Raw genomic sequence first — 57,671 nt, 5'->3', positions numbered from 1 at the left:
CAGAATGCCCCCCAGCAGCAAAATGGGCGCGCGTACGCCCATGCGCTGCATCATGCCCAGCATCTGGTGGATATGGTAGGTATCCGTTGTCAGGCGGGCCTCCAACGAGGGGATGGAAAAGCGGTCGATCTGCCCACAGGAGAGTTCGGAAATCTTTACAAACAGGTCGTGGCGGATGGCCTCTGTGGTGTGCTGGGCCACCCAGGCCGCCATCCGGTTTGCCAGTATGTTGGTCGCCCAGGCCAGCACGGCGGCCAGCACCATGGCCCCGCCCCACAGGGCTACCCGGCCCATGTCTTTGGTGGGGGCCACCTCGTCGATCATATAGGACAGGATCCAGGGCAACAGCAGCTCCACCGCCGAGCCGGTAAACTTAATAAACAGCCCCAGGCTCATACGGGGGATAAAGGGTTTTAGGTAACGGAATATGGTTTTCATGGGAACCTCCTCAAGGGTAGATCGGTACGGCCTTATTATACCGCAATTTAGTTGACAAGGCAACTGTTTTTTCAAAAAAGGGGGGCGATGGAATGGCCCACCGGTTCAAACGGCTCAAACGGCTAAAACGAAGGCACAGGGCTGCGTTGGGCTTGGGGTATGCAGGCAGGGGACGGAACTTGCCGCGTGGAGGCCTTTGCAGGCAAAAATAAAAAGGCAGCACCCAAAACTTGACCGGGTGCTGCCTTTTTATTTCTATGCCTGATAGGCCCCCATAGGGGCAGGCGGGCCCTTAAAAGTGCCGGAACACAAAGCGGCCGGATTCGCTCAGGTCGCTGCCGGCCCACTGGGCGGTGGGGGAGGTGCCGGGGCGCAGGGCAGCGGAGGTTTCGGATTTGTCGCACAGGGACCAGTTGGCCCAGCTTATGCCCTTCTGTTCCATCCAATCCAGCCACTCCTGGGACTCTTGCAGGAACACGCCGCCGTTGCCGTCGGCGCTGCTGGTGCCCCACTCGGTAACAAAGACCGGCAGGCCCGCGGCCATCGCCGCGTCGGCCCGGTCCCGCAGCCACTGGCCGTGGGTGCCCGCGTAAAAGTGCAGGGTGTACATCAGGTTATCCCCCTTAACGGGGTTGGCGGCGGCTAGGTGCACATCCTGGCTCCAGGTGCTGCTGCCGATAAGGATGACCCCCTTCTCCGACTGCCCCCGGATGGTTTCCACCAGCTTTTCGGCATAGGGCTTGATATCCCTGCCCCAGTCCGCGCCGCCGTTGGGCTCGTTGCAAATCTCGTACAGTACGGCGGGCTGGTCCTTGTACCGGGCGGCTATTTCCTGGAAGAAAGCCTGGGACTCGGCCAGGTGGTCCATGGGATTGCCGTCGGAGAGGATGTGCCAGTCGATGATCACGTACATATCCTGGCGGATGGCGGCGTCAATGGCGGCAATGGCCTGTTTCTTAATGGCCTCCGGCTGGCTGAGGTAGCCGTTCTCGCCGGTGTACATGGCCACCCGGAACAGGTTGGCCCCGTAGCTTGCGGTGTTTTTAATGGACTGTTCCCCCGCAAACTGCCCGAACCACTGGAGCCCGTGGCTGCTCATGCCGTGCAGGGCGATGGGCTGGCCCGCCTCGTTGCACAGTTGGGTGCCTTTTACCTGTAGCCAGCCGTTTTCGCCAACGCCCCCGGAGATCGTTTCCACCGGGCCGGGCGGGTCGGGCAGGTCCGGCGGGCCGGGCACATCGCCCGTCAGTTTCAGGGCCTTTGAGATAAGCACGCAGGCTTCGGCCCTGGTCAGGCTGCTTTTGGGGTTAAAGCAGCCTTTCTCATCTCCGGAAACCACCCCGCAGGCGTAGGCGGCCAGCACGCTTTCGTAGTACCGGCCGTCCAGTTGGGCAAAGTCCTTCATCTTGGCAGACTCGGTGCTGTAGTCCCCGCGTTTGTCGGGCAGCAGGGCCCGCATCAGGGCCTTCACGGCCAACTGGCGGGGGATGGCCTTGTCAAATTTCTCCCCGGTGGGCGGGATCTCGTCCCAGTCATACCAGCCCCGGTCCAGCCCGGCCTGCAAGTAGTCCTTGGCCCAATGGCCGGAGGAAGAGGGTTTGCCCACCCCCGCGCACCGGGCGGTTATGGAGAGGAACTCGGCGGCGGTGATGGTGCCGTTTGGCTTAAAGCTGCCGTCCGGGTAGCCGCTTACCAGCCCCTTGCCGGCCATTTCCTCCACACAGGCGGCGTACCAACTGCCGGGTTTTACATCGGTAAAGCCAGCCCCGGTGGCAACAGCACCGGCGGCAGTGGCCCCGGCGCCCAGGGGGCAGCCTACCACAAGGGCCAGGCTGAAAGACAGGGCGGCCCGCAGGGCTTTGGTGATCAGGTTTACCATAAGGTCCCTCCGTTCCCTTGCCGGAAGGCAAGTTTTTTTATCATTCGGGAATAATTAGTGTATAGCTATACCTTATTATACTACGGAAAGGGCCGCTTGGCAAGGCCGGGGGCTTGCAAAAATCCGCGGGACTGTGTATAATGTGTAAAATACTGGAACAACCGGGCCACCAAAAGGGAGGCGGCTATATGCCAAAAGCCAGCGTGATCGTGCCTGTATATAATGTAAAGGGTTATGTGGAAAAATGCGCCGTTTCTGTGCTGGCGCAAACCGAACAGGACCTGGAACTGCTGCTGGTGGACGACGGCTCTACCGACGGCAGCGGCGCCCTGTGCGAGGGGATTGCCCAAACCGACCCCAGGGTCCGGGTGATCCACCAGGAGAACCGGGGCCTGGGCGGCGCCCGGAACACCGGCATAGAGGCAGCCGGGGGGGCTTGGCTGCTGTTCCCGGACAGCGACGACTGGCTGGAGCCGGAAACCCTGGCGCGGGCCCTGGCCGCCGCAAAGGGGGCCGGCGCGGACATGGCCTGCTTTGCCTTCCGCTCGGTAGACGAAAAGGGCCGGGTGCTGGGGGTGTTCCGGGAGGATATGCCGAAAGACGCCGGCCTGGACCCCCATACCCAAAAGGACGTGCTGCTCTCGTCCCCCAGCGCCTGCTGCCGGCTGTATAAGGCGGAACTGTTCCAAAAAACCGGCGTGCGCTACCCGCCACGGGTGTGGTACGAGGACATCCGCACCACCACCAAGCTGCTGCCCAACTGCAAAAAGGTGGTGTATACGGACTACATCGGCTACAACTACCTGCAAAGGCCCGGCTCCATTATGAACAGCGCCACACTGGCCCGCAACCGGGAGATCATAGACGCCTTTGAGGACATTTTGGGCTGGTATAAGGAGCAGGGGCTCTATGAGGCGTACCGGGCGGAGCTGGAATACCTCACCCTGTACCATGTGTACCTCACCGCCTCGGTGCGGGTGCTGCGCCAGGACCCCCGCCACCCCCTGCTGGAGGCGTTCAGGGACTATACAGAGGGGTACTTCCCCCACTGGAAGGGGAACCCCTACCTTGCCCGCATGGGTAAAAAGCACCGGCTGCTGTTGTGGCTTTTGGGGCGGCGGCAGTACGGGGCCATCCGGGCGATGTTTAAACTAAAGGGCTGATAGGGAGGCACGCATGAATTTAAAGGAAAAATGGCAGGGCCGTACCCGCCATAGCCTGCTGGAAAATACCGTCATGCTCTACATCCTCCAGTTCTCCAACATGGCGCTGGGTATGCTGACCCAGGGCTACAAAATGCGGGTGCTGGGGGTAGAGCTGGTGGGCCTGCTGGGGGCCGGGCAGTACGCGGCCAACTTCTTTTTGATCTTCCTGGATTTCGGGTTCCTGCTCTCGGCCACGGCCAAAATCTCCGCCCGCCGGGAGGACAAGGGGGAACTTTCCCGTATCCTCACCAGCGTGGTGGCGGCCAAGGTGCTGTTTACGCTGATCTCGGCGGTGGTGCTGGGGCTGCTGGTCGTGCCCCGGCTTTCCGGTCCGGGGGAGGTGCTGGCCTATGTGTTCTTCTTTCTCTCCACCGTAGGGGCCACCTTCCTGCCGGATTATATGTACCGGGGCTTAGAGCAGATGTCCGCCATTACCATCCGGGCGGTAGCCATTAAGCTGGTGGCAACCGCGCTGGTGTTCCTGCTGGTGCAAAAGCCGGAGGACTTCTACCTGGTGCCCCTGTGTACGGCCATCGGCAACTTTGGGGCCCTGGCCTTTGTGTACTGGCACCTGTATGTGCGGGTAGGGGTGCCCCTTTGCCGGGTGGGCTGGCGGGACGTATGGGGGGAGATCAAGGATTCCTCCCAGTTCCTGTTCTCCCGGGTGGCGGCCTCCATCAACTCCAACCTGAACGGCCTGCTCTTAAAGCACGCCATGCCCGCCGGGGGCACGGGTATCTTCGACCCGGCGGTGGCCACGGGCCTTTATACCAATGCCGATACGGTGATCATCGCCGCCCGCAACGGTATGTCCCCCATTGCGGACAGCCTGTACCCCCACATGATGAAACACCGGAACTTCCAGATCATCAAAAAAGCCATGCTGTTCATCTACCCGGTGATTTTGCTGGGCTGTGCCTTTGTGTTCACCTTTGCAAAGCCCCTTTTAACCCTTTGGTTGGGCCCGGAGGGCGCCCAGGTGGTGCTGCCCCTGCGGCTGATGATCCCGGTGGCGGTGTTCGCCTTCCCCAACTACGTGCTGGGGTACCCCACCCTGGGGGCCATGGGGCTGGCCAAGTACGCCAATATCTCCACGGCCTTTGGCACGGTGGTTTATGTGCTGGGGGCGGTGCTGTGCTACCATACCACAGGCATCGGCCTTACGGCCCTGTGCCTGCTGTCCTCGTTAACAGAGTTCGCCATCCTGCTGTTCCGGCTGGCGGTGATCGTCAAAAACAGGAAACTCCTGCGGCAGCCGCCCGCGGGGAAGGAGGGGAAAACATGAGCGTTTGGCAGATACCCCGCAAGGCCCTGCGCAACCTGGTGTGGGGGGCCCTGTCTCTTTTGCCCAAAGACCCCCGCAAGGCCGTGTGCCAAAGCTACTACGGCCGGGGCTATTCCGACAGCCCCCGGGCCATTGCCGAGGAGTTGCGCCGCCGGGGCTGGAAGGTGTACTGGACCGTGAAAACCCCGGAGGAAGCGGCCACCCTGCCGGAGGGGGTGGTCCCCCTGGCGGTAGACGGCCCCCGGACCATCTACCATTTCTGTACCGCCGGGGCGTGGGTGGATAACTCCCGCAAATGGGCCTATACCCAAAAGCGGGGCGCCACCCGTTACGTGCAGACCTGGCACGGGTTCCCCCTCAAGCGCATAGAGGCCGACGCGGAAGGGGCGCTGGACGGCAGCTATGTGGTCGCGGCCAAAAAAGATTCTGCCATCTGTGACCTTTTCCTCTCCAACAGCGTCTTTCTTACAGGGATCTACCGCCGGGCCTTCTGGTACCAGGGGGAGGTGCTGGAATGCGGGTTCCCCCGCAACGACGTGCTTTTCGGCCCCGGTGAGGCCGCTGCCCAAAAGGTGCGGCAGGGGCTCTCCCTGCCGGAGGAAAAACGCCTGTGCCTGTACGCCCCTACCTTCCGCAAAGACCAGGGCCTGGCCGCCTATGACCTGGACTACCGCCGGCTGGCAGAGGCCCTGGGCAAACGCTTTGGCGGGCAGTGGCTGGTGCTGGCAAAGCTTCACCCCAACATCGCCCAAAAGGCACATCAACTGGACCTGGACCCCCGCTATGTGCGCAATGCCTCCCAGTGGGCGGATATCCAGGAACTGTACCTGGCTTGCGACGCTTTGGTGACAGACTACTCCTCGGTGATGTTCGATTATATGAACACCGGCAAGCCCTGTTTCCTCTATGTAAACGACCTGGAAAGCTACCGGGATGACCGGAACTTCTACTTTGACCTGGATAAGCTCCCCTTCCCCCGCAGCGAAACCAACGGGGAACTGGAGCAGGCTGTCCTAGCCTTTGACGGGACGGCCCAGTTGGCAAAAGCAGAGGCTTTTTGCCGGGAATTTGGAATAAAAGAATCGGGCCATGCCGCCCAAAAAGTAGCCGATTGGCTGGAAAACCCCTGATTTTTTGCTTTTTCCCGCTGGCTGTGGTATAATGCACACAGCGGGGGACGCGGTGGCCAACGGGGGCTGCGGCTTTCATAAGGGCCGCGGGAGAGGCTTTGTCCGGGGCCCAGTGGGCAAAACCGGCGCCCCACCGGGCCCGTGGCGCTGCGTTTTCTGGTTTTTATTTGTGGGAATTGGGTAAGCCTAATGGCAAAGGGCCTGCCTAGGGTGTGTTCCCGTAAGCTGCGTACCAAAAGGCGCGTGCGAACGCTTATGGGCGCCCGCTCAAAATATTTGGCGTCATGCTTGCTTAGCGGCCGCGGGGCCCTTGCCCGCAAGCAAGCCTAAAATAGAGAAGGTGACAAGATGCATGGGATGATAAAGAAACTGAAACGCACGGTGGTGTTTATTTTAAAGCTGGCGCTATTTGCCTCGCTTTTTGGTATCTTTTTTGGGATATTCGGGATCAGGAACCCGTGGCTGTTCAATCTGTCGCGTACCACCGGCGTTACCATGGTGACCTTTGTGGTGCTGGGCATAGCGCTGATGTCGGTATACGGCGGGTATGCGGTAGGCACGCAAAAAAGCAGGCCCATTATCCACTCAATGGCGCTGGCCACCATCATGACAGACTTAGTGACCCACCTACAGCTTTCCATCATGAACACCAGCGAGAAGAATAACGACCATTTTGTGTACGAAACGCCGCATCTGCTGCTGCTGGTGATGCTTTTGCAGGTGCTTGTCATCATCTTTTTCGCCTATTTTGGCAACTATGTGTACTTCTCCCTGGAAAAACCGGAGAAGTGCTGCGTCATCTCCTCCTCCCGGCAAAGCCTGGGCAGCATCATCCCCAAAATCCAGCGGTTCCAAAAGCAGTACGAGGTGGACGAGATCATCCGCTATGACGACAAGGGCGTGCTGGATGTGATTTTGCGCAACGACACCGTGTTCCTTTATGATGTGCCCCTGAAAGAGCGCAACGACCTGATCGCCTTCTGCTACCAGACCCAAAAGAATATCTACTACAACTTTGAAACCATTGACGTGGTGAGCCAGGGGGCCAAGTATGTCACCCTGGACGACAAGTCCATGGTCATGTACACCGCCAAGGACCTGACCATGGAGCAGCGCATCGTCAAGCGGCTGACAGATCTGGCCGTGGCCGTTGTGGGCCTGGTGGTGGCCAGCCCCATTATGCTGGGCTGCGCCATTGCCATCAAGCTGGAGGACGGCGGCAAGGTGATGTACAAGCAAAAGCGCCTGACCAAGTACGGCCGGGTGTTCGAGGTGTACAAGTTCCGCACCATGAAAGAGCAGAACGCCATCCACAAGTCCGTCACCGCGGATGACGACCGCATCACCAAAGTGGGCCGGGTGCTGCGCAAGTTCCGCATAGACGAACTGCCCCAGCTTATCAATATTTTGAACGGCGATATGACCGTGGTAGGCCCCCGCCCGGAAATGCTGGAGAACGTGGAGAAATATACCGAAGAACTGCCTGAGTTCTCCTACCGGTTGCGCATGAAAGCGGGCCTTACCGGCCTGGCACAGATCTCCGGCAAGTACAATACCTCCCCCAAAGACAAGCTGGTCATGGACCTGATGTATATTGAAAACTACAGCATTTGGCAGGATTTTAAGCTGATTTTCCAGACAGTCACCGTGTTTTTAAAGGCCGCGGAAAGCACCGAAGCCTTTGGCAAAGAAGAACTGTACGACTTTGACGAGGACCGGGAACGGGACAGGAAGAAGGCCGGCCATGAAAGCGGGGAAAAATAAGGCGCCCTGGGTTGCCAGCCTGGCGCTGGTGGCCGTAACGGCCGCCGTACGGCTTGGCCTGGGGCTGGCCGGCGTGCCGCTGCCAGACTGGCTGGTGCGGCTGCTGGGGGCAGCCACCCTGGCGGCGCTGGCCGTGCTGGCCTTTACCACCGTACACAGGCTGCGGGGAAAAGCAGGCGTAGAAGAAAGGAGCCATCGAAATGGCGGTTAACGTGTATTTAGAAAGGATTTTCGGCGGCACGGCGGAGGAATATGCCCGCCGGGCCGAAAAAGCCATGCTGTCGGGGGAGCGGCTGTTTATTGTGACAGCCAACCCGGAGATCATCATGCACGCCCAAAAGGACCCGGAAGTGGAGCGCCTGTTGCTGTGCCCCCAGGCGGAGGTGGTGCCGGACGGCATCAGCGTGGTAAAGGCCATGGGTATACTGGGCCTGCCTGCCAAAGAGCGTATAACCGGGGTGGACCTGGCCCAAAAGCTGCTGGACGCCGCCGGCCGGGCGGGGAAAAGGGTGTTTTTGCTGGGGGCAAAGGAGGAAGTGGTGTCCGCCTTGGCCCAAAAACTGCGCAAGGAGTACCCGCAGATAGACGTGGCGTACCGCAACGGGTATGCGGGGGATAAGGACGCCATCTTTGCCGAAATAGCCCGCGCCGCCCCGGACCTTACCCTGGTGGCCCTGGGCGCGCCCGCGCAGGACCTGCTTATCTACCGGCACCTGGAGGATTTCCGAAAGGGTGTGTTCATGGGGGTGGGCGGGTCCTTCGATGTGCTCAGCGGCAGCAAGCGGCGGGCCCCGGCTTTTTTTGTCAAGACCAACACCGAGTGGCTGTACCGCATTGTCCGGGAGCCCAAGCGCCTGAAACGTTTTTGGGACAACAACGTCAAATTCCTGGGCGAGGTGCGCAAAGCCGCCAAAAAAAGCTGACGCCACATCAGCCGGGCCAAAGCCCGGCAATACCCCAAAAGGCAAAAATAAACGCAATAAAAATAAAAATAAGAAATAAAAAAGATAAGAAAAAAAGAAATAAAAAACAGAAAAATATAGAAAAAACAAAGCCCGCCCAAAAGCCATAGAAAGCAACCGCCGCGGGCCGCCACGCACAGGGAAAGCCATCCCCCGTGCACGGGATAGGAAGTTTTTGAAGAGGTGCAGACGGCTTACCTTTGGCAAGCCGGACCTTTTTCAAAAAGTTTCCCTGCCCGCCGGAGGCGGCCTTCATGCGGCAAGTTTCAGCCAGGACATACATATAATCAACAACAGGATGTGAGAAACCATGGAGAAGATTAAAGTGATGCTGGTGTTCGGCACCCGGCCGGAAACCATCAAGATGGCCCCGCTGGTAAAAGAACTGCAAAGCCGCCCGGAGTTTACCTGCCTGGTGTGCGTAACCGCCCAGCACCGGCAGATGCTGGACCAGGTGCTTTCCGCCTTCCACATCACCCCGGACTACGACCTGAACATCATGCAGCCGGGGCAGACCCTCTCAGACATCACCGCCCGGGTGCTTAAGGGGCTGGAGGCGGTTATCCAAAAGGAAAAGCCCCACATGGTGTTGGTGCACGGCGATACCACCACCACCTTTGCCGGGGCCCTGGCCGCCTACTATTGCCAGACCGCTGTGGGCCATGTGGAAGCGGGCCTGCGCACCTATGATAAATACTCCCCCTACCCGGAGGAGATGAACCGGCAGTTTGTGGGCTGCGTGGCGGACCTGCACTTTGCCCCCACCCAGCAGAGCCGCCAAAACCTGCTGGCCGAGGGCAAGCAGGCGGCGCGCATCGTGGTAACGGGCAACACCGCCATTGACGCCCTTTCCACCACCGTACGGGAGGACTACACCGACCCGCTGCTGGACTGGGCGAAAGGCTCCCGGCTGGTGGTGATTACCGCCCACCGCAGGGAGAACCTGGGCGAACCCATGCACAGGATGTTCCGGGCCATCCGCCGGGTGGTGGAGGAGTTCCCGGATGTAAAGGCGGTTTACCCCGTGCACCTGAACCCGTTGGTGCAGCAGGCCGCCGAAGAGGAGCTGGGGAACTGCCCGCAGGTCAAGCTGGTAGAGCCTATGGAGGTGGTGGAGTTCCACAACCTGCTGGCCCGCGCTTACCTGATCCTCACCGACAGCGGCGGCATCCAAGAGGAGGCCCCTTCCCTGGGCAAGCCGGTCATCGTGCTGCGGGACACCACCGAGCGCCCGGAGGGCGTGGCCGCCGGCACCCTGAAACTGGCCGGCACCGACGAGGAAACCATCTACGGTATGGTGCGCCAGCTCCTTACCGACCCTGCCGAGTACCACCGCATGAGCCATGCCAGCAACCCCTACGGCGACGGCCTGGCCAGCCGGCACATCGCCGACGCCATCCTGGCCCACTTTGGCGAAAGGGCCTAAGCGGCGCCCGAACGGCATACGGCGCGGCCGGCATGGGCCCAGCCAGGATCCCATGGCCCCGGCGGCGCGGGCGATGGGAAACAAAGAACGTTAAATAGGAGCAAAAAGCCTTATGAAAGAAAAATTCTCCCTACGGCTGCGTGCAGGCCGTGGAAATCTGATTGCCGCCGGGGTGGTCCTGTTGGTTTCGGCGGCGTTTTTCGCCATAGAATGGCCCATTGCCCTGGGCACGGACGGGCCGGGGCGGCAGGAACTGCGGTGGGACTATGTGCTGGGCTACAGCCTGCTCAGCGCCTTGGCCGCGGGGCTTTGCCTAACAGAGGTGGGAATGCCCGCCCCGTTGCGGGAAAAGCTGGGGTGGCTATTGGTGGTCCTGTTCCCCATAGGGGCCTTTGTGGCGGTGGATATGATCAACGGCACCCGCATCTGGCAGTTCCCGGCCCGGCATTGGGTGGCCAACTACCTGTGCTACCTGCTGGTGTTCGCCCTGGCCTTTGCCCTTACCCGGCGGGCCTGGGCAGCGGTGGCCCTGGGCGGGGCGGTGTCCATGACCTTCGGCATTGCCAACTACTTTGTGGTGCAGTTCCGGGGCCAGCCCATTTTGCCTTGGGACTTCCAGTCTTTTGCCACGGCCATGACGGTTTCCGGCGGCTATGCGTATGTGCCTACCCGCAAAATGGCGGTGGCCGCCATGGGGTACATCTGCGCGGTGGTGCTGTGCTACAAGCTTACCGCCGGCACGCCGGAGGTCCCCCGCCGCAAGCGCTGGATCCAGCGGCTTTCGGCCCTGTCCGTGTCCATGTTGCTGCTGATGACCCTTTTTCCCCTCAACGGCCTGTCCGGGCTGGGCATCTCGGTGTGGACGTGGAACCAAAAGACCAGTTCCGAGCGCACCGGGATTGCGGCGGGCTTTTTTGCCAATGTAAGCTTTATGCTGGTAGAGGAGCCGGAGGGCTACTCTACCCGGCAGGTACGGGAACTGGCCTGGCAGGCGGAGGCCCTTCCTGCCCCGGAGCCCATGGGCCGGCCGGGGGAAATGCCCACGGTCATCGCCATTATGAATGAGTCTATGACAGATTTTGGCAGCCTGGGCACCCTGGCGTTCACCCAGGACAACCAGCCGTTTTTACATAGCCTGCAAAAAAGCGGGCAAGTGGTGTGGGGCACGGCGTACTCGTCGGTATACGGGGGCAATACCTGCAACAGCGAGTATGAGTTTTTAACAGGCAACTCCATGTCGTTCCTGCCGTCGGGAAGCAAGCCCTACCAGCAGTACATAGACGAACCCCACAGCGGCCTGCCCCAGATCATGAAAAGCTACGGCTACCACTGTACGGCCATCCACCCCGGGGACCGGGCCGCCTGGGAGCGGATAGACGCTTACCCCCACCTGGGCTTTGACGAGTTTGTGGACGCGGAGATCTTCGACGTGCCCAGGACCTTCGAGCACGGCCTTACCAGCGACCAAAGCTGCTATGAGCAGGTGATCTACGAGTACGAGCGCTGGAAGGAAATCGACGGCAGCCCCCTGTTCCTGTTCAATGTGACCATCCAGAACCACGGGGGCTACGAGCATCCCGATTACCCCACCACCGTGCAGGTAAAGGGCCATGAGGGCCGGTGGCCATGGGCCGAGCAATACCTGAGCCTGACCAAAAGCTCGGATGAAGCGCTGGAAGGGCTGCTGCATTATTTTGCCGCCCAGCAGGACCCGGTGGTGGTGCTGTTCTTCGGCGACCACTGGCCCAAACTGGAGGACGGGTTCAACCAGGCTGTGCTGGCCGGGTATGACATGACCGCCGGCCTGTACCGGGTGCCCTTCTTTATCTGGGCCAACTACCCGCTGCAAGGCCAGGAACTGGAGGCGGTAAGCCTGAACTACCTTTCCGGCCTGCTGCTGCGGGCGGCGGGGCTGGAGGGCACGCCCTACACCAACTATCTGGAAAACCTGCGGCAAGAACTTCCGGTGGTCACGGACATCGGGACGATGGACCGGGCGGGGGCGTATTTCCGGGCCGGGGAGTCCCTGCCCGCCGCGTACACGCAACGGCTGCGGGAATATGCCGTCCTCCAATACAACAATTCCTTTGACCCAAAGGGAAAAGCCAAATGGATCTTTGAACGCCCCGCCGGGGCCGGCAACCCCGACCGGCAAGCCGCGTAAAGGCTTGCAAACGGGCAAAATCACAAGCTGTAGTAGAGGGATTTTTTAGGGCGCGTGCGAACGCTTATAAGGACAGGGCCCTGCAAGCCCCCAGGGGCGGCAGGGCCCAAAACGCAACAAGGAGGGCAAACATGATCAGGACAGCAGTACGTAGGGTAAACGAGTGGGATGGGCCGTCCATGCTGAAGGTGTTCGCGCCCTATGTGGGCACGCCCGCGGCGCCGGAAACCAAGCTGCCGGAACTACAGGCGTATATTCAGCGTATAGACCGGTATACTTATGGATTGGGGTGGCTCCTTTGCGAGCTGAATAACCAAACGGTGGGGTTTTGCCATTTAAGCGAAAACCGCCACGACCCGGACAACCTGTTTTCCGTGGAGTTCCAGGTGTATGTGCGGCAGGGGCTCCACCGCATGGGCATAGGCCGGGCCCTGTGGGGGCTGATGCGGGATATCATGGAAGTGGGCAGCCGCCGGGAGGCCATTGCCCGCGTACACCGGGACAACCCGGAGGCCCTGGCCTTTTTTTCGGCCATGGGCTTTGCCCCGCAGGGGGAGGAAGGGGAATGGCAGCGGCTGCGCTATGCCCTTACCCCCGCCGACCCCCAGGCCCAGCGGCCCATAAAGCCCTACCTGATCGACAAGTTCGACTACGAGCCAGCACGGGAGCGGGCGGCGGCGCTGGTCAACCAGGCCCTGGCCGCGGAGCGCGCCCACCTGCTAACGCCTACCCCCCAGGGGCGGCAGGCGTAAGTTTGAACCCCTGGAAACAATTTTTTGAAAATTTTATGAATGAAAACCCTTGTCAAAACGGCCTTCTCGTGGTATGATTTAGGTGATTTTGATAAAATGCGCAAGAATAGCGTTTTTTCAAGGTCTTCCCTATGTTTTATGCGTTTGCTTTTCATAATTCCCTTGCGAAAGGAGGTAAAAAGCTATGCCATTGATGCCGTTGGCCGCCAATGTGGAGCCCAGCTTTTTGCAGGTAGTGGCAATGGGCCTTGTAACTGTGTTCGTGGTGCTGATTTGCCTGATCGTGATTATCAAGATCATGGGCGCCATCATCGGCAGCGCGACCCACAGCGCCCCCGCGGCGCCTGCCGCGCCCCCGGCCCCCGCACCGGCAGCCGTGCCTGCTGCCCCCCAGCCCAACAAGCAGCAGCTCGTCGCAGCCATTTCCGCTGCCATAGCCGAAGACATGGGCAGCGGTGTGGAGCATATCCGCATCCATTCCATCCGCAAGATTTGACGCTGGCTTGATACTTACCGCGCAGGGGGCGGGTCGCCGTACCTGCTGTGGACCTGTGCGAATCAAAGAAAGGAAAATGATCATTATGAGAAAATATAACGTGAACGTGAACGGCACCGCTTACGAAGTTACCGTAGAAGAGGTCCAGGGCGGCGCTGCCCCCGTAGCGGCCCCGGCCCCCGCCCCGGCGCCGGCGCCCGCCCCCGCGCCCGCCCCTGCCGCCGCTGGTTCCGGCGAGCCCGTAAACGCCCCCATGCCCGGCACCATCCTGGATGTAAAGGTAGCCGCCGGCCAGGCCGTCAAGTCCGGCGATGTGCTGATGGTTTTGGAAGCCATGAAGATGGAGAACGAGATCATGGCCCCCAAAGACGGCACCGTGTCCAGCGTGGCCGTGTCCAAGGGCGCGGCTGTGGAGAGCGGCGCACTCCTTTGCACCATAGCTTAAGCTTATGGGCCTTATTACCAAATAAAAAGGAGTGTAACCTGAATGGACGCTATACAGACCTTTTTGCAAAGCACCGGCTTTGCCATTGTGGCCAAAGAGCCCCTGGACCTGGTGATGATCCTCATCTCCTGTGTGCTGCTCTACCTGGCCATTGTCAAAAAGTTTGAGCCCCTGCTGCTGCTGCCCATTGCCTTTGGTATGCTGCTGACCAACCTGCCCGGCGCCGGGATGTACCACGCCGAGTTCTTTGCGGACGGCGTCATCAACTGGGCCGAGCTGGGTACCGGCCACGGCGGCCTGCTGGACTACCTGTACCTGGGCGTCAAGCTGGGCATCTACCCCTGCCTCATCTTTGTAGGCGTGGGCGCGGGCACAGACTTTGCCCCCCTTATCGCCAACCCCAAGACCCTGCTGTTGGGCGCTGCCGCCCAGTTGGGTATCTTCATTACTTATGTAGCCGCCCGGCTCACCATCTTTACCGGGCCAGAGGCTGCCTCCATCGGCATCATCGGCGGTGCGGACGGCCCCACGGCTATTTACACCACTGCCCGGCTGGCCCCGCACCTGCTGGGGCCCATCGCCGTAGCCGCGTACAGCTACATGGCCCTGGTACCGGTCATCCAGCCGCCTATTATGAAGGCCTTGACCTCCAAAGAGGAGCGCCGCATCAAGATGAAACAGTTGCGGCCTGTTTCCAAAACGGAAAAGATCCTGTTCCCCATCATCGTCACCATCTTCGTGTCCTTCATGCTGCCCTCTGCCGCGGCCCTGGTGGGCTGCCTGATGTTGGGCAACCTGATGAAGGAGAGCGGCGTGGTAGAGCGCCTGAACAAAACCGTCCAGAACGAGCTGATGAACATCGTCACGATCTTCCTGGGCATCTCTGTGGGCGCCACCGCTACGGCGGGGAACTTCCTTAAGCCCGACACCCTGCTGATTTTGGGCATGGGCATTGTGGCCTTTGGCATGGGCACTGCCGGCGGCGTGCTGCTGGCCAAGCTGATGAACGTGTTCAGCAAAGAGAAGGTAAACCCGCTGATCGGTTCCGCCGGCGTGTCCGCAGTACCGATGGCCGCCCGTGTATCCCAGGTGGTAGGCCAGAAGGAGGATCCCTCCAACTTCCTGCTGATGCACGCAATGGGTCCCAACGTGGCGGGCGTTATTGGCTCCGCCGTTGCGGCCGGCGTGCTTATGGCGCTATTTGGTTGAGAAGGAGGTTATCTTAAATTATGGCTAAAAATCCCCTGAAGATAATGGATACCATCCTGCGTGACGCCCACCAGTCCCAGGCGGCCACCCGTATGAAGCTGGAGGACATGGTGCCCGTGCTGCCTTTGCTGGACAGCATCGGCTACTGGTCTTTAGAGTGCTGGGGCGGCGCCACCTTTGATGTGTGTATGCGCTTTTTGAACGAAGACCCCTGGGAGCGCCTGCGCACCCTGAAAAAGGGCCTGCCCAACACCCGGCTGCAAATGCTGCTGCGCGGCCAGAACCTGCTGGGCTACCGGCACTACGCAGATGACGTGGTGGAGGCATTCGTCAAGAAGTCCCTGGAAAACGGTATCGACGTGGTGCGTATCTTTGACGCGCTGAACGACCCCCGGAACGTACAGGCAGCGGTAAAGTTTGTAAAAGCGTACGGCGGCTTTGCCGAGGTAGCCATCAGCTACACCAAAAGCCCTGTGCACAGCGAGGACTACTTTGTGAAACTCTCTATGGAGCTGGAGAAAATGGGCGCCGACTCTATCTGCATTAAGGACATGGCCAACCTGCTGCTGCCCTATGACGCCTACTCCCTGGTGAAAAAGCTGAAGGAGAATGTGGGCGTACCCATCCACCTGCATACCCACAACACCACCGGCACCGGCGACATGACCAACCTGATGGCCGCCCAGGCCGGGGTGGACATTGTGGACTGCGCCCTCTCCCCCCTGGCCAACGGCACCAGCCAGCCCGCCACCGAGGCCATGGTGGCCACCCTGCGGGGCACCAGCCGGGATACCGGCCTGGACATGAACAAGCTTTCCGAGGCTGCCGCCCACTTCCGTGACGTGGCCGCCAAGCTGGACATCAACCCCAAAGTGTTGAAGGTGGATGTAAACACCCTGCTGTACCAGGTGCCGGGCGGTATGCTCTCCAACCTGATCAGCCAGTTGAAACAGGCCAATGCCGAGGATAAATACTACGACGTGCTGGAAGAGGTACCCCGTGTCCGGGAGGACTTCGGCTATCCGCCCCTGGTTACGCCGACCAGCCAGATCGTTGGCTCCCAGGCGGTGCTGAACGTGCTCTCCGGCGAGCGCTACAAGATGGTTTCCAAAGAGTCCAAGGGCCTTCTTCGTGGCGAGTACGGCAACCTGCCCGGCCAGGTCAACGAGGAAGTGCGCAAGAAGTGCATCGGCAATGACGATGTGATCACCTGCCGCCCCGCCGACCTGCTGAAACCGGAGATGGAGAAACTCCGGGCCGAGTGCAAAGAGAAGGGCATCGGCCACTGCGAGGAGGACACCCTTAGCTACGCCCTCTTCCCCCAGGTGGCCGGCAAGTTCTTCGACTGGCGGGATAATCCCCACCCGGCGGCTCCCGCTGCCCCGGCCCCGGCGCCTGCCGCACCGGCGGCACCGGCCCCGGCAGCCCCTGCCGCTGCCAATAACGGCCCCCGCAACCTGGTTGTAGAGGACCTGACCGGCGGGAACTTCTAAGTTAAACCGTAATGGGAAAGCCCGGCGCCTTCTGTGGTGCCGGGCTTTTTGCGCAGGTAAAGCAAAATTGGGGGCCCAGGGCGAAAGGCCCCCCTCCCTACCCGCCGCATACCTGCCTGCTATCCCCTCAAGACCTGCCCAATATCTGCCCAATACCTGCTTACTATCTGCTGGAGAACCGGCCATAAACCGTGGCTTTTTTCGCCCTCAAGGGCAAAATTTGCAGGCCCTGGTATCTCCACTTGCAGAAAAAACCACCACCCAGCCGGGTGTTTCCAAAAGGAAAAATGCATATTTATGCATTTTCTGGTTATAGGGATAAATCCCCCCCCATACCATAGAAAAAAGTTTTAGGATCGACCCCTCTTGATTGACCCCTTTTTCAAAAGGGGCCGCAGGGTGCGGGACAGGGTCCCGCGGCCTTGTGCCGGCGGCCAAAAAATATTTAGCCTTGTAGGATGGGGAAAAAGGTGGTATAATAACATTAAAAATCTGTAAAAGGGAGGCGGGGCCGTTGGGCAAGCTGAAGGGGATCATAGAGGGGAAAATGTCCCTTATAGTGGTCATATTGGTGGCAATCCAGCCGCCGCTGGACGTACTGTCCTATTTCCTTGGTTTACGGGGCAGTAACGCGTTCTCCACCCTGCTGCGGTTCGGGATGCTGGCGGCAGTGGCGCTGTTGGGCTTTTTCCTCAGCGACGCCAAAAAGGTCTACCTGGCCTTTTACGGGGTGATCGCCGGTTTTTGGGTAGCCCATGTGGCAAACTGCTACCGCATTGGCTACATTTCGGTGGTGCAGGACACAGGGAACCTGCTGCGGATGGTAAACTTCCCCATTTTTGCCCTGACCTTCATCACCATACTGCGTACGGCCCCCAGTTTACGGCGGTATTTTGCCCTGGGCACGGCCATCGCCTTTGGGGAGATCATCCTGTTTACAGCCCTGCCCTGGCTGATGGGCCACGGGGTGTACACCTACGAGAGCATCCGGGTAGGGGTGCTTGGGTGGTTCGCCACGCCCAGCGCGCAAAGCGCTATTATCGTGCTTACCGCGCCCTTGCTGATCTACTGGGCGTACCAGGCCGGCAAATACCCCCTGTACCTGTTGGGGGCGGTTTTGGCCGTGGGCCTGATGTTCGTAACAGGCACCAAACTAAATTTTTACTCCATATTTATCATTTGTGGGGCATATATATTCTTGTTCTTGGTGCAACTAAAAAAACAGTCGCTAAAATACGTACTCCCCCTGCTGGTGCTGCTGGCGCTGACCGTGGTGTTCCGGGGCCAATCGCCTATGGCGGAGCGGGCGAGGTTGACGGACTACTCCCAGGATATCTATGGCTCCATGTTGGAAGAGAGCCTGGAAAACAGCGGGGCCAGCGACGAGGTGCGGGGGATGATCCGCAACGACGGCAAGCTGGATGAAAAGATAGAAATCATCCCCCCCAAGGAAAAGCAGGTTGCCCTAATGCGCCGGGCCCTGATGGGCATCTACGCGGATGACGGGGTATATGGGTTTATGACCAAGAACCTGAACGCCCGTTTTGGCGCCTATAATGTTATGCAGGCTTACCACCACACAGACCTGTCCAGCGTACTGTCTGATACGCGGGAACGCAAGCTGAACTTTGCCCGGCTGGTGTGGCAGGAAAAAGACGTGCTCACCCATTTCCTGGGCTTTGAGTACAGCGACTTCCTGTACGGTGATGCCATCTATGACCTGGAAAATGATTTTCCGGCGGTGTTCTATAACACGGGCTATATCGGCTTTGCCCTCTATCTGGCATTTTTTGGGGTATTTGTGTTTGTCGTGCTGCGGGCCCTGGGGGGCGAGCTGCAAAGCGGCCTGCAAGCGGCTGCCGCAGAAGGCGGCAAGGCCGGCCCCCTTCGGTGGCTGAAAGGCCTTTGGCTGGGGCTATGCCGGTTCCTCACCATAGAAATGGGGGCAATGGGCATAAGTTTCCTGCTGGCCGTGCTGGCCGCCCAAATTTCCGGCAATGTGCTGCGCCGGCCCAATGTAACCATCTACTTTGCCCTTTCGGCGGCCTGCCTCTTCAGCCTAACCGCCTCCCGTCCGGGCCCGGTCTTACAGAGGAAGGGCGTGTCTGGGCGGTAGGCAAAGGGCTCTTCCGCCCGGTTACAAAACTGGTTTCATTTTCCTCAAATTAATTCGCGCTTTTGCATAAAAAGCCTTACTTTCTGTAAAAAAATTCCGACTATAAGAATAGATGATATATCATGCAACCGTGTAAGATATCACAAACCCTTGTTTCCAGGCTGCTCTCCCGGCCGGGATGGCAGCCTGGGAGCCCATCATGAACGCCATTATCAATGTGAGCGAGGTGACTCCCATGCTGCAAGGTATTGCTGTTTCTCAAGGCATAGGCCTGGGGCAGGTTATGTTGCTACAGGAGCAGAGCCTGTATTTTGACCCCAGCCGCCCCATCGACCCAAACACGGAATTGGAGCGGCTGAAACAGGCCGTAGGAACCTTTTGCCGCAATACGGCCCGGCAGGCAGAACAGCTTCACCGGTCGGCCGGGTGTGAAGGCGCGCATATTTTGGAATCACATATCGAAATGATCAGCGACCCTGGCTTGCAAGAGGAGTTGGCCGGTATGATTGGGAACGGGATTTGTGCCGAAACTGCCCTGCAAACTACCTGCGACCGCTACATAGAAACTTTTTCGGAATCCCACGACGAATTGACCAGGCTGCGCGCTGCGGATATCCGGGATATGTGCCATGCCCTGCTGTGCGTGCTGTTGGGGGTGGAGGACACAGATCTATGCGGCATCCCGAAAGATACCATCCTGGTCACAAAAGAATTGAGCCCTTCTGTAATGGCGGGTATTGATCGGGAGCATATTGTGGGGATTGTTACGGAGCGGGGTGGGCAGACGTCCCATGCGGCCATTTTGGCCCGGGCGCTGGGTGTGCCGGCCGTGTGCGGTGTGGCCGGCGCTATGCAGGCCCTGGCCGGGGGAGGCCTGGTCATTGTGGATGGCAGCCTGGGCGAGGTGATCTGCTCGCCGGCCGCCGGGGTGATTGCGGATTACAGCCGCCGGCGTGACGCTTTCCTTGCCAGGCGGCAGCAAATGGAGCACTTCCGGGATAGAAAGACCCAGGCAGCCAGCGGCGAAACCTATAGCCTGTATGCCAACATCACCATGCCCTGTGGCGCGGCTAGGGCCGTTGAGGCAGGAGCCGAGGGTATCGGGTTATTCCGCACCGAATACCTTTTTATGAACCGGGAGGTTCCGCCGGATGAACAGGAGCAGTATACAGCCTATGCCCAGGCCGTGCAGGGTGCGGGGGGGCGGCCGGTGGTTGTGCGTATTTTAGACATTGGCGGAGATAAGCAGGTTCCCTGCCTGGAACAGTACGAGGAAGACAACCCCTTTTTGGGGACACGGGGCATCCGCTGGTGTCTTGGCCACCGGGAGGTATTCCTCACCCAGCTACGGGCCCTGCTGCGGGCCGGAGAAGGGCAGGATTTGCGGATCCTTTTGCCCATGGTTACAACGGTAGAAGAGGTGCTGGCCAGCCGCAGCCTGTTGGCCGAGGCCGCAGCGCAACTGGAGGCACAAGGGGTGCCCCATGCGGAAAGCCTACCTTTGGGGGTTATGATCGAAACCCCCGCCGCTGCGGTTATGGCCGCACATCTGGCGGCAGTAGCAGACTTTTTCAGCATCGGCACCAATGACCTGACCGGCTACTTAATGGCTTGTGACCGGGGCAACCCTCGGGTGGCAGGCCTGCATTCGGCCTTGCAACCGGCGGTGCTGTGGTGCCTACGGCACATTATCCGCTGCGGCGCCGGGGCCGGTATACCTGTAAGCATCTGTGGGGAGGCCGCCGCAGACCCCCGGCTTATCCCCTTGCTGATGGCCTTTGGGGTCAGCAGTTTTAGTGTGTCGGCGGCAATGGTGGTACAGGTGCGGGGCGCTATCTCCCGGTGGAGCCGGGCGGAAACCAAACAACTGGCCGTCCAGGCCCTGGGGCTTGCTACCGAAGGGGAAGTGGCTAGGCTTATGGCCAAAGCTGTTGGGGAAGAATAAGGCGCATGGGCCTTGGCAAGGCTGCCCAGGCCCATGATATTTTCCCCATGCTATTGCTTTTCCCGGTGATTTCCTGTATAATTATCTTATACAAGATATTGCGTAAGCAGCAGGCAGCATAAGGAGGATGTTAGAATGGCCGAAAAGAAACAAGCCCCCATTTCTACCAGGGCGGATATCACAAAAAGCGCGGATCGTCTGAAGGCCTTGGACACCGCGCTTTCTCAGATAAAGAAACAGTTTGGCGAGGGCGCGGTCATGCGGCTGGGCCAGAACTCCTATTTAAACGTGGAGTCCATCCCTACCGGCTCCCTTTCGCTGGATATGGCGCTGGGTATCGGCGGCCTGCCCAGGGGCCGTATTGTGGAGATATACGGACCCGAATCCTCCGGTAAGACCACGCTGGCCCTGCACTGTGTGGCAGAGGGGCAGAAACTGGGGGGCAACGCGGCTTTTATTGACGTAGAACACGCCCTGGACCCGATCTATGCCGGGAATCTGGGGGTGGATGTGGAAAGCCTGCTGGTTTCCCAGCCGGATACCGGCGAGCAGGCCTTGGAGATCACCGAGGCGTTGGTGCGTTCCAACGCCATTGATGTGATCGTTATTGACTCCGTAGCGGCGCTGGTGCCCAGGGCGGAGATTGAAGGGGATATGGGTGACTCGCACGTGGGCTTGCAGGCCCGGCTGATGAGCCAGGCCACCCGGAAACTGGCCGGGGCGATCTCCAAGTCCAACTGCGTGGCCATCTTTATCAACCAGCTACGGGAGAAGGTGGGCGTTATGTACGGCAGCCCTGAGGTGACCACCGGCGGCCGGGCCCTGAAATACTATGCCTCTGTGCGCATTGACGTGCGCAAAGGGGAAGTGATAAAAAGCGGGACAGAGGTCATTGGCGCCCACACAAAGGCCAAGGTGGTAAAGAACAAGGTTGCCCCGCCTTTCCGCACCGCAGAATTTGACGTGCTTTACGGCCAGGGCATCTCCCGCATGGGTGAGCTGATCGACATCTCCGTCCAGTTGGAAGTGATCCAGAAAAGCGGTTCCTGGTTCTCCTACAATGGCCAGCGCATTGGCCAGGGCCGCGAGAAGGTGAAGGACTTCCTTACCGCCAACCCGGAAACCGCCAAGGAGATAGAGGCCCAGGTGCGTGCCAATGTAGATAAGCTGTTCGCCAAGCCGGGCGCTAAACCCGCAGCGGCCCCGGCAGAGGAAACCGCTACGGAGGAGCCCGCTGCCCCTGCCAAAGCCTCTCGGCCTGTTCCCAGCGACCAGTTAAACCTGGACATCACGGTGGATGACGAATGATGGAACTGACTGCCGCCGAACCCCGCCGCCACCGGCTGACGCAGCTATACATAGACGGTGAGCCTGCCGTGAAGGTGGACACGGAAACCTACCTACAGGCTGGCCTGCGGCCCGGAGATACGCTGACGGACGAGGAACTTCATGCGTTGATTTTAGCCTCTGATGCCCGCCGGGCCAATGAAAAGGCCCTGTACCTGCTGGAGCACAGGGATCATTCCAAAAAAGAGTTGACGGAGAAGATCGCCCGCACAGCGGCCTCTGTAGAGGCTGCCCAGGCAGCGGCCCAGCGGATGGAAGAACTGGGCCTGGTCGATGACGAAAACTATGCCCGCCGCCGGGCCAAGGAGTTGTTTACCCGTAAAAAATACGGCCCCTACCGGGTACGGCAGGAGTTGCGGCTGAAGGGGATTGACAGCGAGCTGATTGACCAGCTATTGGCGGAATATGCGGGCGAGTTGCAGGAGGAGAACCTCCGCCAGGTGCTGGAGCGGAAGTACCCCGGCTGGCGGGAGGACGAAAAGCAGCGCCGCCGGGCCATTAACGGCCTACAGCGGCTGGGCTATAGCTATGAGCAGATCCGCCACGGCATGAAAGAGGAAGAGGACTGGGATTGAGGCAGTCTGCCCCCCCCCGGCACGCCAGTTTATGACAAGGAAAAGCGCCCGCAGGTTATGCGGACGCTTTTTGCACCTTTATGGCTTTGTACAGAGCACGGCCCGGTCCAGCCCGGCCAGATCCTTGTATACCGATAGCCTGTCCATCCCTGCGGCCCGGAAGATCCCGCAAACCGCCCCGGCCTGGGTGTCGCCAATCTCTACGGCCAGTACCCCACCGGGCCGCAGCAGGGCCAGCCAGTTTTTCGCCATAGCCCGGTAGAATACCAACCCGTCCCCGCCCCCGTCCAGCGCCAGGGCGGGTTCCCGCTGTACCTCAGGCTGTAGGCTGGGCAGTTCATCCGCGGCAATATAAGGGGGGTTTGCCAGCAAAAAATCCAGCCCCCCGGCAAATAGGGCAGGGGTTTCTGGGGCCAATACATCAGCCTGCACAGCCTTTAGGGCATACTGGGGGTAACGGGCCAGGTTTTTCCGCAAATAGCCCAAGGCCATATCAGACACCTCTACACAGGCCCCTGCCGCAGGCACCAGGGAGCAAAGCCCCAGCCCGGCAGCCCCGGTGCCACTGCATAGATCCAGCCCCTGCGGGGCTCGTACATCTGCCAACTGGGCGGCTAAGGCCTCGACCACCACGGCAGTGTCCTCCCGTGGGATGAGCACCCCCTCGCCCACGGCCAGCGTCAGGGACATAAAGGGCCACTCCCCCACAATGTACTGTAGGGGACGGCGGGCTGCCCGCTGGGCCACGGCCTGCCGGAAGGCCCCCTCTGCCGGGGCGGGCACAGGTTCCTCGCCCTTAAGGGACAGAGCGGGCCAGCCGGCGCCTAAAAACTTCTCTGCCAGCACGGACGCGTCAAAGCCGGGGGAATCTATACCGGCCTCTGCCAGGCGGGCCCGTGCCTCCCTGTACAGCGCCTGGTACGTCATTGTACCAGATCCTCGCCGTTTTCAGGGATGACCGCCTCCATAGCGGCAATGGCCGCCTCGATCATCCGGCTGTCCGGCTCCCTGACGGTAATGCGTTGCATCCACAGCCCGGGGGCGGTTATAATGCGGGAAAAAGCGCTGTCATGGCGGGCGCAGAACTTCTGCACCTCATACCCGATGTTTACGATGACCGGGATGCACAGCAGCTTGACCACCGTGCGCAGCACCGGGTTGGAGAAAGGGATAAAAAAGCCCAAGATGATCCCCAGCAGCAGCATAAGGGCCATAAAGCTGGTGCCGCAGCGGGGGTGGAAACGCCCTTGTGCCCGGACATTCTCCACCGTAAGGGGTAAATCGGCCTCGTAGCAGAAGATGGTCTTATGTTCAGCCCCATGGTACTGGAACACCCGCCGGATGTCCGGCATCAAAGAGATCAGCAGGATGTACCCTACAAAAATAGCGATGCGCAGTACCCCTTCAAATACCGAACGCCAGCCGGAGATATCGCCGGTAAGGCCCTGCAACAGGTTGAAGAGGAAGGTGGGCAGCATAAAAAACAGCCCAATGGCTAAGGCCACCCCCAGCACCGAGCCAATGGCCATAATAACCCCGGTAACTTTGCTGCCCAGATGGTCGTCCAGCCATTTATCCAGGCCGGTAAGCTCCTCCTCTTCTCCGCCCGTGATCTTATCGGCGGAAAGGGAGAGGGCCTTGTAGCCCAGCCGGAAAGTGTCGATCATGGCAAAGACGCCCCGGATAAAGGGCTTACCCAAAATGGGGTATTTCTTGGTCAGGCGTTCGGACACAATGTCCTCGGTGGTGATGCGGCCCTGCTCGTCGCAAAAAGCGGCAGTGACCCGTTTGGGCCCTACCATCATAATGCCCTCCATAAGGGCCTGGCCGCCGATCGTGGTAATTTTTTTAGCCATAGGACAACTCCTTTGTTATGGGGATAAACCAGAAAATAGGGAAGGGGCGCTAAGCCTTGCACAGCGGGATCGTAATGGTGACTTTGGTGCCTTTGCCCACGCGGCTCTCCAGTTCCAGCAAGCCGTTATGCATGGCGATGATCTCGTCTGCCACGGCCAGGCCAATGCCAGAGCCCCGTACCAACTGGTTGGCCTTATAAAACTTCTTTTTAACGTTGGGCAGATGCTCCGCCGGGATGCCGCAGCCGGTGTCCTGCACCATCACCCGCACCTGTTCCTCCTCCAGCAGGGAGGAAACCGTAACCGAGCCGCCGGCGTTGGTATACTTTAGGGCATTGTCGATTATGTTGACAAATACCTGCCGCAGCCGGTTGCGGTCGCCATACACCGGGGCCAGGGAGATATTTTCCTCATAGATCAGCTCCTTGCCCTCGGTACGGGCCCGCTCGGTAAATAGGTACACGGCCTCGTCCAGTTCTGCCAGGATGTCCATCCGCTCGCTGACCAGTTGCATCCGCCCGTTTTGCAGGCGGGAGAAATCCAGCAGTTCCTCCACCAGCCCAGAAAGCCGCTCCGACTCCCGGATGATCACGGACATACCCTTCTCCTCCGTGGCTTTGTCCGCCCCGTCCCGCAGGGTTTCGGCCCAACCCTTAATGGCGGTAAGGGGGGTGCGCAGTTCATGAGAAACAGAGGAGATGAACTCATTTTTCATGCGGTCCGCGGCCCCCAGTTCCCCGGCCATATCGTTGATGGTGTCGCATAACTGGCCGATCTCGTCGTTGCGGGCTTTTTTGATGCGCACGTCAAAGTCCCCCTGGGCGATCTGCCGGGCAGTCTGGCTGACCTGGCGCACGGGCACCAAAATAGAGCGGATAAAGTACATACCGGAGAAGGTAAGCAGCAGCATAATAAATAGCCCGGCCACGATCAGGATCACGATCACCATCTGGGTCTGCTGGTCGGCCCGCTCCATGGATACCATATAGCGGATGCACCCAATGAGGATACCATTTTCGTCCCGCACGGCGCGGGTGATGGCCATCACTTTTTCGCCGGTGTTCAACTCCCCCACCCATTTGCCGGAGGAATCGGGGCTGGTGAGGGCCATGCTGTAGTCGGGCATAGGTTGCTCCCGGTCCGGCTCAAACCCGGTGGAGGTGATAAAGACCCGCCCATCCTTTGAGAGGCCCATGATCTCCATTTTCGACTTATCTTGAAAGTAGTTTTCAACATAGTCCCGTGTAATGGCCGCGAACTCGGAGGTCTTATAGCCCCGCGAACTGCCGGAAAGCCAGTTGAGCAATTCGTCCATACGGCCGGTAAGGGCCAGTTCGATGCCGTTGTAGGTGGAACTTTGCACCATCACGGAGAGGGTGGAAACAAAGACCACCAAAATGACGAACACCGCGCCAATGGTGTTGACAAACCAGCGGCGGGGGATGCTGCGGGTAAACATAGCCGGCCTCCTTTGGGCAAAGTGGGAGAAACGTGTACCGGGGACAGCCTGCATGGGCCATGGGCACAAAGGCTGCACAGCCGGGTACATAGGAAAGTTTCCGTGTCAAAAAAGCACGCCTTGTAGGTCTAAAGCCTACGCCTTCCAGCGGTAGCCAAGCCCCCACACGGTGGTAATGTGCTGGGGGTTAGAGGGCTCATCCTCCACCTTCATCCGCAGCCGCCGGATGTTCACGTCCACAATCTTTTCTTCCCCCACATAGCTGGGCCCCCACACGTGCCGCAGGATGTCCCCCCGGGCCAGGGCCAGGCCCGGATTCTCTAAAAAGTACTCCATAATCTGGAATTCCACCTGGGTCAGTTCAATGGCCTTGCCGTCCTTGCTGAAGGAGCGGTCCCGCAGGTTCAGGGAGAATACCCCGGACCGTACCTCGTCCCGCCGTACTGCCTGGTTCTGCTCGGCAGCCAGGGCCACCCGCCGGTACACCGCGTCCACCCTTGCCACCAGTTCAGAGGGGGAGAAGGGCTTGGTCACATAGTCGTCGGCGCCCATCATCAGGCCGCTTACCTTGTCCATCTCCTGGGTCTTGGCAGTCAGCAAAATAATGCCCAGCGAGGGGTTGCGGCCCCGCAGTTCCCGGCACACGGCCAGGCCGTCGTGGGCGCCGGGCATCATAATGTCCAGAATCACCACGTCAAACTGCCCGCCTCCCCGTTCGTACAGCTCCAGGGCCTGGTCGCCGCTTTCGGCCTCCAGTATCTCATACCCGGCCCGTTGCAGGTTGATCACCACAAATTCCCTGATATTCTGCTCGTCCTCCGCAACCAGTACCCGTTTCACGGCAATGGCCTCCTTTTTGATGGTTTTACTCCGTCAACAGCTTAAAGTCCCTGGCAATCTCCTCCGCACACAGCCGGTCTTGCTCGTTTTTGGTGGTGATCTGTATGCCGTATACCGAGTCATTTTCGGCGGCCAGCATGGTGTAGCCGCTGAACTCCCCACGGCTCTCCCAGGCTGTTTGGGTAAACACCCGTATGGAGAACAGCTTGCCCCCCAACAACTGGCTGCCGTCCTCCCCTGTGATGACCTCGGTGTAGGTTACGGTGCGGCGCTCCACATCATTGGTGGCACACACCCGGCCCAGCAGCTTGTACGGCAAGTGGAACCAGTAATTCTCCCGGGGGTTCATCAGGGCCCGCAGTACCAGGCGGCTCTCCCCTTGGGGGGTCAGGGCCTTCCACTCTACCATATAGCTGGTGGAGTCCAGCGCCACATCCTCCGAAATACCCGGCAGGCGGGTAACGGCAGGTATCTCAATGTAGCCGTCCCCGTTGATGTCCCTGGCGGCAAATTGGGTGGTAGAGGGCCGGGCGTACTCATTTTCATAGCCCTCCCCATTTACGCCGGTGGGGTAGTTGACCAGCCTCTCCCCGTCGAAAAGAAAGACCTGGGTGCTCATGCTACCGTCAGCGGTAGAGCCGTCCACCACCACCCCCCTGGTCGTGGCGTTCAGCGCGCCAAAGGTCATGGCGGAGTAGTTGGAAATATCATTGTTGGCGTCTACGCCGGCAGCCTCCTGGGGCCGCCCCGCCTGGTCAAAGGTAAACAGCTTGGCCCGGGCAGGGGTGGGCTCGGCGCCCTCTTCCTCAGGGGGCACAAATTTGTCGATGGTAAACAGCTCGTTGACCCCATCCCCGTCAAAGTCGGTGACAGCCAGTTCACCGTAAACACCCAGGGGGTATTCGTCTACCATGCCGTTGCCGTCATACAGGTAGGCGTTTACCGAGGCCGTGCGCCCGGTGGCGCCGGCAGTGCTCCCCCAGCCGATGAACACAGCGTCCCGGCCCTCCGGCGTAGCCCCAAAGCAGACCCGGTCTACCTGGGTGGCAATATTGGTAAAAGCCGCGGCGGTTGTCCATTCCTGGCCCTCTTTGCGCAAAAACTGCACCTCCACACCACTGTCCTCTACAGCATGGAACCCAATGGCATCCTCTATGCCGTCGCCGGTAAAGTCCCGCATAATAATAGCGGAGCGGTACTCGCCGTTTCTGGGGTAGATAAAGGTAACGTCTGTCTGTGACCCCTGCATCAGCCGGTAAATTGCCTGCTGGTCGGCGTTGGACTTGGGGGGGGACATCAGGTTTTGGGCGGAGAGCCCGGTAAACGAACAACTGGGCAGTTCCATAAACAGCAGGAAAGGGACCAGCAGCAGAAATATTCTTTTCACGACAAGCGCTCCTTTCCCTTATCATGCCCGCGCCCTCTGGCGGGGGTTATGCCGTCCGCTACGTGAAACGGCCTTACGTAGCCACAGAAAGCATCAGTTTGATGCGGTTTTCCTGGTTGACCTGCGTAGCGCTGGGGTCATAGTCAATGGGGACGATATTGGCCTGCGGGTACACGTTTTTTACTTTGCGGATCATCCCTTTGCCTACAATATGGTTGGGCAGGCAACCAAAGGGTTGGGTGCACACCACGTTTTCGTAGCCGTTCTCAATGAGTTCCATCATCTCCGCGGTCAAAAGCCAGCCCTCGCCCATTTTGCACCCGTGGCCGATAACCTCCCCGGCCAGCTCTTTTAAATGGGCGTAGGGGGTAGGGGCCGTAAACTGGGGGTGCTTTTTCACGGAACCAATCAGGTCGGACTCAAACTTGGTGAAATACCACTTCAGCATGGTGCATAGCTGTTTTTTGGCCTCGCTGCCGCCGTACAGGGCAATGTCCTCCAGGCGGTTATCAACCTTAAAGATCATAAAACCCATAATGCCCGGCACCATTACCTCGCAGCCCTGGCGGAATAGGAAGTCCTCCAGCCCGTTATTGGCCAGCGCAGAGTACTTCACGTAGATTTCCCCCACTACGCCTACCTTTAGTTTCTCCGTTTTCTCGATTTTTATCTCCGCAAAGCTTTGGGTGATCTGGTCAAAATGCGCCCGCACCTCCCGCTGGGTAAAGGCTTTGCCCTGCTCAAACAGGCCGGTCAGGATTTGGATCCACTCTTCTACCAGCCGGTCGCTCTCGCCGGGGATAAGTTCATAGGGCTTGGTTTGGTTTTTCAGCAGCATCAGCAGGTCGCCGTAGGTCAGGGCGGCAATGGCCCGGCGCAAAATGGGCAGCGTAACCTTAAATCCGCTGTTGCTCTCCAGGCCGGAGAGGTTCAGGGAAATAACGGGTATGTAGTCCAGCCCGTCCTTTTTCAGGGCTTTGCGCAGCAGGTGGATGTAGTTGCTGGCCCGGCACCCGCCGCCGGTTTGGGTCATGATCAGCGCGACCTTGTGCAGGTCGTACTTGCCGCTGTGCAGGGCGTGCATGAGCTGCCCGATAGACAGCAGCGCCGGGTAGCAGGTGTCGTTGTGGACGTACTTTAGGCCCTCGTCCACAATCTCCCTGCCGGTGGTTTGCAGCAAGTCCAGGTGGTACCCATAGCTGTTGAACACGTTCTTGATCAGTTCAAAATGGATGGGCGCCATGTTGGGCGTCAAGATGGTGTAGTCTTTCTTCATTTCCCGGGTAAATTCTACCCGGCTCTCATTGTCGGCCATATGCTTTCCTTTCTGTTTTTGGGCTGGGTCTTTTCGGGGCTGTTTCCGGTTTGGGCGGCCTCCGGTTTGGGCTGCCTCCGGCGGCTTAAGGAACTTTCTGTAGAAAGTTCCTTAAGAATCTTCAAAGACTTTTATGTGGCCCGGCGCGAATGCTTGCGGGAGTGGACGCGCCGGGGGCGGTCTTTATATTTTTCTTTTTGTTTTTTGTGTTTGATTTTTTGTGGTACGGGGGATGAGGGGGATAGGGTCAAATCTATGGCCTGGAAAAGAATGGCGCAGGTGGGGCCTTTTTCATGCGCGTGTGCAAGGAGGCTTAGCGGGTATGCGATAGTGGGCCCCTTAAGGGGAGCTAACCAACGCTATATCGCCGGAGGCCGGCCAAGAAGGGCTATTCCCCCAGCCCCAAAGCGGCGAAGAGGCTGCGCAGGCGGATGCGGACGGCGCCCAGGTTGGTGATCTCATCAATTTTGATTTGGGTGTAGATGCGGTCGCCCTCCTCCAGAATGGAGCGCACTTCATCGCCGGTAATGGCGTCTACGCCACAGCCAAAGCTGACCAGTTGCACCAGGTTGACGCGGGGATCTTGGTTGTCTACCACATATTTGGCGGCAGCGTACAGCCGGGCATGGTAGGTCCACTGGTTCAGCACCGTTGTGGAGAATTTTTCTACCTGGTCGCTAACGGAATCCTCTGTTACCACTACCGCGCCGCACTCGCACACCAGCTTGTCAATGCCGTGGTTGATCTCCGGGTCCAGGTGGTAGGGCCGGCCTGCCAGCACCACCACCGGCAGGCCGTGGGTTTTGGCATAGTCCATGTATGCCCGGCCCTTTTGGCGGATTTTCTCCATATAATCGGCATATTCCTGGTAGGCTGCGTCTGCGGCGGCTTTTACCTCTTTTTCGCTGATGCGGGGGAAGTAGCGCGCCAGTATGGCGGCCATTTTCCGGGGGAAATCCTTCCGCCGGTGGGGGCCTACGTAGTCGTAGATGAATTTGGTTTCGGACAGCGCCGATACGTTGGCGTCCAGCACCTCTGGGTAATAGGCCACTACCGGGCAGTTATAGTGGTTATCGCCCTTGCCTTCGTCAAAGTTATAACTCATACAGGGGTAGAAGATGGCATCGGGTTTCATATCCAGCAGGGCCTCGATATGCCCGTGCATCAACTTGGCCGGATAGCATACCGTGTCTGAGGGGATGGTATGCTGCCCATTTAGGTACAACTGGCGGTCAGAAGCCGGTGACCGCACCACCCCAAAGCCCAGGCTGGTAAAAAACCGGTGCCAGAAGGGGTATAACTCGAACAGGTTCAGGCCCATGGGTATGCCGATGGTGCCCCGCGCCCCCTTACAGGGCTGGTAGGCGGCCAGCAACTCCTTTTTGTAGTCATACAGGTTATAGGCGGCGGTGGGGCTGTGCTTTTGCAGGGGCTTGTCGCAGCGGTTGCCGGCAATGTAACGGGCGCCCCCGGCAAAGGTATTTACCGTCAGGCGGCAGTGGTTTTGGCAGCCGTTGCAGTTGATGGCCTTGACCTGATGGCTGAATGCCTCCAACTCTTCCGGGGACAGGATTTTGCTGCCTGCGTCCGCGTCCCGCTGGCGGTCCATGGCGTAGAGGGCCGCGCCGTAGGCGCCCATCAGACCGGCCACAGAGGGGCGGGTGACGTTTTGGCCGATCTCTTTCTCAAAGGCCCGCAATACCGCGTCGTTTAAGAAGGTGCCCCCCTGCACCACGATATGCCTGCCCAGGCTTTTGGCGTCGGTAACGCGGATGACCTTGTACAGGGCGTTTTTCACCACGCTCATGGAGAGGCCCGCGGAGATATTCCCCAGGCTGGCCCCGTCCTTTTGGGCCTGCTTGACGGAAGAATTCATGAACACCGTGCACCGGGAACCCAAGTCTACCGGGCTTTCGGCAAACAGGCCCTGGCTGGCGAAATCGGCCATATTATAGCCAAGAGCCCCGGCAAAGGTCTGTAAAAAGGAGCCGCAGCCGGAGGAACAGGCTTCGTTGAGGAAGATGTTGTCAATGGCGCCGTTCTTGATTTTGAAACACTTGATGTCCTGGCCGCCGATATCAATAATAAAGTCCACCTCTGGCAGGAAACGCTTGGCGGCAGTAAAATGGGCCATGGTTTCCACCAGGCCAAAGTCCAGCCGGAAAGCGTTTTTGATGATCTCCTCCCCATAGCCGGTGGAGGCGGCCCCCCGGATGCGGATGCCGGGACAACTGGCGTACAGATCCCGCAGGAAATCCCGCACCAGAGGCACGGGGTTGCCGTTATTGGGCAGGTAGCGGCTGGCGGCGATCTCCCCCTTGGCGTTGATGGCCACGGCCTTGACGGTGGTAGAGCCCGCGTCTATGCCGATATAGGCGGTGCCGTCCCGGGTAAGCTTGGCGTTGGTGGGTACGCTGTCCTTTTGGTGGCGGGCCACAAAGGCCTGGTATTCCGCCTGATTGGCAAACAGGGCCTCGCTGCTCTGGTAGGCATGGCTGGAGCTGTACTGCCGGATTTTTTTGGTGATCTCCCGGAGGTCGAAGGTTTTGCCCCCCTCGGAGAGGGCGGCCCCGGCCGCTACATAGTACAGGGAGCCGTGCGGGCATATGCCCTCTACCCCTAAGGTGCTGTCAAAGGCCCGGCGCAGTTGGGGGAAGAAGGTGAGGGGCCCGCCCAGATACACCACCTGGCCGGTGATCTCCCGGCCCTGGGCCAGCCCGGCAATGGTCTGGTTTACCACGGCGGTTAGGATGCTGGCGGCAATATCACCCTTTTGGGCCCCCTGGTTTAGGAGGGCTTGGATGTCTGATTTGGCGAACACCCCGCAGCGGGAGGCAATGCTGTAGGTGCGGCTGCTCTCCCCGGCGATCTCGTCCAGTTGGGTGGGAGTGATGTCCAGAAGGGTGGCCATTTGGTCGATAAAAGCCCCGGTACCGCCTGCGCAAGAGCCGTTCATGCGCACCTCCATGGAGCCGGAAAGGAAGAGGATTTTGGCGTCCTCGCCGCCCAGTTCAATGACTACATCGGCTTCGGGGAGATAGCGCTTTACCGCCATGCGGGTGGCGAAAACCTCCTGGACAAAGGGAATGCCCAGGTCTTCTGCCAGGCCCATGCCCGCAGAGCCGGAAACGCACAGCCCGGCGGACTTTTCGTTGGGGAACTTCTCCATCACCTGGACCAGCATAGCGGAGGCTTTTTCTGCTATTTGGGAGTAATGGCGCTGGTACTCTTGAAAAACGGGGTCGTTCCCCTCATATACCACGCATTTTAGGGTGGTGGAGCCCACATCCAAACCTATCTTCATTGCCTGCGGTTACATCCTTTCTTGTGGTATTGCCTTGCTGAGAGTAGGGATATACACTATATATGGTGCGGTATAACACATGGTACCTCGCCTGTCAATGTAGCTGTGGGGGCAAGGAGGTTGCCGGGTGAGGCGGAGGTTGCCCTTGCCTTTGGCGTGGTGGGCGGGGCGCTTGTGGAGATGATGTCGTCGGTTGCGCTTGTGGTGCAAACTTGAGGAAAGCGGAAAAATGCACTATATATGGTACAGCATAACACATGATACCTCGCCTGTCAATGTAGTTGTGGGGCAGGGAGGTTGCCGGGTGAGGCGGAGGCTGCCCTTGCCTTTGGCGTGGTGGGCGGGGCGCTTGTGGGGATGATGTCATCGGTTGCGCTTGTGGTGAAAACACAAAAAAGTGGAGAAATACACTATATATGGTACAGTATAACACATGATACCTCGCCTGTCAATGTAGTTGTGGGGGCAGGAGGGCTGCCGGGTGAGGCGAAGGTTGCCCTTGCCTTTGGCGTGGCGAGTGGAGTGCATACTAAGATGATACCATTTTTCGACCCAAAAATCAACACATGGAGCAATAACAATATATGGTGCTTTTTGCTTTGATTTATAGTAAAAAACCACTATTTCTGCTGTTTTTGGCCGGAAAAAGCCAGGAAAAAATACGGGCGGGGTTCCTTGCATTTGGGGGTGGGGTATGTTACAATATATTGCGGATATGGCCCAATTATGGCCGCCAGGAGGACAGGTTTTCGGGCGGGCAAACCCGCCAAAGTGCCAAAAACCCTGAAAAACAGGCCAGTTAGCCCCAACTTCCCAAGGGATAGCCAGGCATTCTTCCCAGGTTATCACGGGGATATCCCCCAGATACCAACCCGGTCTTTGCAAGGTATTACCAGCTTTTTTGTGTCTTCGGTGGCCTCCGGCGGCCCAAGGGGTTTCACCCCTTGGGAATCCCCACCACTTTTGAAAAAGTGGACAAAACTTTTATGCTTTGCTTTTTTGTCGTTTCATATGGCCGCCGGTTTTGGGGGACTCGAAAATATTTGCTGACTTATACTTTTTATTTTATTTTTATTATATTATGTTCGAGATTATATGCAATGAATTGAAATAAATAAATTAAGAAGATTATAATAAGATAATTTGGAGTGTTATTGAGGTGCATTGGAAATGATGCGTTGAAGGAAGGCGAACCAGAAAGTTTCGTCCACCTTTTCAAAGGTGGTGGGGTTCTTAGGGGCAACGCCCCTAAGCCGCCGGAGGCAAAGGTGGTGGGGATTCCCAAGGGGCAAAGCCCCTTGGGCCGCCGGAGGCAAAGGCGCTGGAGGCAAAGGTGCCGCAAAAAAGAAGCGATATGCAGGGAGGTGTGCAGGTGGCTAGCGTGGTGTATGTGCGGGGGGTATTTTATTATGAAACGGACCGGATGGACTGTGTGCACCACTCCAACTACATACGGTGGTTTGAGGAGGCGCGGGTCCACTTTATGCAGGAGATGGGATTCCCCTATGAGGGGCTGGAGGCGGCGGGGATCGTGAGCCCGGTGCTTAGCGTGGAGGCGCGCTACCAGTCCATGTGCCGCTTTGGGGACACGGTGGAGGTGCTGGTGCGGCTGGAGAGCTACACCCGTACCCGCATTGCCTTTGGCTACCAGGTGCGGGACAGGGCTACGGGCCAACCCCGCTGCCAGGGGCGGACCACCCACTGCTTTATCAACCGGGCGGGCCGGCCGGTATCGCTGGCCAAGGCGATGCCGTCGTACCATCAACTGGCAGAGGCGGCTGTAGATAAGGAGGGATTGGAATGGCAAACGTGATATTGGTGTGCGGGAAAATTGCCAGCGGGAAAAGCTGGTACTGCCGGAAACTGCTGAAAGAAGGGGACAGGGTGCTGCTTTCGGTGGACGAGTTTACGACCCGGCTGGGGCCTTTGGGGGAGGACCACGACCGGGTGTGCGAAGCGGTACAGGGGTACCTGCTGGACCTGGCGGCACAAATTGCCGGGGCTGGGGCCGGCGTGGTGCTGGACTGGGGCTTTTGGACCAGGGACAGCCGGGCGGCCGCGGAAGGGTTCTTCCGGGAGAGGGGGATAGCCACCCAGTGGCACTATATAGACGTGCCCGCGGCGGTGTGGCAGGAGAACATCGCCCGGCGCAATGCCGCGGTGCTGGCCGGGGAGGACAACAGCTATTATGTGGACGAAGGGCTGCTGGGCAAGCTGGCTGCCAGCTTTCAGCCGCCGGAACCCGGTGAGATGGATGTGGTGGTTAGGCCGGGTGGAGATCAGCCGGCTCCATAAAGAAAGGCCCTCCAAGGTTTGTGCCTTGGAGGGCCTTTTGGTTGTTTACGGGGCCGTTTGTAGGGTTTGGGCGATGGCCTGCGCCTGGCGGGCGTTGCGGTGGATCTCGGCCCGGAGTTCCTCCAGGGAGGGGAATTTGCGCTCCGGGCGGATGAAGGCCAGCAGGCTGACGGGGATCTCCTGGCCGTAGAGGTCGCCGGAAAAATCGGGCATCCAGGTTTCGGCCAGGACGCAGTCCGAGCCCACGGTGGGCTTGACCCCGATATTGCATACGCCATAGTATGCCTGCCCCCCCACCCGGCACCAGGCCGCGTATACCCCGAAACGGGGCAGCACAAAGCCCGCCGGTAGGGCCTGGTTGATGGTGGGCGCACCCAACTGGGTGGAGCCCAAGTGGTTGCCGTGGATGACCTCCAGGGTGAAACCAAAGGGGCGGCCCAGCAGGCGGTTGGCCAGCGGGATATCCCCCCCACGGATGGCCTGGCGGATGCGGGTGGAGCTGATCTTTTCGCCGCCCTCGGTGACAGGGGGGAGGACGGACAGGGTGACGCCCCCGGCCCGGCAGAGCTGGGCCAGCAGGTTGGCATCGCCAGAAGCGGCATGGCCGAAACGGAAGTCCTCGCCGCAACAGAGGTGACGGGCATGGAGGCGGCGGAAGAGGACGTCTTCCACAAAGGTTTGGGGGGGCATGGCTTTGACGGAGGGGAAATCCAGCGTGTAGAGCCGCCGGACGCCGGCCTGCCGGAGCAGCAGGGCCTTGTGGGCAGGGGTGGCGAGCATGGGCTCGCCGGAAGGGCTGGAGCGGAAGGTGCATACCGCCGGTTCCAGCCGGGTGGCCAGCGCGGCCTGTATGACGGCCATATGGCCCCGGTGCAGGCCGTCGAAGGCGCCCAGGGCCACGGAACAGGCCGGCTGGGCGGGGAGGTCCAGAGTTTCGAACACTTGCATGGCGGCACCCCCTATTCTGCGAAAAGTTTGAGAAATTTGAGCTGGCCGGTGGCCGGCTGGGCCTCTGCCAGGCCCAGAAAGGCCCCGGCAGGGCCCAGAACCCGGAAACGCTGGCCGGGGGAAAGGGCGGTTTTGGGCAGGGGCAGGCGGGCGAGATCCAGGCTGCCGCCGTTGCAGAAACGCACGGCCTGCCCCTGGGTGACAGTGGTGGCCGGGTACGCCTGAAACAGGGCGGCGGTGGGGAGGAGGGCCTCTGCCAGGCGGTTTTCGGCGGCCAGTTGGCGCAGCCGGGGCAGGGGCAGGGCGGCATCGGCCGGAAAACCACAGGCCTGGGTGCGCCGCAGGGCGGACATGGCCCCCAGGGTGCCGGCGGCCTGGGCGATGTCCTCGATGAGGGTGCGTATGTACGTGCCCTGGGAACAGGACACGGACAGCACGCCCTGGCGGGTGGTTTCGTCGTAGGACTCCAGCACCAGCCGGCTGATATGGACCGGGCGGGCCGGGCGCTCTACCTCTACCCCCTGGCGGGCCAGCTTATAGAGCCGCTGGCCGTTTACGGACACCGCCGAGTACATGGGCGGGACTTGCAGGATATCCCCCAAAAACCCCGGCAGGGCCTGCTCCAGCAGGGGGCGGGGCACGGGGGTGGGGTCGGTTTGGAGCAGGCGGCCGGTGACATCGCCGGTATCAAACCGCTGACCCAGGAGGAAGGCGGCCTGGTAGGCCTTTTCCGTATCCGGCAGCAGGCTGGCGGCTTTGGCGGCTTTGCCCAGCAGCAGGGGAAGCACCCCGGTGGCCATAGGGTCCAGGGTGCCGGTGTGGCCGATCTTCCGCTCTTTGGCAAGGCCCCGCATGAGGGCCACCACGTCGAAGGAAGTGAAACCTTGGGGCTTGTCTACTACGATAACGCCGTTCATGGGGAGGGAGCACATCCTATCTCGGCCAGATACTGGGTGCAGGCCTCTATCATTTTCAGCCGGGCCCCGGCCATGTCCAGGCCGTCCAGGGGGCAGCCCGCGGCCCCGGTGTGGCCGCCGCCCCCGAAACGCTGGGCAAGGACCGACGCGTTGGCCGGGGGGCTGGCCCGCAGGGAGGCCTTGATGCTGCCGTCCTCCCTTTCCTTGAGGCTTACAAAGAGGAGCACGCCCTCGATCTCGGCAGCGGCGCGGCCTACGCTGCCGTCCATGTCCCCTTCGTCCGCGCCGGTGGCCTCCAGGATGGACCGGGGGATCTGGATCATGGAGCATTTGCCCCCGCAGAAAACCTCCAGGGTGTTCAGCTCCATGACCTCGGCCCGGACAGCAGCCAGGTTTTTGCTTTCATAAATACGCTGGTTGATATCCCCGGCAGGGGCGCCCTGCTCCAGCAAATCGGCGGCAATACGCAGGGTGCGGGGGGTCACGTTCCGGTAGCGGAAACAGCCGGTGTCGGTGACAAGGCCGGTGTACAGGCAGCCCAGGGTGGCGGCGTCTGTGGGGGCGGCGAGCTCCTTAAGCAGCAGCCAGACCATCTCGGCGGTAGCGGCGCTTTGGGGGTCTACCCAGCAGGCCCCGGCAAAGGGCCGGTGCACGCCGTGGTGGTCGATGGCCAAGGGGATGTGGGGGCCGAACTTTTCCCAGGCATCGCCCAGGAGTTTTTGGTCGGCCACATCCACGGTGAGTATATGGGCGGGTTTGGCCAGGGGGGCAACCGGGGGCGGCAGGCCTTCGGCCAGATAGGCGAACTTTTTGGGCAGGGGGCTGGCGCAGTACCAGCCGGCCTGCTTGCCCAGGGCCCGCAGGCCCCGCACCAGGCCGAACAGGGAGCCCAGGGCGTCGCCGTCCGGGTTTTCGTGGCAGATGACCAGGATATCGTCCCAGCCCCGCAAAAGGGCGGCGGTTTCTTTACAGTCCAGCATTTTCTTCGTCCTCCCCGGTGGGCGCGGGGATATCCAGGCCGTGGAGCAGCCGGGAGATATTGGCCCCGTACTCGATGGAATCGGTGGGCTTAAAGAGCAGCTCCGGCACATGGCGCAGGCTGAGCCGGTGGCCCAGTTCCCGGCGGATATAGCCCGCCGCGGATTTGAGGCCCTTGGCGGCCTCTTGGGTGCGCGCCAGGCCCTCTACGGTGCTGACATAGGCGGTGCAATAGGAGAGGTCGTTGGTGACCTCTACCCGCACCACGCTTAAAAGGCAGCCGGTGACCCGGGGGTCTTTTAACTCGCGGATAATGGCCGAGAGCTCCCGGCTGACGTCCTCGGTGATGCGGCCCAGCTTATTGGTAGGCATGGCGGTACCTCCTTTAGTCCCGGTATTCTTCCATTTCGTAGGCTTCCAGCACGTCGCCCTGCTTGATATCGGCGAACCGTTCCAGGGTGATGCCGCAGTCGTAGCCGTCGGCCACCTCTTTCACGTCGTCTTTAAAGCGGCGCAGGGAGGCGATTTTGTCGTCGGCCACGATGATGCCGTCCCGCACCACCCGGACCTGGGCGTTGCGGGTGATTTTGCCGGCCACCACATGGCCGCCGATGACAATGCCCACGTTGCTGATCTTGTAGGTTTCCCGGCACTCGGCGCGGCCCAGGGCCACCTCCCGGTACTTGGGGGCCAGCATACCCTTCATGGCGCTTTCGATCTCCTCGATGCAGTCGTAGATAATGCGGTACAGGCGCAGGTCGACGCCGTCCCGCTTGGCGTTTTCCTCGGCGACCGGGTCGGGACGCACGTTAAAGCCCACGATGATGGCGTTGGAGGCGCTGGCCAGCATGACGTCGCTTTCGCTGACGGCGCCCACGGCCCCGTGGATGATGTGCACCCGCACTTCCTCGTTGCTGAGTTTTTCCAGGGACTGGCGGACGGCCTCGACGGAGCCCTGGACGTCGGCCTTGACGATGATCTTCAACTCTTTCATATCGCCCTCTTTCATCTGCTCAAAGAGGTTGTCAAGGGTGACGCGGGTTTGGGCGCGGAACACCTCTTCCTTCTGCTCGGTGAGGCGCTGCTCCACCAGCTCGCGGGCCAGGCGCTCGTCGGAAACGGCGTCGAAGGTGTCGCCGCCCACGGGCACATCGCCAAGGCCGGTGATCTCTACCGGCACCGAGGGGCCGGCCTCTTGCACCCGGTGGCCCTTGTCGTCCATCATGGAGCGGACCCGGCCTACCGTGGCCCCGGCCACGATGGTATCCCCGGCGTGGAGGGTGCCGTTTTGCACCAGCACCGTGGCGATGGGGCCCATGCCCTTATCCAGGCGGGCCTCGACCACCGTGCCCTTGGCGGCCCGGCTGGGGTTGGCCTTCAGCTCCATCATGTCGGCGGTGAGGATGATCATCTCCAGCAGGTCATTGATGCCCGCTTTGGTGTGGGCGGACACAGGGATGCAGGGGGTGTCGCCGCCCCACTCTTCGGGCACCAGCTCGTATTCGGTCAGTTGCTCTTTTACCCGGTCGGGGTTGGCACCCACCTTATCCATCTTATTGATGGCCACGATGATGCTGACCCCGGCTGCTTTGGCGTGGTTGATGGCCTCTACCGTTTGGGGCATGATGCCGTCGTCTGCGGCCACCACCAGCACGGCGATGTCCGTGACCTGGGCGCCCCGTGCCCGCATGGTGGTAAAGGCCGCGTGGCCGGGGGTGTCCAGGAAGGTTACGTCCCGGCCGCCTACCTTGACCCGGTAGGCGCCGATATGCTGGGTGATGCCGCCGGCCTCGCCCTCGGTAACATTGGAGTGGCGGATCACGTCCAGGATAGAGGTTTTGCCGTGGTCTACATGGCCCATGACCACCACCACCGGGGCCCGGGGGGCCAGGTTGGCCTCGTCGTCCTCGCTGTCGTCGATGATGCGCTCCTCGATGGTGACGACCACTTCTTTTTCCACTTTGGCGTGGAACTCGTCGGCAATGAGCACGGCGGTGTCAAAGTCAATGGTATCGTTGATGGCGGCAAAGACCCCCAGGCCCATCAGCTTTTTGATGACCTCCGGGGCGGCGACCTTTAGCCGCAGGGCAAAGTCGCCCACGGTGATCTCTTCGGGAACCTCGATGGTGATGTGCTTGGCTTTACGCTCCAGGGCGATACGGCGCAAGCGCTCGGCCTCGGTTTCCCGCTTGCCCCGGCGCTGCTGGCCCCTCCTCTGCTGGTTGCGGCCCATGAACTTCTGCTTGGTGACCACATTGTCCGTGCGGGAGCCCACCTTCTGGTCTGCCAGGCGGTCGTATTTTTCGCTGTACTTATCGATGTTCACATTGCTGGAGCGGGTGTCCACCACCCGGCGCACCGGCTGCCGGGGCTCCCGGACGGCCTGCTTGGCGGGGTCCTCCGGCTTTTTGGCGGCTGCCTGGGCCTGGGCCTGTTGGGCCTGCTGGGACTGCCCGGCGGGCTGCCTGGCGGGGCGCTCCGGCTTGCCGGATTTTTTGGCGGGCTGTTTTTGCCCCTGCTGGCCGTTTTGGTTGTTTTGGCTTTGCTGGGGCTTTTTCTCCCCCTGGGGCTGCTGGGCTTGCGGGGCGTGTTTTTGGGCGGAGGGGGCGGGCTGGGGCTTTTTCTCCGGTCCGGAGGTCTTTTCCGGGCCGGAGCCCTTTTCCGGGTCGGAGCCCTTTCCCGACTGGGCGGGCATGGGGGCGGGCGCCGGTTCGGGCCGGACCAGGACGGGCTTTTCCCGCTGGGCAAAGTAGGGGTCGAAACTTTCCACACTGTGCTGCTGGGTAAAGGTTTCCAGCACCACGTCCAGTTCGGCCTCCTCCAGGGGGGTCATGTATTTTTTCGGCTCAGGGAAATACTGGGCCAGGGTGTCGATCACGTCTTTGTTCTGGACGCCCAGGTCCTTGGCGATCTCCCGGACTCTGTATTTGATCATCATAGGCTTTCTTCCTCCTTCTCTCGTAACGGCCGGCAGCCGGCCTGCTCACATTCCTTTCGCACCGCGGCGGCAAAGCCCTGGTCGTTGACGGCCAGCACGCCGGCCCGCACACCGCAGGCATGGCCCAGCAGGGCCTGGGGCGTGGCCAGGCGCAAAGCGGGGATGCCGGCCCGGTGGGCCTCGTAGCAAAGGTTTTTATAGGTTTTTTCCGATATATCCCCCGCGGCGACCAGCAGCGCGGCCCGGCCGGAGCGGGCGGCTTTGCGGCAGGCGTCGAAACCTGCCTCCAGCCGGCCGGCCCGGCGGGCCAGGCCCAGCAGGGAAAGGGCTTTATCCATTGCCTGCCAACTCCCCTTCCAGTTTCTCGTATACGTCATCCGGGATTTTGCAGGCGAAGGCGCGCTCCAGCCGCCGGGCTTTGCGGGCCAGGCGCAGGCACTGGCCGCTGTGGCAGAGGTAAGCCCCACGGCCGGGTTTTTTGCCGGTGGGGTCCAGGGAGATAGCCGGGGGCAGGGGCCGGCCGGATGCATCCTGTTCTTCGGGGGCTTTTACGATGCGGACCAGCTCTTTTTTCGGCTTCATCTGCCCGCAGCCGGTGCACATCCGCATGGGGGTTTTCTTTGGGCGCATATTCACCACTCCCTTTTCCTAAAAAGGCCCTTAGGGGGCCGGGTCGGCGGCCTCTTCGCCGAAGAAACCGCTTTCCGGTTTGATATCGATCTTCCAGCCGGTGAGGCGGGCGGCCAGCCGGGCGTTTTGGCCCTTGTTGCCAATGGCCAGGGATAGCTGGCTATCCGGCACGGTGACTTTGCAGGCCTTGCTTTCCTCGGTGAGCTCTACCGACAGCACATTGGCCGGGGACAGGGCCGCGGCAATGAAAAGCTTGGGGTCCTCGCTATACTCGACGATGTCGATCTTCTCGCCGCCCAGCTCCTCCACGATCTTGTTGACCCGTGCGCCCCGTGTGCCGATGCAGGCGCCGACCGCGTCTACATTGGGGTCATGGCTGAGGACGGCCAGCTTGGTGCGGGAGCCGGCCTCCCGTGACACGGCCTTGATCTCTACGGTGCCGTCGTAGATCTCGGCCACCTCTACTTCAAACATACGCTTGACCAGTTCCGGGCGCACCCGGGAGATAATGCCCTTGGGGCCTTTGTCCTCCTCTTTGATGCCGGCCACCAGCACCTTAAGGTGGTCGCCCTCCCGGACCTGCTCGTTGCCGATCTGCTCGCTTTTGGGCAGGGTGACTTCCAGCTTGCCGATGCGCAGGGACAGGGCGCCGCTGCGGGGGTCGATGCGCTCTACCAGGGCGGTGACCAGCTCCTGGTCCTTGCTTTGGAGCTCTTGGCGCATTTGGCCGTTTTCGTTCTCTTTGATGCCCTGGCGGATGATGTTGCGGGCGGACTGGGCGGCCACCCGGCTGAACTGCTTGGTATCCAGCTTGATGCCCACGCTCTCGCCCAACTGGGCTAGGGGGGAGATTTGCCGGGCGGTTTCCAGGAGCATCTCCTTGTCCGGGTCCAGCACCTCTTCCACCACCTGCTTTTGCAGGTATACCTCAAACTTGCCGGCGGCCGGGTCTACCCGGACGTCTACATCCTCGTTGCGGTAGGCTTTGCTACAGGCGTTGGCGATGGCTTTTTTGATCTTATCCAGCATAAAGTCCACCGGGACGCCCCGCTCCTTTTCCAAAAGGGCCAGGGCCAGGAACAGCTCTTCATTCCCCTGCTGCTCGGGTTCTTTCTTCTTTTTGCGTACCATGTTTGCTGACCACTCCTTACGATAGATTCCGATAGGCGGATACGCCGGGGCCGGCCGTGTGGGGGCCCGGCGTGGGTTTATGTTACGGTGAAGGGCGTCCAGTCTATATGGTCGTAGACCATCACATCCTGGGCGGGCTCCATGCCGATCTTCCGGTAGAAAGGGAGGGCGCCGGGATGGGCGCAGGCGTACAGGATGATGTTTTCCTCCCCGCCGGCGGCGGCCAGGGCCCGCTTGACCAGCGCCCTGCCAATGCCCCGGCCGGCGCAGTCCCGCACAGCCCCCAGGCCGGTGAGAAAGAGCCAGTAGGCAAAGTCCGTAAGCCCCAGGCAGACGCCGACCAGCCGGCCGGCGGGGTCCCGGACGGTGAGGCTGATGGGGACGCTTTCCACCAGCCGGGCCACCCGCTCCTGGAACCGCTCTGCCGGGTACTGGGAGCCCAAATCGCTTTGGGCTAAAAAGCGATGTAAGCGGCGGGGGTGAGCCGCTCTTCCGAGATGGTGTAGTCCATATAGTCCATACAGGGTACCTCCCAAATGGCCGTAGGGGCGCTGCCCTTTGGGGGCCCCTTAAAAGGCCGGGTCGTCCAGGGCGCTGACCCAGGCCAGTTCCTTTTTTTGCAGGCTTACGCTGGTTTCTTCGTCCAACTGGATCTCCAGGCCCTCGGCCCCGGCCTCCAGCAGCAGGCCCTCCAGCTCTTTGGCGCCGTCCGGCAGGGGGCGGATGAGCCGGGCCCGTACCGGCAGGCCCAAATAGGCCTGTAGGTGTTCGGGCCGGGTGAGCCGGCGGTTGACGCCCGGAGAGGAAACCTCCAGCACGTATTCCTGGGGGACGGGATCCTCCCGGTCCAGCACCGGGTCTATGGCGTGGGTCATGTCCACGCAGTCGTCGATACCCACGCCGCCTTCTTTATCAATATAGATGCGCAGCACCCATTCAGCGCCCTCCTTGGCATACTGTACGTCCCAGACCCGCAGGCCCAGTTCTTCTGCCAGGGGGCCGGCCAGGGCCCGCACGGTGGCGGCAACCCCGGCCTTTGGCTTTTTCTCGCCGTTTTCATGGCACATGGCCCATGCTCCCTCCTTTTCCTGTTGGGCTGCCGCGCCCCGCCATGGCTGCGGCGGGGGCGTAACAACACGAAAGAGCGGGTCGCCCCACTCTCTCAGTCTACAGCCTATTACATTGGTATTATAACACCGTGCACCGGGAAAATCAAGGGTTTTCGCGGTTTTCTTTTGGGGGACCCCCGCAGGAAGGGGGATAGGCCCGGCGTTTTTCAGCTTTCCAACTGGCGGGAGAGGAACATGGCCGCGGCCTTGAGGCTTTCGGCGGCCTCGCTGCTGACCTTGGGGGAGGATTTTTCCCCCTTGAGCAGCAGCACCGCGCCCATGGCGTCGCCGGAGGACACCACCGGGAACACGGCCACCGCCGCCGCGGGGAAACCCTGGGCGGCCAGCACGGTGTTTTCCCCGTTGGTGTGGAAGGAGCGCTTGCCCTGCACCAGCTCGTCCATCTGCACGGAGATGGGCTTGTGCAGCAGGTCCTTTTTGGCGGGGCCGGCCACGGCGATGACCTGCTCGGTATCGCACACAGCGGCGGCATAGCCGGTGAGGTTGACCAGGGCCTCGGCATAGGACTGGGCCAGTTGGGACATCTCCCCTACGGGGGAATACTTTTTGAGGATGACCCCGCCGGAAACGTCGGTGAAGATCTCCATGGGCATACCCTCCCGGATCTTCAGGGTGCGGCGGATCTCTTTGGGGATGACGACCCGGCCGAGGTCGTCGATACGGCGTACAATTCCAGTAGCTTTCATGCTAATTCATCCCTTTCAGAATAACTTTTATAGAAAACAACGATTTTTGCCGCCAGGGAGCCATTAGCTGCACAATTTATATCAAAATCCATTCTCCATTTTGAGCAAGTCGCTTCATGTGACTACCCGGCCCAACTCGCCTGCTAAGGTATTATTTGCGTTGTTTTCCCTTTTATCCCGCTCCTTGACTGGTTCATTTTTAACTTTGTGTTGCCATTCAATTTTCAAGTCTCTGCGTTTAATAGAAATCCTGGTACATCTATTTGCAATTCGCTGTTGTCTTTTGAAACAATCTCATATGTATTTCTTATATTTTTGACATACTTCATATCAAGTTCGTTTTTGATTATATACTAATATCAATATATGCGAGATAAACAAAGGCGAGGAACGAAACAACTAACATATTATGTCTAGTGACAATCTTACAAAACTGTTTGAGGTTATGAAAAAACACTCAAACAAATAGTGTTCTTCATGTAGTCACCGATCATTGGCGAAGGGTTCAGAAATATTGCTCTGCGGGGGAATCGCATAACTGGCTCCCTGTCCTGGGATATAATCCCAAACTATTTTCCCCATAAGCACGGTTTGCTAACACATTGCTGTTGCGGACCTCTACTTTTCCTAGTAGCTCAACAGGATTTCCTAGTCCATCTTCAATTGCATGCAGTTGTATTCAACCCACCTCGGGTCCGCCAAATTGCCTAATCGGCTATTTCTTTCCATGTTGACACTTTCGTGAACCTTAATGCAGGTAGAGCCCAGGCTCACATTTTTCATGCCCATATCCGCAGACAGTGTTAGGAATATGGCTTCCAAGGTACCCCCGCTATTTGGCAAATCGGGCCTACACAGACTACCCTGATCCATAAGCCTCCTGCAATTCCTGCCGCTGCGCTCTGCTACGGGCGATCCAAAGCATCCCATTGAGCATACTTCCGTGGCTGGCCACGCTTTGCCGTCCTTCCGCTGGCAACAGTTCTTTTATGCGCTTTCATTGTTCTTTTGTCAATTCATATCATTTTATGTTCCTGTTTTAGCACACCTCTCGTCTTTGTGCAACGCTTATTTAGCAAACAAAGCCTAATCCTTATAGAAAAAGCCAAATCGTTCGTTGTCATTTCAATTATTGAACAACAAAAATATGGAATTCTTTTATAATTAACTTGTTATGGCTATAAGTTCTTTTTATATCGTGCATTTCTTGTTGTTCCCTCTTGCACTAGGCATTCATCCTTCACCATCTTTTGCAAAATCCGATATGCCTGGGATGGACTCACATGCAGCAGTTCAACCACATCCTTCCGCGACACCGCTCCCTGCATCTCAACCAGTTTGAGAACCAATTCCTGATGTCGCAAAGCCTCAATATCCGTCTGGCGCACATAGCTTACCGCGTCCCGATAAGCTTTTGCACTCAATATATACATACGGCCCTTACCAGCGCCTACCGTCTCAATCAGCCCTGATTCTGTCATCCGTTCCACTGTTGCGCGAATCTTTCCCTCAGATATTTTTGTAGTTTCTGCAATATTGGCAATCGTCATACGCCTCCCATGCTTCAGCGTATTCAGAATCAAAAGAGTATTTACTGGCATAGGCGCACCTGTACGCTGTTGTTCTTCTGTAACCATTCGTATGAATTTCTTGTCCGGCAAGCCGCAAGGGATAAACAGGCGAACATTGGTGGAGGAAGACTCAGAATAGTCGGGAAGGGGGCGTCCGTAAAAAAGAGAGCCTTCAAATATCCTGTCAACACCCCTTCCGGAGCGTTCCGCCAAACCTATCCGTTTCAGTGCATCCGCCAAAGCAGGATTCCGCCCGTGAGGTTCTACACTCAAAATATTCTCTACGGTAACGCCCTCAATAAAGCCTCCAGGGTTACTAATTGAAAGCCCATCGTCATCCAAGCGGACCAATACCCGTCCCATTCGGGTATAGTCCCTATGCGCGAATGCGTTTACCACTGCCTCCCTCATAGCTCTTTTATCGAAATCAGGAATGGAGATCCGAAACAATCCGACCTCCATCTCCTGTTCAGAATTCCTTGCCTCCAGAAATGCGAAAATTCTCTCTATTGCTGTGAGCATCGGCAGAAAAAAGGACTCGTTTGCTGTTACATCAGTCCCGCGAAAAGCCGTATAGCCCGCTTCAGCCGTAGGAATGTGCTCCATTATCTTTTCTTTTTTCCCAAGCAATAACATACCCGTAAATGTTGGAACCAATTTTTTTTCGCTGATAACTGCCAGACGTAAGGCCTTGTCTAAATCCTCATCATCCAACTCCAGCAGCGCTTTTTCCCCGTTGTAGTTTTTAAGAATAGTGCGCAAATGCTCTCTTTCCACAGGATCCAAATCTTCATATTTGGCATTTGGAACCGGTAGCGCCGAATAATCAAGCAGAGACAGTGTGCTCAGCCTGGAGTTTATTTCATATGGGTACATTGCCACATTTTCCGGCTCTCCGTCTGCCTTGATCTGCCGACGCTGGATTTTCCCTGATGAGGATGCCACAATACTCCTGCTTTTGGGAACGCTGATTTTTAGCACATTAGCAGTTTCTTCCTCTACTACCTCAACTCTGACAGACACTGGCGGAACTGTTCGATTTGCAATAAATGCAGCCACCCTGGTAGAATCTTTATGGTCTTTGTGCAGTCCGGTAATGGACCCATCATCTTCTACACCCAAATAGATATCTCCGCCTTCTGTATTTGCAAAGGCCACCACTGCATCTATCAACACATCGTCCGACAGTTTTTTGCGGTCACTCTTAAATTCAACAATAAGCGATTCATTTTCTGGAATTATGCGTTCCATGGTTTCACCTCTCTACTTCATTTATAATATCACACGCGTGCGATATTGTCAAGCAAATTATCGCACGCGTGTGATTGCGTGTGATACGATAACAAAAGAAGACCAGACCACCCTCAAGCGGTCCAGCCTTCTCGGATTTTCCTGTATCTCCCCTCCAAGTCCCATATACTCCTATAAAAACCCATCGAACCCACCGGTTCTGACTCGGACAAAATCAGCGGAACCCCAGTATTCATGCGGCTTCCCGGGCTTTTGTGTTATTATAACACATTCCTCGATACGGCGGACGATACCTGTTGCTTTCATATAAAAACTTCCTTTCGCACAAAGTTTGCCGGCCAGGCGCCAACGGCTGTTTCCCGTCAACCGTATTGCGGGTGTGGGGCGGATGGCCGGTTGTTACGGCACTAGTATTTGCGCGAATTTGGCCTTTATCCTTTTTTCTGGCAGCGGCTTTTGTGGCGGGCGGGGCGCATAATGGGGCGTTTGCCGCGAACACTAGTGGCAGACTTTACGGAAAAAGGAAGGTGCCGCAATGAAGAGCATAACACCAGAGGAATATGCCCGGGCGGTGAAGGCGGCCTCGCCGCCCTCGCCGGTTGTGAAAGACTGTACGCTGGCCTTTTTGTTTGGGGGCTTTGTGTGCACGGTGGGGCAGGTTTTGTGCAACCTGTACCAGGACCTGGGCCTGGAGCTGCCCCAGGCCCGGATGGCCGTGTCCGTGAGCCTGATCCTGATTTCGGCCACCCTGACCGCCCTGGGGTGGTACGACAACATTGCCAAGTATGCCGGGGCCGGGGTGCTGGTGCCGATTACGGGGTTTGCCAACTCGATGGTATCGCCGGCCATGGAGTTTAAGAGCGAGGGGTTCATCACGGGCCTGGGGGCCAAGCTGTTTACCGTGGCCGGGCCGGTGCTGGTATTTGGTATTTGCGCCAGCGTGGTGTACGGGCTGGTTATCTTTATCTTTCAGATATAATTAGGGCTTGTTTGAAAAATCGCAAACGCCGTATTTTTACCCAGAAACAACCATCTTCTGCGTCGAAAATCCTCGTAATACGCAAGTATTACTTGCGGTTTTCTCCTTGAATCTGACCGTTTCTGGTCAAAAATTCGTCATTTCCTCTATTTTCAAACAAGCCCTAGGTGCAGGGCGATGCCGTGTTGCCTTGCCCTGTGCGGTCGTATGGCCGTATCTACCACAAAAAGGCCGGGGTTGCAGGCAGCGCCCCGGCCTTTTTGGCAGGGGGGCCATAAAAAAGGCTTGGCGTGGGGGCGGCCCTGTGGTATACTAGAGGCGTATCCGCCGGCAGGGCAGGGGGCGGGCCGCTGCCGGTGGGGAATATGACAAACACATTTGAAAATCGGCAGATATCGATTTTCAAGCTGGACGGCTGCGCCGTCTGGTTCAAAAGAGGCAAAAGACCTCTTTTGAACTGTGTTAACTATACCAGATAAAGGAGCATAGCCGTATGCATACAGAAGAAGGCCGGGATTTTCGCCCGGCGCTGCATTTTACCCCCAGGGCCGGGTGGATCAACGACCCAAACGGGCTGGTGTTTGTGGACGGGACTTACCATCTGTTTGCCCAGTACTACCCGGAGCCCGATTGGGGGCCGATGCACTGGTGCCACGGGAGCAGCAGGGACTTGATACACTGGGAACATCTGCCGGTGGCGTTGGAGCCCGACGGGCTGGGGTATATCTTCTCCGGCAGCGCGGTGTACGACCGGGAGAACACCAGCGGGCTGGGCGAAGGGGGCCGGGGGCCTTTGGTGGCCCTGTACACCAGCCATCTGCCAGGGGAAGGGGGCCGGGACAGGGAACAGCAGAGCCTGGCCTACAGCCTGGACGGCATCCGCTTTACCAAGTACCAGGGGAACCCGGTGCTGCCCGGCAGCCGGCGGGATTGCCGGGACCCGAAGGTCTTTCGCAACCCGGTAAGGGGCTGCTGGAGCATGGTGCTGGCCGCGGGGGACCATGTGGAGTTTTATGCCTCGGAGGATCTAAAAAAATGGGAGAAAACCGGGGAATTTGGCCCGGCGGGTAACTACGCCAAAGGGGTGTGGGAGTGCCCGGACCTGTTCCCGTTGCAGGCCGGAGGGGAGGAAGTGTGGGTGCTGCTGGTGAGCATGGGCCCCAGCGAGGAGAACCACGGGGCCCGCACCCAATACTTTACCGGGCGCTTTGACGGGGACAGTTTCCGGTGCGACGGGCGGTTTACCCAGCCGGAATTTATAGACGCGGGGCTGGACAACTACGCGGGCGTTACCTTTTTTGGCACGGAGGAACGGCTGCTGGTGGGCTGGGCCTGTAACTGGATATACGCCCACAACACCCCTACCGGCGCCTACCGGGGCCAGATGACCCTGCCCAGGCGGCTCTTTTTGGCGGACACGCCCAAGGGCGGCCTGCGGCTGGGCTGCGCGCCTGTGGACCAGGCGGCCTTTGGGGAGGCGGGGCCCTGGACAGGGGAACTGTCCGGCCAGGTGTTCAAACTGACGGTGACAGGTACCGGGGCCGGGGCGGTACGCCTTTCCAACCGGGCGGGGCAGTGCCTGGACTTTGGGGTGGATGCGGAGAACCGGGCCTTTTTTGACCGCAGCCAGGCGGGGGAGCAGGGCTTTGACGAAAACTTTGCCCGTGACTGGTACAGCCGGATGGCTGCGCCCCGGTTTTACGAGGGGGGCTGGGAGATGCAGTTCCTGTTTGACCGGTCGGTGGCGGAGATGTTTGTGGACCAGGGTACAAGGGCCTTTACCTGGGTGGTATACCCCAGCCAGCCCTATGACCGCCTGACCGTGAGCGGCAGCGCGCAGGTGCGCCTGCACGCCATGCAGCCGGGCTGAGGAGGGGCATGGAGGGGGATAAATTTGTTTTAGGATTATTCACAGCGGCTTAACAACTGCCGGGCCGGGGCGCGGTATAATATGGGTGTACTCGAAAGAAATGGACCGCACCTTTTCTTGAGATACATGTTCTACCCTCCTCAATAATACCCCTCAAGCACAAGGGAAAGAGCCGGCATGGTCCGGCTCTTTTCTGTTGTGTGTGGGCGTTTCCCGCCAACCTGTTTTATAGCAAACACACTTGAAAACCGGTAGGCGCTGATTTTCAAGCCGGGCGGTTGTGCCGCCTGGTTTAAAAGAGGTTTTTTACCTCTTTTGCACTGTGTTAACGGTAGTGCCCGGCCAAAGTTTTGCCCTATTGCATATTTTCCACCGATCAGGCCACAATATCCCTGTAAACGAAACTGTTGCCTTGAAAGGATGATATGCTATGAACGGAAAGCGGTTTTCAGAAGGCAAAGCCCGGCGCAACGGGTTCTACCTGGCGCTGGCCGTGTGCCTGGTAGCCGTGGGCATTGCGGCGTGGAGTACCTTTGACGCGGTGCAGGGGTACATGGCGGCCACCAGCGGCCCGGATGCCGGGGAGAGCAGCGGGACGGGGGAGGCGGCCTCCCGGATAAGCGACGACCCGGAGGCCCCCCGTACCCCCGCGCCCAGCCCGCGGCCAAAGGCAAAGGTGAACGCGGCGGTGGGGGCAAAGGACCTGACCCCCACGGTGACGCCGGCCCCTTCGGCCCCGCCGGAGGAGCCCGCCCCCACCCCGGCCCCCAGCGCCGGGCCACAGGCGGAGGTGGACGAACCGGAGGAGGAACCCCAGGTGCCGGTAAACGCGCCCATGTATGAGATCAGCAGCGAGATGATCTACCCGGTGGGTTCGAAAGAGGTGGCGAAAGCCTATAGCGCCGGGGCGCCGATGTACTCGGCCACCATGAAGGACTGGCGGATACACGCGGGCACGGACCTGGCCGCGGAGAGCGGCGAACAGGTACTGGCCTGCGGCAACGGCGTGGTGAAGGAAACCTACACGGACAATATGCTGGGCAATGTGGCGGTGATTGAACATGGGGACTACCTGTTCTACTACTGCGGGCTGGGAGAGAACTTTTTGGTACAGCCCGGAGATGTGGTGTCTATGGGCCAGGCTCTGGGCACGGTAACGGCGGTGCCGGCGGAGTCGGCAGACGAACCCCACCTGCATTTGGAGGTGCGCCGGGATGCGGCGTACCTGGACCCCCGCTCTGTGATAGAAGGGGAGAACTGAGGACGAAAAGGGAAAGTCAAAAAGCCCCCGCCTGGGAAAGGCGGGGGCTTTTTGGGTGGATAGGGTGTTTTAAATGAGGCCGCAAGCCCAACAGAGGGCTTTGCGGGGTAGGGGGAGCTGGACCCGCAGCTTTTGCTGGAGGCGGGCGATATCGCCGGTCAGTTGGGCGAGCTCCTCCGGGGTGAGCATGGCTTTGCTGAAACGGGCCTTTTCGGCCAGGGCCTTCCAGTGCGTAGGGGGCGGGGCGCGCCGGCCGCAGAGGGCCTCCCAACTGTACAGCCGGAGCAAAAAGGCATAGGCCCCCAGGGCGGCCTGGTCCCGGTCCCGCTGGGAAAGGGCCTTTTGCCGCCGGCGGATGCGGGCCCAGCGGAAGAGCAAAAGGCTGCCCGCCGCAGCGGCCAGCAGGCCCAACAGGGCCAGCGGTACCGGCCAGGCGGGCTTGCCTGGCCCGGCAGAGGGGCCGGCACCATGGCTGCCGCCAGCCGCAGGCGGGGCCGCGGGGGTAGGGGCGGCACCGGGCTGGTAGCCGGGGGTGGCGGTAGGCACCTGCTGGGGCTGGTAGTCCGGGTCAGGGGGAGGCAGGGTGGGACGGGTTTCCGCCGGCTGGGGGGTGGGGGCGCGCTCCTGGGCGTTGCCGCCGGGCAGGGCCGCGTCGTAGTAGACCGCCGGGTTATCCGCAGAGGCGGGGGTCACCTCCACGGGGATCCAGCCCATGCCGCCGCAGTAGACCTCTACCCAGGCGTGGGAGTTGTAGTCCGGGACATCGACCCAGCCGGACAGGCGGGAGGGCACCACGTAGCCCTCGGCATAACGGGCGGGGTACCCGGCGGAGCGCAGCAGGAGCACCGCTGCCGTGGCAAAGTGCACGCAGTAGCCCTCGTGGGACTCCTCCAGGAAAAACCGGGCGAAGTCCTGGCCGGCGGCAGGGGTGGGGGGCGACAGGGAATAGGTGAAGTAGGACTGGAATACCTCCTGGATTTTGCCGGCGAAATAGACCGCGCCGTCTTTGTAGCGGTAGTCTGTATCCCGCGTGTAGGGGTGCAGCGCGTAGGCGGTGCGAAAACGGCTGAGGAACTCCTCCAGCTCCGGGGGGATTTGGGTATAGTGCCGGTAGACGAACTGGTTGTAAGCCTCTACCGCCTGGGCCAGCACCTGCTGCTGGGGTTGTAGGCTGGCAAGGGCATCCGCCGGCACGGTGTAGAGGTCCTCCGGCCATTGGTCGCCGCCGGCCTCGGCCTGGGCGGAAAGGCCGTTGACCAGTTGGTTCCACAGGCCAGTGGAGGCCCCGGCCGTTTGGTTGTTGCTGTAAACGCCGGAATAGAGGGTGCCTGAATTGGCGGAACCGGTGGAGGGGGTGAGGGAAACGCCGTACTGGTTAAAGACAGCGGTGGCGGCGATGCGGCTGAAGTAGCTGACGCCCATGGGCAGGGTCACGGCATCCAGGGTGTATGACCCGGCGCCGGTGAGGAAACTGGCGGATTTGGCGTAGCCGTCCTCTACCAGTTGGACGCCCTGGCCGGCCAGGGCGTCGGCCGGGCTGCTGAGGCCGTAGGGGATATATACGCAGCGGGGGTTGGCCCCCAGGTTCCGCAGGGAGAGGGTGTAGCCGCCCTGCCGGTCCACTGTGTCCAGGAACATTTCCTGGTGGTAGCGGGCAACCTGGTTTTGGGCCTGCAGGGGGAGGGCATCGGCCTCCCGGCGGCTTTCGTCCGGGAGGCGCTCCCAGCTTTGGCCGGTGTATACGCTGCCCACAAAGCTTTTCAGGTACTCTTTGGAATGGAACAGGCCGGAATCGCTGGGCTGTTGCCAATCAAACTTTACTTGGAGGATGGTTTCGCCGGTATAGCTGCGGCTGCCCATGGTGTTTAGCTGTACCTGCCGGTTGCTGTTACCCTGGCCGCCCCGGATAAACGCGGCGGCGCCGAAACCATTTTCTACCATATAGCGCAAATCCTCTACCAGCAGGGGGCGGGCGTAGGTTTCGGGCGGGGCAAAGCGGTAGACGGCCAGCATACAGAGGGCCAGAAGGGGCAGGACCAGCAAAGCGGCGGGCCGGGCAGAGGCAATGCCCGGCACCCGGTACCGGTTGTGGCGGCCCAAGAGGCCCTGCCGCCCGGTGATGATGGACGTGGTGAACAGCAGCACGCACCAGAACAGCAGCAGCGTCCCAAAAGCCCAGCCTGCCGGCAGGATGGAGAAACTGAGGGGGAACACCAGCAGGGTACCGGTGAGGGCAAAGGGGCCCAGCACGTTTTTGTAGTGGGCCAGCATCCGGGACATGGCCCAGAAGAAGGGGTAGAACAGGAGGGCGAAGAAGGCGTCGCACTCCTCCTGGGGGGAGGGGCGGGGCACGCCGACGGTGTAGGGCAGGGTGAGGGTGGGCAGGTCGTAGCTGAGCTTATTGCTGTAAAGGTCCAGCATGGCGTTGAGGGTGCGCACGGCCCCGTGAAGGGCGTGGTCAAACAGGAACAGCAGCGCGAACAGCCAGGCCACCCAACCCAGCAGGGACACCGACCACCAGCGCTTGCGGGTGTCCAGTTGCCGCCAAAGGGTGAAGGCGCAGCAAAAAAAGCCTACGCCCCCCAGCAGGGCAGGCGTTACAGGCAACGCAAAGGCCGTAATGAAACAGCCCCAGCCCCCCAGCCCGCCTAAAAGGAGCAAAACGGCGTAAAAGAACCACCGCCGCAGGGGGCCGCCGTCTGTAAGCAGCAGCCGCGGCCGGTCCAGTTGGATGTTTTGCGGCGCTTTTTCCATAGGGGGCACTTCCTTTCTGTGGGGCGTTTCAGGCTGTTGGGCCGGGGTACCGGGGGCTACAGGAGCAGGCCGCCCAGGTCTTGGGAGAGGTGGCCGGGGCGGACACGCACCCAGCGGACCTGGGGAGGGAGGCTGGTTTTGGGCCCGGGGGGATACAGGCTGACCAGATGCAGCCGTACGGCGGGATAGCGCTGGCAGAGCCCGCCGGTAAGCCCGGAGCCGGGCCGGCAGGAGAGGCAGACGGCCCGGCAAACCCCTGCCGGGCAGGACAGGACGGCTGTGTCCGGCAGGGGCTGGTGGCCGGCGTGGCGGAGGACCGCCTCCAGGGCCAGGGTGACGTCCTCCGGCGTGCCGGCCTCCAAAAGGGAGAGATGCCCGTCCCGGAGGAAACCGATCAGCAGCCCGACCCCCTGCCCGGCCAGGAAACCGGCCAGGGTGGCCAGCGCGTCCATTAGGGTATCGGCCTCCAGGCCGGTACAGCCCAGGTCGATCAGCAGCAGGGAGCGGGTGGCCAGGGGGCGGCTGGCCTCTTTGACCAGGAGGGAATCGGTTTTCTGGGAGAGTTTCCAGTCTACCCGGCTGAGCCGGTCGCCGGGGCGGTAGGCCCGCAGGCCGAACAGCTCGGTGGGGTCGCCGCCGGGGTGGGTGAGGGAGTAGCGTTCATCCTCGCCCTGCTGGGATTGCTGGGGGTCCAGGCCCAAAGTTGGGTGGAACAGGGTGGGCTGCACAACGACCTGGCAGCCGCTGTGGTTGCGTGTGCGGACAGGCAGCCAAAAAAGGCCCAGCAGGTCATAGGCCCGGGCCTTGGAAAGGCGGCAGTGTACCACGCCGCAGGTGGCGCAGCTTAGCTTGTGCTCTAAGATCTGGGGCTGGCGGGCAGGGGAGAACTCCAGCTTTTCGACCCGGCGTTCGGCGGTAAAGCTGTTTTCAATGGTGAGGGTGGCCCGGGCCCGGCCGGACGGTAAAAAGGAGCGGTTGGCCACCGCCACATGGAGGGAAACGGGCTGGTTTTTGGCCGTGTGCGCCGGTTGGGCATCCCCGGGGACGCAGGCCGTTACCCGGAGGGTAAGCATACCCGGCAGGGAGATCAGCAGCGAGAGCCAGGGCAGCGCCAGGGCCAGCAGGAACACGTACATGGAGTAGTACCCGTTGAAACATATAAAGAATGCCCCGGCGCACAGGAGGATAAACAGGTAGCAAAGGCGGTTTTTCAGCAAAAGGCCCGCCCCCCTTACCTGAGCAGCCTGGGCGCGGGCACCTGGGCCATAACGCCCTCCAGCACGGCGTGGGCGTCCAGGCCGCCCATTTTCGCCTGGGGCTCCAGCACGACCCGGTGGCAGAGTACATCGAAGAACAGCAGGTTGACGTCCGCGGGGACGATGTAGTCCCGGCCGGCCATCCAGGCGGAGGCCCGGCAGGCCCGGACCAGGGCGGCGCCGGCCCGGGGGCTGGCCCCCAGGCGCAGGGCGGGGTCCTCCCGGGTGGCGGTGCACAGGTCGGCCACATAGCGGTACAGGTCGTCCGCCACGTGGACCAGGGCGGCCTCGGCGCGCATTTGCCCGACCTCGGCCAGGGTAGCGGCGGGGACGATGGACTCCAGGGGCCGCCGGCCCTCGGTCTGTTTCAGGATGCGCACCTCCTGCTCGGCGGAAGGGTAGCCGATGGAGAGGCGCAGCATGAACCGGTCCAACTGGGACTCGGGCAGGGGCTGGGTGCCGGCGGTACCCAGGGGGTTTTGGGTGGCGATGACCGTAAAGGGGCTGGGCAGGGGGCGGCTGACGCCATCGACCGTGACCTGGCCCTCCTCCATGGCCTCTAAAAGGGCGCTTTGGGTCTTGGCGCTGGTGCGGTTGATCTCGTCAGCCAAAAACAGGTTGCACTGGGCCGCGCCGGGGCGGTACTCCAGGCGGCCGGTTTCCTTATTATATATAGAGTAGCCCAGCACGTCGCTGGGCATGGTTTCCGGTGTGAACTGTACCCGGCCGAACTGCATACCCATGGCCCGGGAAAAGGCCAGGGCCATGGTGGTTTTGCCTACACCGGGGTTGTCCTCCAGAAGGATATGCCCGCCGGCCAGGATCGCCATGAGGGTTTTGCAGACGACGGTATCTTTGCCGACAATGGCTTTGCGAACCTCGTTGATGATCCCAAGGGCTTTGGGCTGGGTCATGGGCGTCACCTGTCCTTTTATATGAGAATCGGCTCCAGGGGGAATATCGCTGATAATAAAAATAGGGAAGTTCTCACTTCTCTATTTCGGGTGGGGCTATTCAAATGTAAGGGATAAATTGGAGCGGACGACGAGGCTCGAACTCGCTACCTCCACCTTGGCAAGGTGGCGCTCTACCAGATGAGCTACGCCCGCGAACTGCACTTATTATATAACAGATGAGCGGAAATGTCAATGGGGAAAATCAAAAAAAGTGCGAATGGGGGCGGATGGGAAAAAGAGGGGCTAAAAAGAAGAATAGTTGATTTATAAACTGTCAAAAATTTTTCGAAAAAACTTTATAAAAACCCTTGACAAATTTATAAATGGGGTTTATAATATAGTCACAGGCCGGGAGGGAAAGCAGGAAGGCAGCCTCCGGGCGGAGAAAGAGAAGGAAAATTATTAACACAACTATTGTTGAGATATTGACGGTTGAATCCAACGACTGTTGGAGTTATAATAGAAACACAGCAAGGGGCACAACCAAAAAAACCGGGAAAGGGGTAGTAAACCATGAAAAACACCAACACTATGCTGGGAAGGCCGCTGGCAAAAGGCGGGCAGCTTATAAACAGGCAGGCTGCCCTGACGGCCCGCCGGAAGGAACAGAGCTTGTGGCGGTTTATGGAAAGCCTAAATGGCGGAGAAGAATTTACAAATAAGTGGCTGCCGGTGCATCCGGTAGGCTGACAGGGATAAAATAGATTTATAAACTGAGAGGAGAATTTATATGAAAAACTTTACCACGAAGAAAATGGGCAAAACCATGCAGGAGAGCAACCACGCTTATATGGCCCGCCGTCAAAACGCCAACTACGAGCGCTTTATGCAGGGGAAGGCGGATGTGTTCCAGGTGACAGAGGTGAAGAGCCAGGCGATGTTCTGGGCGATGAACTGACAGGACGGGCCGAGCGAAGGATAGGGCAACGGATATTTAGTGGAAAACTGACTGGAGAACGGGAGAAAAGGAGAAATCAACATGAAAAACTATAACACCAAAAAACTGGGCAAGACCGTGAAGGAGAACAACCACGCCTATATGGCCCGCCGCCAGGACGCCAACTACGAGCGCTTTATGCAGGGGAAGGCGGATGTGTTCCAGGTGACAGAGGTGAAGAGCCAGGCGATGTTCTGGGCGATGAACTGACAGGGCGGGCCGAGCGAAGGATAGGGCAATGGGTATTTATTGGAAAACTGACTGGAGAACTGGAGAAAAGGAGAAATCAACATGAAAAACTATAACACCAAAAAACTGGGCAAGACCGTGAAGGAGAACAACCACGCCTATATGGCCCGCCGCCAGGACGCCAACTACGAGCGCTTTATGC

The 57,671-nt window shown here is 59.8% G+C and carries 50 protein-coding genes and 1 tRNA gene (1 of these 51 running past the window's edge); 25 read left to right on the top strand and 26 right to left on the bottom strand.

What is annotated here, in order from left to right:
• Both U8U01_RS05835 and U8U01_RS05830 read right to left on the bottom strand, forming a co-directional pair.
• Positions 1-438 carry the 5' end (the start) of an ABC transporter ATP-binding protein gene (locus U8U01_RS05835; RefSeq protein WP_322172485.1) on the bottom strand. It extends 1,266 nt beyond the left edge of the window, so 438 of the gene's 1,704 nt are visible here — the first part of the coding sequence; its start codon is at positions 436-438; its stop codon lies off the left edge, out of view.
• Between the two features lie 292 nt (positions 439-730).
• A complete protein-coding gene (locus U8U01_RS05830; protein WP_322172483.1) occupies positions 731-2,317 on the bottom strand; it encodes a cellulase family glycosylhydrolase in 1,587 nt (528 codons plus the stop codon).
• A 188-nt stretch (positions 2,318-2,505) separates the two neighbouring features.
• Here U8U01_RS05830 and U8U01_RS05825 point away from each other — a divergent pair, with 188 nt between their 5' ends.
• The 6 genes from U8U01_RS05825 to U8U01_RS05800 all read left to right on the top strand — a co-directional run bounded on the left by U8U01_RS05825 (position 2,506) and on the right by U8U01_RS05800 (position 8,624).
• Positions 2,506-3,480, top strand: a complete 975-nt coding sequence (locus U8U01_RS05825; RefSeq protein WP_322172481.1) for a glycosyltransferase family 2 protein — start codon at positions 2,506-2,508, stop codon at positions 3,478-3,480.
• Between the two features lie 13 nt (positions 3,481-3,493).
• Positions 3,494-4,807 carry an oligosaccharide flippase family protein gene (locus U8U01_RS05820; RefSeq protein WP_322172479.1) on the top strand — a complete coding sequence of 438 codons (1,314 nt, stop codon included), beginning with the start codon at positions 3,494-3,496 and terminating at the stop codon, positions 4,805-4,807.
• Positions 4,804-5,937, top strand: coding sequence for a CDP-glycerol glycerophosphotransferase family protein (locus tag U8U01_RS05815; RefSeq protein ID WP_322172477.1), 1,134 nt, complete (start codon positions 4,804-4,806; stop codon positions 5,935-5,937). The genes U8U01_RS05820 and U8U01_RS05815 overlap by 4 nt, the downstream gene beginning before the upstream one ends.
• 348 nt (positions 5,938-6,285) lie before the next feature.
• Positions 6,286-7,701 carry a sugar transferase gene (locus tag U8U01_RS05810; RefSeq protein ID WP_322172475.1) on the top strand — a complete coding sequence of 472 codons (1,416 nt, stop codon included), beginning with the start codon at positions 6,286-6,288 and terminating at the stop codon, positions 7,699-7,701.
• Positions 7,682-7,912 carry a hypothetical protein gene (locus tag U8U01_RS05805; protein WP_322172474.1) on the top strand — a complete coding sequence of 77 codons (231 nt, stop codon included), beginning with the start codon at positions 7,682-7,684 and terminating at the stop codon, positions 7,910-7,912. The genes U8U01_RS05810 and U8U01_RS05805 overlap by 20 nt, the downstream gene beginning before the upstream one ends.
• The gene (locus U8U01_RS05800) at positions 7,902-8,624 is read left to right on the top strand and encodes a WecB/TagA/CpsF family glycosyltransferase (protein WP_322172472.1); all 723 of its coding nucleotides are present in this window, start codon (positions 7,902-7,904) and stop codon (positions 8,622-8,624) included. The genes U8U01_RS05805 and U8U01_RS05800 overlap by 11 nt, the downstream gene beginning before the upstream one ends.
• Before the next feature lie 7 nt (positions 8,625-8,631).
• Here U8U01_RS05800 and U8U01_RS05795 read toward each other — a convergent pair whose 3' ends face one another.
• On the bottom strand, positions 8,632-8,946 hold the full coding sequence (locus U8U01_RS05795; protein WP_322172471.1) for a hypothetical protein: 315 nt from the start codon (positions 8,944-8,946) through the stop codon (positions 8,632-8,634).
• Positions 8,947-8,973: 27 nt separating this feature from the next.
• On the opposite strand from U8U01_RS05795, the gene wecB reads away from it, so the two are divergent.
• The 11 genes from wecB to U8U01_RS05740 all read left to right on the top strand — a co-directional run bounded on the left by wecB (position 8,974) and on the right by U8U01_RS05740 (position 22,631).
• Positions 8,974-10,089 carry a non-hydrolyzing UDP-N-acetylglucosamine 2-epimerase gene (gene wecB, locus U8U01_RS05790; RefSeq protein WP_322172470.1) on the top strand — a complete coding sequence of 372 codons (1,116 nt, stop codon included), beginning with the start codon at positions 8,974-8,976 and terminating at the stop codon, positions 10,087-10,089.
• A 112-nt stretch (positions 10,090-10,201) separates the two neighbouring features.
• Positions 10,202-12,253 carry an LTA synthase family protein gene (locus tag U8U01_RS05785; protein WP_322172468.1) on the top strand — a complete coding sequence of 684 codons (2,052 nt, stop codon included), beginning with the start codon at positions 10,202-10,204 and terminating at the stop codon, positions 12,251-12,253.
• A 131-nt stretch (positions 12,254-12,384) separates the two neighbouring features.
• On the top strand, positions 12,385-13,005 hold the full coding sequence (locus U8U01_RS05780) for a GNAT family N-acetyltransferase (RefSeq protein WP_322172466.1): 621 nt from the start codon (positions 12,385-12,387) through the stop codon (positions 13,003-13,005).
• Positions 13,006-13,189: 184 nt separating this feature from the next.
• Positions 13,190-13,501 (top strand): OadG family protein, encoded by a 312-nt coding sequence (locus U8U01_RS05775; protein ID WP_322172464.1) that lies wholly within the window; start codon positions 13,190-13,192, stop codon positions 13,499-13,501.
• A gap of 85 nt (positions 13,502-13,586) precedes the next feature.
• Complete coding sequence (locus U8U01_RS05770; protein ID WP_322172462.1) at positions 13,587-13,946, top strand: biotin/lipoyl-containing protein; 360 nt, start codon at positions 13,587-13,589, stop codon at positions 13,944-13,946.
• Positions 13,947-13,988: 42 nt separating this feature from the next.
• On the top strand, positions 13,989-15,155 hold the full coding sequence (locus tag U8U01_RS05765; RefSeq protein ID WP_322172461.1) for a sodium ion-translocating decarboxylase subunit beta: 1,167 nt from the start codon (positions 13,989-13,991) through the stop codon (positions 15,153-15,155).
• A 20-nt stretch (positions 15,156-15,175) separates the two neighbouring features.
• Positions 15,176-16,648, top strand: coding sequence for a pyruvate carboxylase subunit B (locus U8U01_RS05760; RefSeq protein WP_322172460.1), 1,473 nt, complete (start codon positions 15,176-15,178; stop codon positions 16,646-16,648).
• A 514-nt stretch (positions 16,649-17,162) separates the two neighbouring features.
• Positions 17,163-18,764: an O-antigen ligase family protein gene (locus U8U01_RS05755; protein WP_322172458.1), complete on the top strand. Its 1,602-nt coding sequence runs from the start codon at positions 17,163-17,165 to the stop codon at positions 18,762-18,764.
• 178 nt (positions 18,765-18,942) lie between these two features.
• Positions 18,943-20,709, top strand: a complete 1,767-nt coding sequence (ptsP, locus tag U8U01_RS05750; RefSeq protein ID WP_322172456.1) for a phosphoenolpyruvate--protein phosphotransferase — start codon at positions 18,943-18,945, stop codon at positions 20,707-20,709.
• Positions 20,710-20,844: 135 nt separating this feature from the next.
• Complete coding sequence (gene recA / locus U8U01_RS05745; protein WP_322172454.1) at positions 20,845-22,017, top strand: recombinase RecA; 1,173 nt, start codon at positions 20,845-20,847, stop codon at positions 22,015-22,017.
• The gene (locus U8U01_RS05740; protein WP_322172452.1) at positions 22,014-22,631 is read left to right on the top strand and encodes a regulatory protein RecX; all 618 of its coding nucleotides are present in this window, start codon (positions 22,014-22,016) and stop codon (positions 22,629-22,631) included. The genes recA and U8U01_RS05740 overlap by 4 nt, the downstream gene beginning before the upstream one ends.
• Positions 22,632-22,709: 78 nt before the next feature.
• Here the strand turns inward: U8U01_RS05740 and prmC are convergent, their stop codons facing one another.
• The 7 genes from prmC to U8U01_RS05705 all read right to left on the bottom strand — a co-directional run bounded on the left by prmC (position 22,710) and on the right by U8U01_RS05705 (position 32,792).
• Positions 22,710-23,558, bottom strand: a complete 849-nt coding sequence (gene prmC / locus U8U01_RS05735) for a peptide chain release factor N(5)-glutamine methyltransferase (RefSeq protein ID WP_322172450.1) — start codon at positions 23,556-23,558, stop codon at positions 22,710-22,712.
• The gene (locus tag U8U01_RS05730; RefSeq protein WP_322172449.1) at positions 23,555-24,487 is read right to left on the bottom strand and encodes a DUF1385 domain-containing protein; all 933 of its coding nucleotides are present in this window, start codon (positions 24,485-24,487) and stop codon (positions 23,555-23,557) included. Before U8U01_RS05730 ends, prmC begins: the two co-directional genes overlap by 4 nt.
• A 49-nt stretch (positions 24,488-24,536) precedes the next feature.
• Positions 24,537-25,946, bottom strand: coding sequence for a sensor histidine kinase (locus U8U01_RS05725; RefSeq protein ID WP_322172447.1), 1,410 nt, complete (start codon positions 25,944-25,946; stop codon positions 24,537-24,539).
• A gap of 135 nt (positions 25,947-26,081) precedes the next feature.
• Entirely contained in the window at positions 26,082-26,786 is a 705-nt protein-coding gene (locus U8U01_RS05720; protein WP_322172445.1) for a response regulator transcription factor, read from the bottom strand.
• A gap of 25 nt (positions 26,787-26,811) precedes the next feature.
• A complete protein-coding gene (locus U8U01_RS05715; protein WP_322172443.1) occupies positions 26,812-28,173 on the bottom strand; it encodes a hypothetical protein in 1,362 nt (453 codons plus the stop codon).
• A gap of 73 nt (positions 28,174-28,246) precedes the next feature.
• Complete coding sequence (locus tag U8U01_RS05710; protein ID WP_322172442.1) at positions 28,247-29,488, bottom strand: 2-hydroxyacyl-CoA dehydratase; 1,242 nt, start codon at positions 29,486-29,488, stop codon at positions 28,247-28,249.
• A gap of 388 nt (positions 29,489-29,876) precedes the next feature.
• Complete coding sequence (locus tag U8U01_RS05705; RefSeq protein WP_322172440.1) at positions 29,877-32,792, bottom strand: acyl-CoA dehydratase activase-related protein; 2,916 nt, start codon at positions 32,790-32,792, stop codon at positions 29,877-29,879.
• A 1,333-nt stretch (positions 32,793-34,125) separates the two neighbouring features.
• Here U8U01_RS05705 and U8U01_RS05700 point away from each other — a divergent pair.
• Together U8U01_RS05700 and U8U01_RS05695 are read left to right on the top strand one after the other, a co-directional pair.
• A complete protein-coding gene (locus U8U01_RS05700; protein ID WP_322172439.1) occupies positions 34,126-34,605 on the top strand; it encodes an acyl-CoA thioesterase in 480 nt (159 codons plus the stop codon).
• A complete protein-coding gene (locus U8U01_RS05695) occupies positions 34,593-35,087 on the top strand; it encodes a P-loop nucleotide/nucleoside kinase family protein (RefSeq protein WP_322172437.1) in 495 nt (164 codons plus the stop codon). Before U8U01_RS05700 ends, U8U01_RS05695 begins: the two co-directional genes overlap by 13 nt.
• 45 nt (positions 35,088-35,132) lie before the next feature.
• Here the strand turns inward: U8U01_RS05695 and ribF are convergent, their stop codons facing one another.
• The 12 genes from ribF to U8U01_RS05635 form a co-directional block, all read right to left on the bottom strand.
• Complete coding sequence (gene ribF, locus U8U01_RS05690; protein ID WP_322172435.1) at positions 35,133-36,035, bottom strand: riboflavin biosynthesis protein RibF; 903 nt, start codon at positions 36,033-36,035, stop codon at positions 35,133-35,135.
• A gap of 11 nt (positions 36,036-36,046) precedes the next feature.
• Entirely contained in the window at positions 36,047-36,952 is a 906-nt protein-coding gene (gene truB, locus U8U01_RS05685) for a tRNA pseudouridine(55) synthase TruB (RefSeq protein WP_322172433.1), read from the bottom strand.
• On the bottom strand, positions 36,949-37,932 hold the full coding sequence (locus U8U01_RS05680) for a DHH family phosphoesterase (RefSeq protein ID WP_322172431.1): 984 nt from the start codon (positions 37,930-37,932) through the stop codon (positions 36,949-36,951). Before U8U01_RS05680 ends, truB begins: the two co-directional genes overlap by 4 nt.
• Positions 37,919-38,302, bottom strand: a complete 384-nt coding sequence (gene rbfA, locus U8U01_RS05675; RefSeq protein WP_322172429.1) for a 30S ribosome-binding factor RbfA — start codon at positions 38,300-38,302, stop codon at positions 37,919-37,921. The genes U8U01_RS05680 and rbfA overlap by 14 nt, the downstream gene beginning before the upstream one ends.
• Positions 38,303-38,315: 13 nt before the next feature.
• The gene (gene infB / locus U8U01_RS05670; RefSeq protein WP_322172427.1) at positions 38,316-40,868 is read right to left on the bottom strand and encodes a translation initiation factor IF-2; all 2,553 of its coding nucleotides are present in this window, start codon (positions 40,866-40,868) and stop codon (positions 38,316-38,318) included.
• Positions 40,865-41,206 carry a L7Ae/L30e/S12e/Gadd45 family ribosomal protein gene (locus U8U01_RS05665; RefSeq protein WP_322172425.1) on the bottom strand — a complete coding sequence of 114 codons (342 nt, stop codon included), beginning with the start codon at positions 41,204-41,206 and terminating at the stop codon, positions 40,865-40,867. The genes infB and U8U01_RS05665 overlap by 4 nt, the downstream gene beginning before the upstream one ends.
• Complete coding sequence (gene rnpM, locus U8U01_RS05660; protein WP_322172424.1) at positions 41,199-41,498, bottom strand: RNase P modulator RnpM; 300 nt, start codon at positions 41,496-41,498, stop codon at positions 41,199-41,201. The genes U8U01_RS05665 and rnpM overlap by 8 nt, the downstream gene beginning before the upstream one ends.
• Positions 41,499-41,528: 30 nt before the next feature.
• The gene (gene nusA, locus U8U01_RS05655) at positions 41,529-42,629 is read right to left on the bottom strand and encodes a transcription termination factor NusA (RefSeq protein WP_322172422.1); all 1,101 of its coding nucleotides are present in this window, start codon (positions 42,627-42,629) and stop codon (positions 41,529-41,531) included.
• Positions 42,630-42,706: 77 nt separating this feature from the next.
• Positions 42,707-43,072 (bottom strand): GNAT family N-acetyltransferase, encoded by a 366-nt coding sequence (locus tag U8U01_RS05650; RefSeq protein ID WP_322172420.1) that lies wholly within the window; start codon positions 43,070-43,072, stop codon positions 42,707-42,709.
• Between the two features lie 126 nt (positions 43,073-43,198).
• Positions 43,199-43,696, bottom strand: coding sequence for a ribosome maturation factor RimP (rimP, locus tag U8U01_RS05645; RefSeq protein WP_322172418.1), 498 nt, complete (start codon positions 43,694-43,696; stop codon positions 43,199-43,201).
• Positions 43,697-43,905: 209 nt separating this feature from the next.
• Complete coding sequence (locus tag U8U01_RS05640) at positions 43,906-44,445, bottom strand: stage V sporulation T C-terminal domain-containing protein (RefSeq protein WP_322172417.1); 540 nt, start codon at positions 44,443-44,445, stop codon at positions 43,906-43,908.
• A gap of 1,178 nt (positions 44,446-45,623) precedes the next feature.
• Positions 45,624-47,267, bottom strand: a complete 1,644-nt coding sequence (locus U8U01_RS05635) for an RNA-binding domain-containing protein (protein WP_322172415.1) — start codon at positions 47,265-47,267, stop codon at positions 45,624-45,626.
• 535 nt (positions 47,268-47,802) lie between these two features.
• On the opposite strand from U8U01_RS05635, the gene spoVAC reads away from it, so the two are divergent.
• The 3 genes from spoVAC (at position 47,803) to U8U01_RS05620 (ending at position 51,377) form a co-directional block, all read left to right on the top strand.
• Entirely contained in the window at positions 47,803-48,246 is a 444-nt protein-coding gene (gene spoVAC / locus U8U01_RS05630) for a stage V sporulation protein AC (protein ID WP_322172413.1), read from the top strand.
• A 493-nt stretch (positions 48,247-48,739) separates the two neighbouring features.
• Positions 48,740-50,116: a glycoside hydrolase family 32 protein gene (locus U8U01_RS05625; protein WP_322172411.1), complete on the top strand. Its 1,377-nt coding sequence runs from the start codon at positions 48,740-48,742 to the stop codon at positions 50,114-50,116.
• Positions 50,117-50,546: 430 nt separating this feature from the next.
• A complete protein-coding gene (locus tag U8U01_RS05620) occupies positions 50,547-51,377 on the top strand; it encodes a peptidoglycan DD-metalloendopeptidase family protein (RefSeq protein WP_322172409.1) in 831 nt (276 codons plus the stop codon).
• Positions 51,378-51,446: 69 nt separating this feature from the next.
• Here the strand turns inward: U8U01_RS05620 and U8U01_RS05615 are convergent, their stop codons facing one another.
• The 4 genes from U8U01_RS05615 to U8U01_RS05600 all read right to left on the bottom strand — a co-directional run bounded on the left by U8U01_RS05615 (position 51,447) and on the right by U8U01_RS05600 (position 56,496).
• Positions 51,447-54,131 (bottom strand): transglutaminase-like domain-containing protein, encoded by a 2,685-nt coding sequence (locus U8U01_RS05615; protein WP_322172408.1) that lies wholly within the window; start codon positions 54,129-54,131, stop codon positions 51,447-51,449.
• A 56-nt stretch (positions 54,132-54,187) separates the two neighbouring features.
• Positions 54,188-55,348 carry a DUF58 domain-containing protein gene (locus U8U01_RS05610; RefSeq protein ID WP_322172406.1) on the bottom strand — a complete coding sequence of 387 codons (1,161 nt, stop codon included), beginning with the start codon at positions 55,346-55,348 and terminating at the stop codon, positions 54,188-54,190.
• 14 nt (positions 55,349-55,362) lie between these two features.
• Positions 55,363-56,301, bottom strand: a complete 939-nt coding sequence (locus tag U8U01_RS05605; RefSeq protein WP_322172404.1) for an AAA family ATPase — start codon at positions 56,299-56,301, stop codon at positions 55,363-55,365.
• A gap of 119 nt (positions 56,302-56,420) precedes the next feature.
• Positions 56,421-56,496 (bottom strand) — tRNA-Gly (locus tag U8U01_RS05600).
• Between the two features lie 360 nt (positions 56,497-56,856).
• On the opposite strand from U8U01_RS05600, the gene U8U01_RS05595 reads away from it, so the two are divergent.
• The 3 genes from U8U01_RS05595 to U8U01_RS05585 all read left to right on the top strand — a co-directional run bounded on the left by U8U01_RS05595 (position 56,857) and on the right by U8U01_RS05585 (position 57,490).
• The gene (locus U8U01_RS05595) at positions 56,857-57,033 is read left to right on the top strand and encodes a hypothetical protein (protein ID WP_322172403.1); all 177 of its coding nucleotides are present in this window, start codon (positions 56,857-56,859) and stop codon (positions 57,031-57,033) included.
• 40 nt (positions 57,034-57,073) lie between these two features.
• The gene (locus tag U8U01_RS05590) at positions 57,074-57,241 is read left to right on the top strand and encodes a hypothetical protein (protein ID WP_322172401.1); all 168 of its coding nucleotides are present in this window, start codon (positions 57,074-57,076) and stop codon (positions 57,239-57,241) included.
• Between the two features lie 81 nt (positions 57,242-57,322).
• Positions 57,323-57,490, top strand: a complete 168-nt coding sequence (locus U8U01_RS05585; protein ID WP_322172400.1) for a hypothetical protein — start codon at positions 57,323-57,325, stop codon at positions 57,488-57,490.
• Positions 57,491-57,671 lie beyond the last annotated feature (181 nt).

It is taken from the genome of Acutalibacter caecimuris, assembly GCF_034335085.1.
GTDB lineage: Bacteria > Bacillota > Clostridia > Oscillospirales > Acutalibacteraceae > Acutalibacter > Acutalibacter caecimuris.
The sequence above is the reverse complement of the archived record's forward strand: the minus strand, read 5'-3'. Positions and strand labels throughout refer to the sequence as shown.

Coding starts and splice junctions, on each gene's coding strand:
- U8U01_RS05830 (WP_322172483.1), bottom strand. CDS start 2,317: ATGGTAAACCTGATCACCAAAGCCCTGCGGGCCGCCCTGTCTTTCAGC.
- U8U01_RS05825 (WP_322172481.1), top strand. CDS start 2,506: ATGCCAAAAGCCAGCGTGATCGTGCCTGTATATAATGTAAAGGGTTAT.
- U8U01_RS05820 (WP_322172479.1), top strand. CDS start 3,494: ATGAATTTAAAGGAAAAATGGCAGGGCCGTACCCGCCATAGCCTGCTG.
- U8U01_RS05815 (WP_322172477.1), top strand. CDS start 4,804: ATGAGCGTTTGGCAGATACCCCGCAAGGCCCTGCGCAACCTGGTGTGG.
- U8U01_RS05810 (WP_322172475.1), top strand. CDS start 6,286: ATGCATGGGATGATAAAGAAACTGAAACGCACGGTGGTGTTTATTTTA.
- U8U01_RS05805 (WP_322172474.1), top strand. CDS start 7,682: ATGAAAGCGGGGAAAAATAAGGCGCCCTGGGTTGCCAGCCTGGCGCTG.
- U8U01_RS05800 (WP_322172472.1), top strand. CDS start 7,902: ATGGCGGTTAACGTGTATTTAGAAAGGATTTTCGGCGGCACGGCGGAG.
- U8U01_RS05795 (WP_322172471.1), bottom strand. CDS start 8,946: ATGTATGTCCTGGCTGAAACTTGCCGCATGAAGGCCGCCTCCGGCGGG.
- wecB (WP_322172470.1), top strand. CDS start 8,974: ATGGAGAAGATTAAAGTGATGCTGGTGTTCGGCACCCGGCCGGAAACC.
- U8U01_RS05785 (WP_322172468.1), top strand. CDS start 10,202: ATGAAAGAAAAATTCTCCCTACGGCTGCGTGCAGGCCGTGGAAATCTG.
- U8U01_RS05780 (WP_322172466.1), top strand. CDS start 12,385: ATGATCAGGACAGCAGTACGTAGGGTAAACGAGTGGGATGGGCCGTCC.
- U8U01_RS05775 (WP_322172464.1), top strand. CDS start 13,190: ATGCCATTGATGCCGTTGGCCGCCAATGTGGAGCCCAGCTTTTTGCAG.
- U8U01_RS05770 (WP_322172462.1), top strand. CDS start 13,587: ATGAGAAAATATAACGTGAACGTGAACGGCACCGCTTACGAAGTTACC.
- U8U01_RS05765 (WP_322172461.1), top strand. CDS start 13,989: ATGGACGCTATACAGACCTTTTTGCAAAGCACCGGCTTTGCCATTGTG.
- U8U01_RS05760 (WP_322172460.1), top strand. CDS start 15,176: ATGGCTAAAAATCCCCTGAAGATAATGGATACCATCCTGCGTGACGCC.
- ptsP (WP_322172456.1), top strand. CDS start 18,943: ATGGCAGCCTGGGAGCCCATCATGAACGCCATTATCAATGTGAGCGAG.
- recA (WP_322172454.1), top strand. CDS start 20,845: ATGGCCGAAAAGAAACAAGCCCCCATTTCTACCAGGGCGGATATCACA.
- U8U01_RS05740 (WP_322172452.1), top strand. CDS start 22,014: ATGATGGAACTGACTGCCGCCGAACCCCGCCGCCACCGGCTGACGCAG.
- prmC (WP_322172450.1), bottom strand. CDS start 23,558: ATGACGTACCAGGCGCTGTACAGGGAGGCACGGGCCCGCCTGGCAGAG.
- U8U01_RS05730 (WP_322172449.1), bottom strand. CDS start 24,487: ATGGCTAAAAAAATTACCACGATCGGCGGCCAGGCCCTTATGGAGGGC.
- U8U01_RS05725 (WP_322172447.1), bottom strand. CDS start 25,946: ATGTTTACCCGCAGCATCCCCCGCCGCTGGTTTGTCAACACCATTGGC.
- U8U01_RS05710 (WP_322172442.1), bottom strand. CDS start 29,488: ATGGCCGACAATGAGAGCCGGGTAGAATTTACCCGGGAAATGAAGAAA.
- U8U01_RS05705 (WP_322172440.1), bottom strand. CDS start 32,792: ATGAAGATAGGTTTGGATGTGGGCTCCACCACCCTAAAATGCGTGGTA.
- U8U01_RS05695 (WP_322172437.1), top strand. CDS start 34,593: ATGGCAAACGTGATATTGGTGTGCGGGAAAATTGCCAGCGGGAAAAGC.
- ribF (WP_322172435.1), bottom strand. CDS start 36,035: ATGCAAGTGTTCGAAACTCTGGACCTCCCCGCCCAGCCGGCCTGTTCC.
- truB (WP_322172433.1), bottom strand. CDS start 36,952: ATGAACGGCGTTATCGTAGTAGACAAGCCCCAAGGTTTCACTTCCTTC.
- U8U01_RS05680 (WP_322172431.1), bottom strand. CDS start 37,932: ATGCTGGACTGTAAAGAAACCGCCGCCCTTTTGCGGGGCTGGGACGAT.
- rbfA (WP_322172429.1), bottom strand. CDS start 38,302: ATGCCTACCAATAAGCTGGGCCGCATCACCGAGGACGTCAGCCGGGAG.
- infB (WP_322172427.1), bottom strand. CDS start 40,868: ATGATGATCAAATACAGAGTCCGGGAGATCGCCAAGGACCTGGGCGTC.
- U8U01_RS05665 (WP_322172425.1), bottom strand. CDS start 41,206: ATGGATAAAGCCCTTTCCCTGCTGGGCCTGGCCCGCCGGGCCGGCCGG.
- rnpM (WP_322172424.1), bottom strand. CDS start 41,498: ATGCGCCCAAAGAAAACCCCCATGCGGATGTGCACCGGCTGCGGGCAG.
- nusA (WP_322172422.1), bottom strand. CDS start 42,629: ATGGTACGCAAAAAGAAGAAAGAACCCGAGCAGCAGGGGAATGAAGAG.
- rimP (WP_322172418.1), bottom strand. CDS start 43,696: ATGTGCCATGAAAACGGCGAGAAAAAGCCAAAGGCCGGGGTTGCCGCC.
- U8U01_RS05640 (WP_322172417.1), bottom strand. CDS start 44,445: ATGAAAGCTACTGGAATTGTACGCCGTATCGACGACCTCGGCCGGGTC.
- U8U01_RS05635 (WP_322172415.1), bottom strand. CDS start 47,267: ATGGAACGCATAATTCCAGAAAATGAATCGCTTATTGTTGAATTTAAG.
- spoVAC (WP_322172413.1), top strand. CDS start 47,803: ATGAAGAGCATAACACCAGAGGAATATGCCCGGGCGGTGAAGGCGGCC.
- U8U01_RS05625 (WP_322172411.1), top strand. CDS start 48,740: ATGCATACAGAAGAAGGCCGGGATTTTCGCCCGGCGCTGCATTTTACC.
- U8U01_RS05620 (WP_322172409.1), top strand. CDS start 50,547: ATGAACGGAAAGCGGTTTTCAGAAGGCAAAGCCCGGCGCAACGGGTTC.
- U8U01_RS05615 (WP_322172408.1), bottom strand. CDS start 54,131: ATGGAAAAAGCGCCGCAAAACATCCAACTGGACCGGCCGCGGCTGCTG.
- U8U01_RS05605 (WP_322172404.1), bottom strand. CDS start 56,301: ATGACCCAGCCCAAAGCCCTTGGGATCATCAACGAGGTTCGCAAAGCC.
- U8U01_RS05595 (WP_322172403.1), top strand. CDS start 56,857: ATGAAAAACACCAACACTATGCTGGGAAGGCCGCTGGCAAAAGGCGGG.
- U8U01_RS05590 (WP_322172401.1), top strand. CDS start 57,074: ATGAAAAACTTTACCACGAAGAAAATGGGCAAAACCATGCAGGAGAGC.
- U8U01_RS05585 (WP_322172400.1), top strand. CDS start 57,323: ATGAAAAACTATAACACCAAAAAACTGGGCAAGACCGTGAAGGAGAAC.